The sequence below is a fragment of the Leifsonia sp. LS1 genome (genome assembly GCF_020521355.1).
GTDB lineage: Bacteria > Actinomycetota > Actinomycetes > Actinomycetales > Microbacteriaceae > Leifsonia.
The window spans coordinates 1-57,413 of the sequence record NZ_BPER01000012.1 but is presented as its reverse complement, the minus strand read 5'-3'; the positions used below and the strand labels follow the sequence as shown (position 1 = coordinate 57,413).

General features: G+C 68.6%; 50 protein-coding genes and 3 rRNA genes (1 of these 53 running past the window's edge). 34 read left to right on the top strand and 19 right to left on the bottom strand.

The window, feature by feature from the left end:
• From LLS1_RS17575 to LLS1_RS17555, 5 genes are all read left to right on the top strand, one after another.
• A protein-coding gene (locus LLS1_RS17575; protein WP_226657566.1) for an ABC transporter permease crosses the window boundary here: on the top strand, window positions 1-1,370 show its 3' portion. The gene continues 331 nt to the left of window position 1, outside the view; the window shows 1,370 of its 1,701 coding nt (coding positions 332-1,701); the start codon falls outside the window, past its left edge; its stop codon occupies window positions 1,368-1,370.
• Window positions 1,371-1,378: 8 nt separating this feature from the next.
• The gene (locus LLS1_RS17570) at window positions 1,379-1,852 is read left to right on the top strand and encodes a GbsR/MarR family transcriptional regulator (protein WP_226657564.1); all 474 of its coding nucleotides are present in this window, start codon (window positions 1,379-1,381) and stop codon (window positions 1,850-1,852) included.
• A gap of 145 nt (window positions 1,853-1,997) precedes the next feature.
• Window positions 1,998-2,399 (top strand): hypothetical protein, encoded by a 402-nt coding sequence (locus tag LLS1_RS17565; protein ID WP_226657562.1) that lies wholly within the window; start codon window positions 1,998-2,000, stop codon window positions 2,397-2,399.
• Window positions 2,400-2,416: 17 nt separating this feature from the next.
• Complete coding sequence (locus LLS1_RS17560) at window positions 2,417-4,390, top strand: M13 family metallopeptidase (RefSeq protein WP_226657560.1); 1,974 nt, start codon at window positions 2,417-2,419, stop codon at window positions 4,388-4,390.
• Window positions 4,391-4,512: 122 nt separating this feature from the next.
• Window positions 4,513-5,424, top strand: coding sequence for a serine hydrolase (locus LLS1_RS17555; RefSeq protein ID WP_223358889.1), 912 nt, complete (start codon window positions 4,513-4,515; stop codon window positions 5,422-5,424).
• 25 nt (window positions 5,425-5,449) lie between these two features.
• Here the strand turns inward: LLS1_RS17555 and LLS1_RS17550 are convergent, their stop codons facing one another.
• From LLS1_RS17550 to LLS1_RS17530, 5 genes are all read right to left on the bottom strand, one after another.
• Entirely contained in the window at window positions 5,450-6,508 is a 1,059-nt protein-coding gene (locus LLS1_RS17550; RefSeq protein ID WP_226657558.1) for an NAD-dependent epimerase/dehydratase family protein, read from the bottom strand.
• 84 nt (window positions 6,509-6,592) lie between these two features.
• Entirely contained in the window at window positions 6,593-9,169 is a 2,577-nt protein-coding gene (locus LLS1_RS17545; RefSeq protein ID WP_226657556.1) for a bifunctional lysylphosphatidylglycerol flippase/synthetase MprF, read from the bottom strand.
• A gap of 116 nt (window positions 9,170-9,285) precedes the next feature.
• Window positions 9,286-10,674 (bottom strand): glycine--tRNA ligase, encoded by a 1,389-nt coding sequence (locus tag LLS1_RS17540; protein WP_226657554.1) that lies wholly within the window; start codon window positions 10,672-10,674, stop codon window positions 9,286-9,288.
• A gap of 91 nt (window positions 10,675-10,765) precedes the next feature.
• The gene (locus tag LLS1_RS17535) at window positions 10,766-11,392 is read right to left on the bottom strand and encodes a GNAT family N-acetyltransferase (RefSeq protein WP_226657552.1); all 627 of its coding nucleotides are present in this window, start codon (window positions 11,390-11,392) and stop codon (window positions 10,766-10,768) included.
• A gap of 20 nt (window positions 11,393-11,412) precedes the next feature.
• Window positions 11,413-12,714, bottom strand: coding sequence for a glutamyl-tRNA reductase (locus tag LLS1_RS17530; RefSeq protein WP_226657550.1), 1,302 nt, complete (start codon window positions 12,712-12,714; stop codon window positions 11,413-11,415).
• Window positions 12,715-12,827: 113 nt separating this feature from the next.
• On the opposite strand from LLS1_RS17530, the gene hemE reads away from it, so the two are divergent.
• The 11 genes from hemE to hemL all read left to right on the top strand — a co-directional run bounded on the left by hemE (window position 12,828) and on the right by hemL (window position 22,723).
• Window positions 12,828-13,979: a uroporphyrinogen decarboxylase gene (hemE, locus tag LLS1_RS17525; protein WP_226657548.1), complete on the top strand. Its 1,152-nt coding sequence runs from the start codon at window positions 12,828-12,830 to the stop codon at window positions 13,977-13,979.
• On the top strand, window positions 13,976-15,562 hold the full coding sequence (gene hemG / locus LLS1_RS17520) for a protoporphyrinogen oxidase (RefSeq protein ID WP_226657546.1): 1,587 nt from the start codon (window positions 13,976-13,978) through the stop codon (window positions 15,560-15,562). Before hemE ends, hemG begins: the two co-directional genes overlap by 4 nt.
• A 19-nt stretch (window positions 15,563-15,581) precedes the next feature.
• Window positions 15,582-15,887, top strand: coding sequence for a hypothetical protein (locus tag LLS1_RS17515; protein WP_223358897.1), 306 nt, complete (start codon window positions 15,582-15,584; stop codon window positions 15,885-15,887).
• Window positions 15,888-15,915: 28 nt separating this feature from the next.
• The gene (locus LLS1_RS17510; protein WP_226657544.1) at window positions 15,916-16,326 is read left to right on the top strand and encodes a phage holin family protein; all 411 of its coding nucleotides are present in this window, start codon (window positions 15,916-15,918) and stop codon (window positions 16,324-16,326) included.
• Entirely contained in the window at window positions 16,316-16,531 is a 216-nt protein-coding gene (locus LLS1_RS17505) for a DUF3618 domain-containing protein (RefSeq protein WP_223358899.1), read from the top strand. Before LLS1_RS17510 ends, LLS1_RS17505 begins: the two co-directional genes overlap by 11 nt.
• A 55-nt stretch (window positions 16,532-16,586) precedes the next feature.
• Window positions 16,587-17,318, top strand: a complete 732-nt coding sequence (gene hemQ, locus LLS1_RS17500; RefSeq protein WP_223358900.1) for a hydrogen peroxide-dependent heme synthase — start codon at window positions 16,587-16,589, stop codon at window positions 17,316-17,318.
• Window positions 17,315-18,493 carry a ferrochelatase gene (locus LLS1_RS17495; protein WP_226657542.1) on the top strand — a complete coding sequence of 393 codons (1,179 nt, stop codon included), beginning with the start codon at window positions 17,315-17,317 and terminating at the stop codon, window positions 18,491-18,493. Before hemQ ends, LLS1_RS17495 begins: the two co-directional genes overlap by 4 nt.
• On the top strand, window positions 18,490-19,491 hold the full coding sequence (gene hemC / locus LLS1_RS17490; RefSeq protein WP_226657540.1) for a hydroxymethylbilane synthase: 1,002 nt from the start codon (window positions 18,490-18,492) through the stop codon (window positions 19,489-19,491). Before LLS1_RS17495 ends, hemC begins: the two co-directional genes overlap by 4 nt.
• On the top strand, window positions 19,488-20,279 hold the full coding sequence (locus tag LLS1_RS17485) for a uroporphyrinogen-III synthase (RefSeq protein WP_223358903.1): 792 nt from the start codon (window positions 19,488-19,490) through the stop codon (window positions 20,277-20,279). The genes hemC and LLS1_RS17485 overlap by 4 nt, the downstream gene beginning before the upstream one ends.
• Before the next feature lie 126 nt (window positions 20,280-20,405).
• The gene (gene hemB, locus LLS1_RS17480) at window positions 20,406-21,377 is read left to right on the top strand and encodes a porphobilinogen synthase (protein WP_226657627.1); all 972 of its coding nucleotides are present in this window, start codon (window positions 20,406-20,408) and stop codon (window positions 21,375-21,377) included.
• Window positions 21,374-22,723, top strand: a complete 1,350-nt coding sequence (gene hemL, locus LLS1_RS17475; protein ID WP_223358904.1) for a glutamate-1-semialdehyde 2,1-aminomutase — start codon at window positions 21,374-21,376, stop codon at window positions 22,721-22,723. Before hemB ends, hemL begins: the two co-directional genes overlap by 4 nt.
• A 25-nt stretch (window positions 22,724-22,748) precedes the next feature.
• On the opposite strand, the gene LLS1_RS17470 is transcribed toward hemL, so the two are convergent.
• From LLS1_RS17470 to LLS1_RS17450, 5 genes are all read right to left on the bottom strand, one after another.
• Window positions 22,749-22,979 (bottom strand): hypothetical protein, encoded by a 231-nt coding sequence (locus tag LLS1_RS17470; RefSeq protein ID WP_226657538.1) that lies wholly within the window; start codon window positions 22,977-22,979, stop codon window positions 22,749-22,751.
• Window positions 22,980-23,007: 28 nt separating this feature from the next.
• Window positions 23,008-24,264 (bottom strand): sugar ABC transporter permease, encoded by a 1,257-nt coding sequence (locus tag LLS1_RS17465; protein WP_223358906.1) that lies wholly within the window; start codon window positions 24,262-24,264, stop codon window positions 23,008-23,010.
• A complete protein-coding gene (locus LLS1_RS17460) occupies window positions 24,261-25,103 on the bottom strand; it encodes an ATP-binding cassette domain-containing protein (protein WP_226657625.1) in 843 nt (280 codons plus the stop codon). The genes LLS1_RS17465 and LLS1_RS17460 overlap by 4 nt, the downstream gene beginning before the upstream one ends.
• A gap of 111 nt (window positions 25,104-25,214) precedes the next feature.
• Window positions 25,215-26,327: a sugar ABC transporter substrate-binding protein gene (locus LLS1_RS17455; RefSeq protein ID WP_223358907.1), complete on the bottom strand. Its 1,113-nt coding sequence runs from the start codon at window positions 26,325-26,327 to the stop codon at window positions 25,215-25,217.
• A gap of 147 nt (window positions 26,328-26,474) precedes the next feature.
• Complete coding sequence (locus LLS1_RS17450) at window positions 26,475-27,656, bottom strand: ROK family transcriptional regulator (RefSeq protein ID WP_226657536.1); 1,182 nt, start codon at window positions 27,654-27,656, stop codon at window positions 26,475-26,477.
• 115 nt (window positions 27,657-27,771) lie between these two features.
• Between LLS1_RS17450 and LLS1_RS17445 the strand changes: the two genes are divergently transcribed.
• On the top strand, window positions 27,772-28,158 hold the full coding sequence (locus LLS1_RS17445; protein ID WP_223358909.1) for a hypothetical protein: 387 nt from the start codon (window positions 27,772-27,774) through the stop codon (window positions 28,156-28,158).
• Window positions 28,159-28,200: 42 nt separating this feature from the next.
• Here the strand turns inward: LLS1_RS17445 and LLS1_RS17440 are convergent, their stop codons facing one another.
• Window positions 28,201-28,590 carry a DUF1304 domain-containing protein gene (locus LLS1_RS17440; protein WP_223358910.1) on the bottom strand — a complete coding sequence of 130 codons (390 nt, stop codon included), beginning with the start codon at window positions 28,588-28,590 and terminating at the stop codon, window positions 28,201-28,203.
• Between the two features lie 24 nt (window positions 28,591-28,614).
• On the opposite strand from LLS1_RS17440, the gene LLS1_RS17435 reads away from it, so the two are divergent.
• The gene (locus LLS1_RS17435) at window positions 28,615-29,853 is read left to right on the top strand and encodes an FAD-dependent oxidoreductase (protein WP_226657529.1); all 1,239 of its coding nucleotides are present in this window, start codon (window positions 28,615-28,617) and stop codon (window positions 29,851-29,853) included.
• 48 nt (window positions 29,854-29,901) lie between these two features.
• Here LLS1_RS17435 and LLS1_RS17430 read toward each other — a convergent pair whose 3' ends face one another.
• The 3 genes from LLS1_RS17430 to LLS1_RS17420 all read right to left on the bottom strand — a co-directional run bounded on the left by LLS1_RS17430 (window position 29,902) and on the right by LLS1_RS17420 (window position 32,206).
• A complete protein-coding gene (locus LLS1_RS17430) occupies window positions 29,902-30,282 on the bottom strand; it encodes a DUF1304 domain-containing protein (protein WP_226657527.1) in 381 nt (126 codons plus the stop codon).
• A gap of 35 nt (window positions 30,283-30,317) precedes the next feature.
• Window positions 30,318-31,340, bottom strand: a complete 1,023-nt coding sequence (locus LLS1_RS17425) for an MDR family oxidoreductase (RefSeq protein WP_226657526.1) — start codon at window positions 31,338-31,340, stop codon at window positions 30,318-30,320.
• 89 nt (window positions 31,341-31,429) lie between these two features.
• Complete coding sequence (locus LLS1_RS17420) at window positions 31,430-32,206, bottom strand: isocitrate lyase/phosphoenolpyruvate mutase family protein (RefSeq protein WP_226657524.1); 777 nt, start codon at window positions 32,204-32,206, stop codon at window positions 31,430-31,432.
• Between the two features lie 46 nt (window positions 32,207-32,252).
• Between LLS1_RS17420 and LLS1_RS17415 the strand changes: the two genes are divergently transcribed.
• Window positions 32,253-33,698 carry an LssY C-terminal domain-containing protein gene (locus tag LLS1_RS17415; protein WP_226657522.1) on the top strand — a complete coding sequence of 482 codons (1,446 nt, stop codon included), beginning with the start codon at window positions 32,253-32,255 and terminating at the stop codon, window positions 33,696-33,698.
• Between the two features lie 46 nt (window positions 33,699-33,744).
• Here the strand turns inward: LLS1_RS17415 and LLS1_RS17410 are convergent, their stop codons facing one another.
• Window positions 33,745-35,331, bottom strand: a complete 1,587-nt coding sequence (locus tag LLS1_RS17410; RefSeq protein WP_226657521.1) for a sodium:proton antiporter — start codon at window positions 35,329-35,331, stop codon at window positions 33,745-33,747.
• 89 nt (window positions 35,332-35,420) lie between these two features.
• Window positions 35,421-36,323, bottom strand: coding sequence for a rhodanese-related sulfurtransferase (locus LLS1_RS17405; RefSeq protein ID WP_226657519.1), 903 nt, complete (start codon window positions 36,321-36,323; stop codon window positions 35,421-35,423).
• Between the two features lie 170 nt (window positions 36,324-36,493).
• Here LLS1_RS17405 and LLS1_RS17400 point away from each other — a divergent pair, with 170 nt between their 5' ends.
• Window positions 36,494-37,273 (top strand): polyprenol monophosphomannose synthase, encoded by a 780-nt coding sequence (locus tag LLS1_RS17400; protein ID WP_223358918.1) that lies wholly within the window; start codon window positions 36,494-36,496, stop codon window positions 37,271-37,273.
• A gap of 23 nt (window positions 37,274-37,296) precedes the next feature.
• Window positions 37,297-37,830: a YbhB/YbcL family Raf kinase inhibitor-like protein gene (locus LLS1_RS17395; protein WP_226657517.1), complete on the top strand. Its 534-nt coding sequence runs from the start codon at window positions 37,297-37,299 to the stop codon at window positions 37,828-37,830.
• An 83-nt stretch (window positions 37,831-37,913) separates the two neighbouring features.
• Here the strand turns inward: LLS1_RS17395 and LLS1_RS17390 are convergent, their stop codons facing one another.
• Window positions 37,914-38,549: a LysE family translocator gene (locus LLS1_RS17390; protein WP_226657516.1), complete on the bottom strand. Its 636-nt coding sequence runs from the start codon at window positions 38,547-38,549 to the stop codon at window positions 37,914-37,916.
• A 30-nt stretch (window positions 38,550-38,579) separates the two neighbouring features.
• Here LLS1_RS17390 and LLS1_RS17385 point away from each other — a divergent pair, with 30 nt between their 5' ends.
• The 3 genes from LLS1_RS17385 to LLS1_RS17375 are packed head-to-tail and all read left to right on the top strand — an operon-like array spanning window position 38,580 to window position 42,222.
• The gene (locus LLS1_RS17385) at window positions 38,580-40,151 is read left to right on the top strand and encodes an MmgE/PrpD family protein (RefSeq protein ID WP_226657515.1); all 1,572 of its coding nucleotides are present in this window, start codon (window positions 38,580-38,582) and stop codon (window positions 40,149-40,151) included.
• On the top strand, window positions 40,151-41,050 hold the full coding sequence (gene prpB, locus LLS1_RS17380) for a methylisocitrate lyase (RefSeq protein WP_223358922.1): 900 nt from the start codon (window positions 40,151-40,153) through the stop codon (window positions 41,048-41,050). The genes LLS1_RS17385 and prpB overlap by 1 nt, the downstream gene beginning before the upstream one ends.
• A gap of 44 nt (window positions 41,051-41,094) precedes the next feature.
• On the top strand, window positions 41,095-42,222 hold the full coding sequence (locus LLS1_RS17375; RefSeq protein ID WP_226657513.1) for a bifunctional 2-methylcitrate synthase/citrate synthase: 1,128 nt from the start codon (window positions 41,095-41,097) through the stop codon (window positions 42,220-42,222).
• Window positions 42,223-42,283: 61 nt separating this feature from the next.
• Here LLS1_RS17375 and LLS1_RS17370 read toward each other — a convergent pair whose 3' ends face one another.
• The gene (locus LLS1_RS17370; RefSeq protein WP_226657511.1) at window positions 42,284-43,471 is read right to left on the bottom strand and encodes an acetyl-CoA C-acetyltransferase; all 1,188 of its coding nucleotides are present in this window, start codon (window positions 43,469-43,471) and stop codon (window positions 42,284-42,286) included.
• A 212-nt stretch (window positions 43,472-43,683) separates the two neighbouring features.
• Between LLS1_RS17370 and LLS1_RS17365 the strand changes: the two genes are divergently transcribed.
• Window positions 43,684-44,448: a RadC family protein gene (locus LLS1_RS17365; protein ID WP_223358925.1), complete on the top strand. Its 765-nt coding sequence runs from the start codon at window positions 43,684-43,686 to the stop codon at window positions 44,446-44,448.
• Here the strand turns inward: LLS1_RS17365 and aspS are convergent.
• Entirely contained in the window at window positions 44,378-45,706 is a 1,329-nt protein-coding gene (gene aspS, locus LLS1_RS17360) for an aspartate--tRNA(Asn) ligase (RefSeq protein WP_226657509.1), read from the bottom strand. The genes LLS1_RS17365 and aspS overlap by 71 nt on opposite strands.
• Window positions 45,707-45,812: 106 nt before the next feature.
• Between aspS and LLS1_RS17355 the strand changes: the two genes are divergently transcribed.
• The 9 genes from LLS1_RS17355 to LLS1_RS17315 all read left to right on the top strand — a co-directional run.
• Window positions 45,813-46,541, top strand: a complete 729-nt coding sequence (locus tag LLS1_RS17355; protein WP_226657507.1) for a histidine phosphatase family protein — start codon at window positions 45,813-45,815, stop codon at window positions 46,539-46,541.
• Window positions 46,541-47,164 carry a TlpA disulfide reductase family protein gene (locus LLS1_RS17350; RefSeq protein WP_223358928.1) on the top strand — a complete coding sequence of 208 codons (624 nt, stop codon included), beginning with the start codon at window positions 46,541-46,543 and terminating at the stop codon, window positions 47,162-47,164. Before LLS1_RS17355 ends, LLS1_RS17350 begins: the two co-directional genes overlap by 1 nt.
• Window position 47,165: 1 nt before the next feature.
• Window positions 47,166-47,906: a cytochrome c biogenesis CcdA family protein gene (locus tag LLS1_RS17345; RefSeq protein WP_223358929.1), complete on the top strand. Its 741-nt coding sequence runs from the start codon at window positions 47,166-47,168 to the stop codon at window positions 47,904-47,906.
• A complete protein-coding gene (locus tag LLS1_RS17340) occupies window positions 47,890-49,515 on the top strand; it encodes a cytochrome c biogenesis protein ResB (RefSeq protein WP_226657505.1) in 1,626 nt (541 codons plus the stop codon). The genes LLS1_RS17345 and LLS1_RS17340 overlap by 17 nt, the downstream gene beginning before the upstream one ends.
• A 9-nt stretch (window positions 49,516-49,524) precedes the next feature.
• Window positions 49,525-50,595, top strand: coding sequence for a c-type cytochrome biogenesis protein CcsB (gene ccsB / locus LLS1_RS17335; protein WP_226657503.1), 1,071 nt, complete (start codon window positions 49,525-49,527; stop codon window positions 50,593-50,595).
• Between the two features lie 736 nt (window positions 50,596-51,331).
• Window positions 51,332-52,855 (top strand): 16S ribosomal RNA (locus tag LLS1_RS17330).
• 423 nt (window positions 52,856-53,278) lie between these two features.
• A 23S ribosomal RNA gene (locus tag LLS1_RS17325) occupies window positions 53,279-56,391 on the top strand.
• A 134-nt stretch (window positions 56,392-56,525) separates the two neighbouring features.
• Window positions 56,526-56,642, top strand: a 5S ribosomal RNA gene (gene rrf / locus LLS1_RS17320).
• Together the 16S, 23S and 5S rRNA genes form the textbook arrangement of a ribosomal RNA operon.
• A gap of 254 nt (window positions 56,643-56,896) precedes the next feature.
• On the top strand, window positions 56,897-57,413 hold a 517-nt coding region (locus LLS1_RS17315; RefSeq protein ID WP_374758287.1), incomplete at its 3' end, for a hypothetical protein.

Below are 57,413 nucleotides of genomic sequence, written 5' to 3'. Positions count from 1 at the left end.
TCGCCGGGCTGATGAACACGTTCCTGGCTGTGCGGCACTCGCGGGCGGAGGAGGAGTCTGGTCGCGCGGAACTGATCGGCTCCACCCCGGCCGGACGGCTGCTTCCGACCGTCGCGACCGTCCTGCACGGGGTCCTCGCGAACATCGCGCTCGGCCTGATCGTCGCGCTCGGCTTCATCGCCGCCGGTCTGCCCGCGGGCGGATCGTTCGCCGCGGGCGCCGCGACGGGAGGGGTCGGGATCACGTTCGTGGCCGTCGGCCTCCTGCTCGCGCAGATCATGAGCACCTCCCGCGGCGCGAACGGCTTCGCGGCGGCGCTGGTGGTGCTCGCGTACGTGGTGCGCGGGATCGGCGACGCTCTCGGTACGCCGACGGGCGACGGGACGCACCTGGTCGCCGCGTGGCCCAGCTGGCTCAGCCCGATCGGCTGGGGCGAGCAGTTCTCCCCGTACTCGACGGCCGACTGGTGGCCGCTGCTGCTGCAGCTCGGCTTCGCCGCCGTGCTGATCGCGGTCACCTTCTCCCTGCAAGCCGGGCGCGACTCCGGGGCCGGCGTCATCCCCGAACGGGCGGGAAGGCGTGACGCGCGGCCGTGGCTGCGCGGCCCCCTCGGACTCGCCTGGCGTCTGCAGTGGCCGATCATCGTCGGCTGGGCGGTCGGCGGCGCGTTCACCGGCATCCTGGCGGGGGCGCTGGGGACCCTGGTCAGCAGCTCGATCGCGAACGATCCGGGTCTCTCCGACATCCGCACCGCCATCGCTCGGATCGGGGCGGGCGGGTCCGGTCCGCTCACACAGCTCTTCATCTCGGCGATCTTCTCGATCGTCGGGGTGCTCGCGGCGGCCTGCGCGGTGCAGTCCGTCGTCCGCCTGCGACAGGAGGAGGCGGCGGGGACGGCGGAGGCCGTGCTCACGACCCCGGTCTCGCGCGTCCGCTGGCTGCTCGAGTTCGTGCTCGTCGGGGTCGTCGCGGTGGTGCTCGTCCTCGTCGCGGCCGCCCTTGCCTCCGGCCTCTCGGCCCTGGCGGCGGGGGAGGACGCCGCCCGCATCGGCGACTCGTTCGTCGCCGCATCCGCCGAGCTCCCCGTCGCCCTCGTCTACCTCGGGGTGCTCGCACTGGTGTTCGTGATCGCCCCGGACTGGACCATCCCGGTCGGCTGGGCGACCCTCGGTCTGGGCGCCTTCATCGGCATCTTCGGCGGACTCATCGACCTGCCCGACCCGATCCGCCACCTCTCGCCCTTCGCTGACGCCCCCGTGGTCGTCGGCGACGTGGACTGGACAGGGGGATACTGGATGTTCGGCATCGCGGTCGTGGCCGTGGCCGCGGCCGCCGCGCTCATCCGCCGCCGAGACCTCGCGATCGGATAGGAGCTGGCATGGCGAAGGACCCGATCGCGCTCGCCGACGTGCGGGAGCACTCCGCCGCCATCCTCGCCGCGGCGGGCTTCCCGAAGATGCCCGCGCGTGTGCTCATGGCTCTCACCGTGACCGAGCAGCCCGGCCTCACCGCCGCCGAGCTCGCCGACACCCTCGCCGTCAGCGCGGCGGGAATCTCGGGTGCCGTCCGCTATCTCCAGACCCTCGGCATCATCCGCCGCGTCTCGCAGTCCACGAGCCGCCGCGACCGTTACGAGCTCCCCTCCGACTGGTACGCGCTCATGGTCCGCAACAGCCCCGTCTACGCCGCCCTCGCCGACCAGGCGGACGTCGGCCTCGCCGCCGTCGGCGACCCGGACTCCCCGGCCACCGAGCGCCTCCGCGACATGGCCGGCTTCTACCGCTTCCTCCAGGCGAGGCTGCCCGAGCTGATCGGGGAGTGGGAGGGCGTGCGCGCGGCCTCGCAGCCCTGATCCGCCCCACGCTGATCCGCCTCCCGGCGGTTCGCCCGGGCGTCGGCCAGACTGGATCCAGCACCACCGCCCGCCGCCAGAACGGGCACGCACCACCGGCAGCACCGCGCCGGCATCACCGGCGTCAGCACCACAGGGGGATCCCATGCGTTTCACCACGCCCCAGCAGAAGGCGATCGTCATCGCCGTCCTGATCGCCGTCGACCTCGCGCTGATCTCCCTGTTCGACGCCCTGCACTCCGAGATCGGGTCGATCGCGCTCACCGTGCTGCAGACCGCCGGGTGGTATCTCGTGACGCGTGTGTTCCGGGGGCCGGGGGAGCCGCTGCAGGCCGCCCGGCCGTGGTGGCGGATGACCAACCGCCCGCTGCTCTCGGCGGTCTTCGGCGCCCTCTACGGCGTCTCGGCGGTGGCCAATGCGATCTTCTCGTTCGCCGGGTACGGCAGCCTCTCCGGGTGGGTGTCGATCCTCGGACAGGCCGTGCTCGCCGCGCTCTTCCTCACCTCGGCGAGCCGCCTGCGCGCCCTGGCCCGCGTCCCGGCCTGAGCCGTAGGCTGGTGGGCATGACGCTCGCCTCCGGTATCGCTTCCGACGAACTCGACCCCACGATCCGCCCGCAGGACGACCTGTTCCGGCACGTCAACGGCAAATGGATCGACCGCACCGAGATCCCCGACGACAAGGCGCGTTGGGGCTCGTTCATGGTCCTGGCCGAGCAGTCGGAGGCTGCGGTCCGCGAGATCATCCAGTCCGCTCAGTCGGCTCCCGAGGGCACGGAGGAGCGCAAGTTCGGCGACCTGTTCGCCAGCTTCATGGACGAGGAGCGGGTGGAGGCGCTCGGCATCCGGCCGATCGAGGCCCAGCTGGCGCTCGCGAGCGACGTGAGCTCGATCGGCGAGCTGCTGCAGACGCTGGGCCGGCTGGAGCGGCACGGCGTCGGCGGCTTCTACCAGCTGTTCGTCGACAACGACCCGGGCGACCCGGAGCGCTACCTCGTCTTCGCCGAGCAGGGCGGCATCTCGCTGCCCGACGAGTCCTACTTCCGTGAGGAGCGTTTCGCCCCGGTGCGGGAGGCGTTCGTCGCCCACATCCAGCGCCTGTTCGAGCTGGCCGAGATCGACGACGCCCCGGCGCGAGCGCAGCGCGTGTTCGACCTCGAGACCGAGATCGCGGCCCAGCACTGGGACAACGTGACCTCGCGCGACTCGGAGAAGACCTACAACCTGTTCAGCTGGGCCGACGCCGCGGCGCTGTTCGCGGGAGGCGGAGGCGACCCGGCGGCCTCCCTCGACGAGTGGGCCGTCGCGCTGGGGGCTCCGGAGGGCGCCCTCTCGGAGCTCGTGCTGCGTCAGCCGTCGTTCACGTCCGGCGTTGCCGGCCTGCTCACCGAGTCGCGGCTCGAGTCGTGGAAGGACTGGCTCGCGTGGCAGATCATCCACGGTGCGGCGCCGTACCTGCCGGGCGACTTCGTGGACGCCAACTTCGACTTCTACGGCCGCACGCTCACCGGCACACCGCAGATGCGCGCCCGCTGGAAGCGCGGCGTCTCGCTGGTCGAGGGGGCGATGGGGGAGGCCGTCGGCCGCATCTACGTCGAGAAGCATTTCCCGCCGGCCGCGAAGGATGCGATGGACGACCTCGTCGCGAACCTCATCGAGGCCTACCGCCGGAGCATCCGCACGCTCGAGTGGATGGGCGAGGAGACCCGCGACCGCGCACTCGACAAGCTCGAGAAGTTCACGCCGAAGATCGGCTACCCGGTGAAGTGGCGCGACTACTCCGCGCTGCCGGTCGACGCGACGGACCTGGTCGGCAATGTGCGCGCCGCCGCGCTGTTCGAGTTCGACCGCGAGCTCGGCAAGATCGGCAAGCCGCTGGACCGCGACGAGTGGTTCATGACCCCGCAGACGATCAACGCCTACTACAACCCCGGGTTCAACGAGATCGTGTTCCCGGCGGCCATCCTGCAATACCCGTTCTTCGACGCGGGCCGCGACGCCGCCGCCAACTACGGCGCGATCGGCGCGGTCATCGGCCACGAGATCGGCCACGGCTTCGACGATCAGGGTTCCAAGTTCGACGGAGACGGCAAGCTCGAGGACTGGTGGACCGCCGCCGACCGGGCCGCCTTCGAGAAGCGCACCGGCAGCCTGATCGAGCAGTACAACGCGCTGGCACCGGCGCAGGTGCCCGAGCACCACGTGAACGGCGCGCTCACCATCGGCGAGAACATCGGCGACCTGGGCGGCCTCGGCATCGCGTGGAAGGCCTACCTGCTGTCCCTCGACGGCCAGGAGCCGCCCGTGATCGACGGCCTCTCCGGCGCGGAGCGGTTCTTCCTCTCCTGGGCGCAGGCATGGCAGCAGAAGGGCCGGGACGCCGAGGTGATCCGCCTGCTCGCGATCGACCCGCATTCGCCGAACGAGTTCCGCTGCAACCAGATCGTGCGCAACATCGACGCCTTCTACGACACCTTCGGTGTAGCGGAGGGCGACGCGCTCTGGCTCGACCCGCAGGAGCGCGTCACCATCTGGTGAGGTCGGCGCGTGCGTCGCCGATCGGTGACGCACGTGTCCCCTGATCGGGGTAGCATCGACCCCACGCGGGTTCGGGGGGACCGCGCGAACCGCACCACTCTCGCAGGAGAAACCCGAACCACGTGACGATGCAGATCCAGGAGTCCGAGCGCCGCCGGCGCCACGCCACCGCCCGTCGGGCGCGCCACCGGGGACCGGCCGCACCCGACGACGCCTTCTCGCGCAGTTTCAACAGCCTCGGTCAGCTCGCCCTTCAGGGCGTGCAGGTCTCGGCGCGCGCGACCGACCTGACCACCGGCGCGGTGCTGTTCTCGGTGGACGATCACGTCGTCATGCCGACGGCGAGCATCGGCAAGGTCCTGCTGCTGGTGGAGGTCGCCGCGCGCCTCCAGTCGGGCCAGCTGAGCCCGCTCGCGCAGCTCGACCGCCTGCCACAGGACGCCGCCGGCGATTCCGGGATCTGGCAGCACTTGCAGGTCCCTGCGCTCCCCGTGACCGACCTCGCCGCCCTCGTCGGCGCGACGAGCGACAACCTGGCGACCAACGTCCTCCTCCGCCGGGTCGGTCTGGAGGCGGTGAGCGCCCGAACGGAGGCTCTCGGCCTGACGCGCACCGCCCTCCTCGACCTGGTGCGCGACCATCGCGGTCCGGATGACGCACCGCAGCTCTCGGTCGGCAGCGCGAACGAGCTGACCTGGCTGTTCTCGTCGCTCGCGCGGGGCGAGATCGTGGATGCGGCGACCAGTCAGCGGGTCATCGGCTGGCTGTCGCTCAACAGCGACTTCTCGTTGGTGTCGAGCGCGTTCGGCCTCGACCCGCACGCGCACCGTCACGCCGAGCACGGCATCCTCCTGGTCAACAAGACGGGCATCGATGTCGGCGTCCGCAGCGAGGTCGGCGTCCTGCGCGGTCCGCGCGCGGGCGTCACCTATGCCGTCTCGACCTACTTCGACGATTCCGATCTGCAGGACCGTCTCACCGTGATCGACGGGCTGCGCACGGTCGGCATCGATCTGCTGGAGTACGTGTTCTGATGCCCCTCGGTGGGGCGCGCCGCGGTCAGCGCGCCGCCAGGAAGGCGTCCTCCGCCGCATAGTCGAACCAGCCGTCCTCGGCCGCCCGCGTGGCGAGCCCGGGGAACGCGCTCGTCCAGTCCTCCTGCCTCCGCTCGGCGGCCTTCACCTCGCGCACCGCCCAGTCGACCGCGGCGGCGACCGCCTCCGCGTATCCGACCTGCTGCCGGTAGCCGAGTTCGACCTTCGCCGCCGCCATGCTGAGCAGCAGCGGATGCGCTACGGTCCACGGGGTGCCGCCGACGCCGTCCTGGGGAGGTCCGGGGAACGCGTCCACCTCCACGTCGCGGCCGAGGGCGCGGTAGACGGCCCGGGCGATCTCGGCGACGCTGAAGCCGTCCTCGTCCACCGCGTTGAGCACGCGCCTGCCCGGCTGCTCGGCGCACAGCGTCACGAGTTCGGCGATGTTGACGGTCGAGGAGGTGCTGAAGCGGTTGGCGCCGCTGTCGGAGAGCACCACGCGGTCGCGGTCGTCCAGCGCCCGCTTGATGAAGTACCACTCCCGCAGGGCCGGGCTGAACGGGCCGTACACGGCTCCCGGGCGCAGGATGCTGACGGGAAGGTCGTCGACGGCGAGAAGGGTGCGCTCGAGGGCCGCTTTCAGCGGGGAGTAAGTGCGCTCGGCGTTGTCCACGGTCGGGTCGGTCTCGCGAAGCGGCAGCGGGTAGTCGGGGAAGTCCTCCGGGCCGGTGACGGTGTCGAGGTAGCCTCCGTCGCGCCCCGTGTAGACCGAGCCGGTCGAGATGACGACCAGCGAGCCGACATCCCCCGCGAGCCGGGCCAGCTGCTCCCCGTGCCGGGGCTCGTACGCGACAGTGTCCAGCACCAGGTCGTGTCCGCGCGCCCGTTCGACGAGCGCGTCGGTGTCGTCGCGGTCGAGGCGGATGCTCGTCACGTCGTACTCCGTGAGCTCGGTGTCGCCGTGGTGCTCGCCGCGGTGGGCGACGAGCACCGACCAGCCGTCCGCTGCCAGTCTCCGTGCCGCGGCGGATCCGATCTGTCCCGTGCCGCCGATGATCATGGCCGTGCGCGTGGTGTCCGACATGCGCCCACCGTACGCCGGCCTGCCTGCCCGCGGCCGTGTGGACGGGGCCGATCTGCTCAGCGCAGACGACGCAGCGCAGACGGTTCAGCGCAGGATGGTGCGGGCCAGTGCGACGTACTCGCGCGCGTTGGCGTCGGGCAGGTAGGCCTTGCCGATCGCGTTCCCGATGGCCGGGAGCGCCATCGGGTCCGCGTACGCCATGAAGATCGTCTCGTACGTCGGATTGAACTTGCTCTTGAACCTGAACAGGGAGGCGAACCCGTAGGCGGGCTCGAGCGTCCGGGCGAGGAAGCCGAGCAGGCGGTCCATCGCGTCGGGCTCTCCGGGCTCCTCGTCGGGTGCGAGCGGTTTGCTCGCGAGGGGAGCGCCCGAGAGGCTGAGCGTCTCCACACCGTCCTCGCGCATCCGCAGCGCCGCCGACGCGATGATGAACTCCATGATCCCGGGGATGCTCTCGTCCGCCCGTCGCATGAAGTCGATCGTGTAGGCGACCACCCTCCCGTCGCGCCAGGTCGGCAGCCAGCTCGTCACGGCCTGCAGACCGCCCACGGGGTCGAACGCGAGGAAGAGACGCACGTCCGGGTCCTTGAGCTCGGCCATGCCGCCGAGCGTGAACCCCATCTCCGGCAGCTCCTTCTCGGCCACCCACTGCTCGCTGATGGAGGCGATCTGGGTCTGGTGCAGCGGGGGCAGGTCGTCCCAGGTCGACCAGACGGTGGTGATGCCCTCTTTGAGCCCGCGGTTGTGCGCCTGCCGTACCTTCTGCCACGGCTTGCCCGCCATGTCGAAGGTCTGCGGGTGCATCAGCGTCTCTTCGCCGACGGAGACCGACTGCCAGCCGAGGGAGTCGAACACGGGCAGGTACGCACCGTGGATGCTGTAGAACACGGGCACCCAGCCGTTGGCGTCGCAGAACCCGATGAACTCGATGATCGCGCGCTCGGCGCGGTCGGGGCGGCACACCGGGTCGGAGAGCGTGATCGCGATGCCGTTGATCACCCGGTAGGCGACCGCCGCGTCGTTCTCCTCGCTGAACCAGTAGACGTTGCCCGGCCAGGTGCCCATGAAGCCGAGCGTGCCTCCTCCGCCCGCCCGCAGCAGCTCACGGAAGTGCAGCTCGTCGCCGACGGTGCGGCCGGTGGACGTCGCGCGGTAGAGCCGCATGGTCGCGACCACGAAGATCAGCCAGAACACCGGCCCGACCCACTGATAGAGCACGATCACCGCGGGTGCGGTCGGCACGATCACCTGCCCGAGCACCGACTCGAATCCGGACGGGACGAACCGCCGGAGGGTCGAGGCGAAGACGTCGCCGATGGTCGCGTCGGGCACGAACTCGACCAGGGAGGCGAGCCCGGCGATGAGGTACGCGACGCCCAGGAGCACGAACGACGAGACCACCAGGAGGGTGAACCGCACGACGGACTCCCGCGGCGCCCGGATCTGGAACTGCCGCCGGGTGGCGATCAGCAGCACGATCGACGCCAGCGGCACGACGATCACCGCGAGCACCCACGCCAGCGCCTCGATCGCCGGGGCGAGGGCGTCGATGCCGTCCACGTCGATGCGGAGGTCGCCGTCGGGAAGCGCGGTGAACGGCAGCACGATCATGGCCGCGTTGACCACGATGCCCAGGATGAGCGCGAAGTGGCGCCCGCGGCGCAGACCGATCGCCGTGACGAGCAGGAGCACCAGCGGCAGCAGCGTGAGCAGCAGCGGCCCGATGCCCTGTACCGACACGACCGCGAGCTCCAGGCGGCAGTTGGAGGTGTAGACCTGGTCGCACTGCTGGAGCACGGTCGCCGTGTCGAGCTGCTGGTGCTGGAAGAGCGTCGCGATGAACGAGAAGGGGCCGAGGCCGCCCGGCGGGAGCAGGGCCACCAGTGGTCCGAGGGCAGTGATCGCGACGATCGCCGCGACGAGATTGCGCGTCTCGCCGTGGGAGCTGCGCCGGATGCGCTGGATGCGACCGCCGCGCAGGATCGCCCCCAGTGCCAGTCCGACGAGCGCGGCGATCAGCCGGTACACGTTGTTCTGGTCGCCGTTGTAGAGCACGAATGCGAGTACGGTCGCGAAGGTCAGGAGGCGGATCCGCCGACGCCAGAGTGCGGACGCGAAGGCACTCGCGGTGATGAGCGCACCGACGATCCCGATGGTCGGGTCGAGTGTGAAGTCGAACTCGGTGGCTGTCGCCCACAGCTCGCCGACGCTCGCGGCCGCACACTGGCCGACGACGCCCAGCGTGATGCCGACCACCCCCGTCACCAGGAACGCGAGGGAGGCGCGCAGCGTCCCGAGCAGTCGCTCGGCGACCGCCATCAGCGTGAGCGCCAGCACGAGGGCGACGACGAGCTGAGCGACGTCCTCCGGGACGAACAGGGCCGTCAGCGGCGTCCACCAGAACCCGCCCTGGATGGTCGTGGTCACCCCGGCCGCCCAGACGAGGGCGGTCCCGCTGTCGGCCGCCGGGCTCCACATCGTGCCCGTGACGATGGATGCGGCCAGCACGACGACGGCGAGCACGATGCTCGCGGGCGCGACCCGGGCGAAGCGGCTCAGGGCGACCCAGAAAGCGGCGGGCGGCGTTCGGCCGCGACCGGGCTCCGCGGGCGCCTGCTCGGCGTCCGCTCGTCGCTCGCTCGCGGTGGGGGCGCTGCTCATGCTCGCTTCCGGTCGTCGACGGACGAGCCCGGTCGGGCTCCTGAAGACGAGTATGGCCTGACGAGCGGCGCCCGCCTACCCGCCGACCCGCTCGTCGCGTGTCGACGGGCGGATGATCAGATCTCGCGCAGGCGCTCCGCCAGGTATCGGTCGAGGCCCTCGAGCGGGATGCGCTCCTGCTTCATCGTGTCGCGGTCGCGCACGGTCACGGCGTCGTCCTCCAGCGAGTCGAAGTCGACGGTGACGGCCAGCGGAGTGCCGATCTCGTCCTGACGGCGGTACCGGCGGCCGATGGCGCCCGAGTCGTCGAAGTCCACGTTGCGGCGCTGACGCAGGCGGTCGGCCAGCGAGCGCGCGAGCGGCGAGAGTGCCTCGTTGCGGGAGAGCGGAAGTACGGCGACCTTCACCGGCGCGAGGCGCGGGTCGAGGTGCAGCACGGTGCGCTTGTCGGTGCCGCCCTTGGCGTTCGGCACCTCCTCCTCGTCGTACGCGTCGACCAGGAACGCCATGAGCGCGCGCGTGAGGCCGAACGACGGCTCGATCACGAAGGGCACGTACCTCTCGTTCTTGTTCTGGTCGAAGTAGCTCAGGTCTTTGCCGGAGTTCTCGATGTGCGTCTTGAGGTCGTAGTCGGTGCGGTTGGCGACGCCCATGAGCTCGCCCCACGCGTTGCCCGCGAACTCGAACTTGTACTCGATGTCGATGGTGCGCTTCGAGTAGTGCGCCAGCTTGTCCTTCGGGTGCTCGAAGCGGCGGATGTTCTCCGGGTCGATGCCGAGGTCGACGAACCAGTCCCAGCACAGGTCGATCCAGGTCTGGAACCACTCCTCGTCGGTGCCGGGCTCGACGAAGAACTCGATCTCCATCTGCTCGAACTCGCGGGTGCGGAAGATGAAGTTGCCCGGCGTGATCTCGTTGCGGAAGGCCTTGCCGATCTGGCCGATGCCGAACGGCGGCTTCTTGCGGGCCGTCTGGAGCACGGCGGCGAAGTCGGTGAAGATGCCCTGGGCGGTCTCGGGGCGCATGTAGTGCAGGCCGGACTCGTCGTCGACGACGCCGAGGTAGGTCTTCATCAGTCCGGAGAACTGGCGGATCGGGGTCCACTGGCCGACCTTGTCCGGGTGGTCGGGGTCGGCGATGTCGTCGAGGCCGTTCGCCGGCGGGTGGCCGTGCTGCGCCTCGTACGCCTCGAAGAGGTGGTCGGCGCGGTAGCGCTTGTGGGTGATGAGCGACTCGGTCAGCGGGTCGCTGAACACCTTCACGTGACCCGACGCCTCCCATACCGCGGTCGGGAGGATGATCGCGGAGTCGAGGCCGACCATGTCGCCGCGGCCGCGCACGAAGCGGTTCCACCACTCGCGCTTGATGTTCTCCTTGAGCTCGACGCCGAGGGGGCCGTAGTCCCACGCCGAGCGCGTTCCGCCGTAGATGTCACCGGACGGGAAGACGAATCCGCGGTGCTGAGCCAGCGTGATGACGGAATCCAGCTTCGACGTGGCGGCCATGGTGCTCCCTGTTCGTGGGGTCGGTGCGGAGGGTGGAGAAGTCCGCAACCATCCTAACGAGGATGCGCAGGTGCCCGCGCCGGGCCGTCGGTCAGCGGGAGCGCCACTCCTGCTCGAGCAGGGCGTAGACGGCCGTGTCGGACCACTCGCCCTTGAAGATCTCGGTCTCGCGCAGGAGGGCCTCCTGCCGCATGCCGATGCGCTCGCACAGCCGGGCCGACGCCTCGTTGCGGGCGTCGAGCTGGGCGAACACCCGGTGGGCGCCGAGGGTGTCGAAGCAGAGGCCGAGGATCGCCTCCGCCGCCTCGCTGGCGAAGCCGTTGCCGTGGAAGGCGGGATGGAACACCCAGCCGATCTCGAACTTGCCCCATGCCGCCGACTTCAGGAACACGCTCATGTCGCCGATGACGCGGCCGTGGCCGCTATAGGGGTCGGGCAGCTCCACCGCGTAGACGATGCCCTCGCCGTCCTTCTCGAGGCGGTTCATCGCGATCCGCTTGCGCAGGTGCTTGGCGGACTCCTCGTGGTCGTGCACCTCCCAGTAGAGGTAGCGCACGACGTCCTTCAGCTTCTGGTAGGCGTGCACGTCGTCGAGATCGCCCGTGTTCAGAGGGCGCAGGAGCAGCCGCTCGGTGCGCAGCTCCTGTGCGGCGTAGGGGAGCCCCGTCGCGCCATGCGGCTCGACGGTCTCGGTGGGGGCTGCGGCGTCGTCGCTCACGGGTCCTCCGGTCGGGGTGGTCAGGATGCGGCCGTCTCGTCGTCGACGGCGCTCAGTCGCGGCCGCGCGGCGGCGGCCTCGATCTCGAGACCGAACAGGGCTGCGGCGCCTGCGACGAACGCGTCGGCGTCGCCGCTGCGCGCGAGCTCGCGCGCTCGCACGGACGGGGTGTGGAGGAGCACACCGGCGAGGTGGCGCAGTGCGACCTCCGTCTGCTCGTCGGCACCACGCGAGCGGGCACGCTCGATCTCGGCGTCGAGCACGTCGAACACGTGCTTGCGGAGCGCGACCAGCGCCGGCGTCACGGCCTGCTCGGCGGTCTGGGCGGCGAACTCCGCGGCGGCCTTCCCGACGATGCTGCGGGCGTCGTCTGCGGCCGAGAGCTCCTCGAGGGGAGCGTGGATGCTGATGGTCTCGAGGTCGAGCAGCTCCACGCCGTCGAGCTCGGCGACGGCCGGGTCGACGTTGCGAGGGAGGCCCAGGTCGACGACCAGGCGGCGCTCGGCGGCCCCGGGCTGCGCGAGTGCGTCGGCCAGGAGTTCACGGGTGAGCACGTAGTCGGTGACCGTGGTGCAGGTGACGACGAGGTCGGCCCGGGCGAGGGCCTCGAGCAGTCCGCCCTCGACGACGGGGCGCACGTCATGCGACAGCGCGAACTTCGCGGCGCGTCCCGACGCCGAGTGGACACGCACGTCGTCCGCGCCCTTGTCCCGCAGCGCGGCGAGGCTCGCACCGGCGTACTTGCCGGTGCCGACGAGCAGCACGCGGGTCTGCGACCAATCGCTGATCCGGCTCTCGGCCAGGTCGAGCGCCAGGCGGACCATCGAGCGGCCGGCGGTCATGATGCCGGTGCGGTTCTTGACCCCGCGGGAGGTGCGGGAGGCGACCTGGAACAGGCGCTCCAGGTCGCTGGTGACGGTGCCGGAGGCGCGGGCCGACTCGAGCGAGCGGCGCACCTGACCGGCGATCTCGCCTTCGCCGACGACGACGGACTCGAGGCCGCTGGAGACCGCGAAGAGGTGCTCGGCGACCGAGTGGTCGCAGTACACGGTGCTGGAGGTGCGCAGCTCGTCAGCGGGGATGCCGCTCGCGGCGCTGACGGCGTCGATCACGGTCTCCGACGAGACGGCCCGCGCGGAGGGCAGCGGGTCGTCGATGTCGAGGTAGGCCTCGAAGCGGTTGCAGGTGGCGACGACGACCGATCCGGCGACGAGCTCGCTGTGCTCCGCGAGCGCCGCGGTCACGGCCGGCGCGGAGCGCTCGAGCCGTTCGAGGAGGTCGAAATCCGCCGTGCGGTGGCTCGACGAGAAGCAGAGAAGCACGGGCGAAATCCTACGCTCGACGGCGACGAACCTCGAATCGGCGGGGACTCCCCGGCCGTCGGGCGCGCCTATTCCCGGGGTATTGGCAGATTCGACCCTGGCAGAATCAGGGGGTGACCGCACTCGCCCCCGCCCACCCCCTCGCCGCCGGCCGCACGACCTCCAGCCGTCTCGTCCGCGCCTACCAGGGCGACCGCCCCGAGACGACGCCCGTCTGGTTCATGCGCCAGGCCGGCCGCTCCCTCCCGGAGTACCGGGAGCTGCGCGTCGGCACCCGCATGCTCGACGCCTGCCTCGACCCGGCGATGGCGAGCGAGATCACGCTCCAGCCGGTTCGCCGCCACGGCGTCGACGCCGGCATCTTCTTCAGCGACATCGTGGTGCCGCTGAAGCTCGCCGGCGTGGAGGTGGAGATCCAGCCCGGCAAGGGGCCGGTCTTCGCGCACCCCGTGCGCACGGCGGCCGACGTCGATCGGCTCACTGCCGTCGACCCGGCCGCGCTCGGCGACGACGTGTTCGCACCGATCGCCGAGGCCGTGCGGCTCACGATCGCCGAGCTGGGTGACACCCCCTTGATCGGTTTCGCCGGTGCGCCCTTCACTCTGGCCGCCTACCTGGTCGAGGGCGGACCTTCCAAGGACCACATCCGCGCCCGCACGCTCATGCACGCCGACCCCGACGCGTGGGCGCGCCTCATGGCGTGGGCCGCGGACATCTCCGGCGCGTTCCTGCGCGCGCAGGTGCTCGCCGGGACGAGCGCGGCGCAGCTCTTCGACTCCTGGGCGGGCTCGCTGTCCCTCCACGACTACGTGCAGCACGTCGCCCCCGCCTCCGCCCGGGCGCTCTCGCACGTGCGCGACCTGACCTACGCGGTGCCCGGAGCTCCAGCGGCGTCGGACGACCTCGCGGCGCCCGTCGAGCCGGAGACCCGCAACGTCCCGATCGTCCACTTCGGCGTCGGCACCGGCGAGCTCCTCACGGCCATGCACGATGTCGGCGCCGACACCGTGGGCGTCGACTACCGCATCCCCCTCGACGAGGCGAGCCGCCGGCTCGGGCACGTGGTGCCGTTGCAGGGCAATGTCGACCCGGCCATGCTCGACGCTCCGTGGGAGGTGCTGGAGGCGCACGTCGACGATGTGCTCGAGCGCGGCCGCGACGCCCCCTCCCACGTCCTCAACCTCGGCCACGGCGTCCCTCCCGAGACCGACCCGACCGTGCTGACCCGGTTGGTCGAGCACGTGCACGGCTGGCGGCTCGAATGAGCGACGACGCGCTCGCCGACGAGATCCGGCACGCGGTCGAGGCGCCGCCCACTCGTATCGTCGTGATCGGCGGCGGCGTCGCCGGGCTGGTCGTGGCGCGTGAGTGCGCCCGCCCCGGGTTCGAGGTGACGGTGCTGGAGGCGTCGGAGCGCGTCGGCGGCTCGGTCGCCCCGCTCGACCTCGACGGACTCACCCTCGACGCGGGTGCGGAGAGCTTCGCCACCCGCGGCGGGCACGTCGCCGAGCTGATCGAGGAGCTCGGCCTCTCCGGCGACGTGGTCCAGCCGAACGCCGCCGGCGCGTGGGTGCGGCACGGCCGCCGTTCCGTGCCGCTTCCGAAGGCCGGCCTCCTCGGCATCCCGAGCTCCCCGCTGGCGCGCGACGTCGTCGCCGCGGTCGGATGGGGCGGCGCCCTCCGCGCCTACCTCGACCGCCTCACCCCCGTGCTGAAGATCGGTCGGGAGAAGCGGCTCGGTACGCTCGTCCGCTCCCGGATGGGCGCGAAGGTCCTCGACCTCCTCGTGGCTCCGGTCGTCACCGGGGTCTACGCCGCCGCGCCCGACGACCTCGACGTCGACGTGGTCGCCCCCGGCCTCAATGCCGCGCTCACCCGGCTCGGCTCGCTTTCCGGCGCCGTCGGCGAGCTGCGCTCCGCCGCGAAGGCGGGCAGCGCGGTCGGCGGCATCCGCGGCGGCATGTGGCGCCTCCCAGCAGCGCTGGCCGAGGACATCGCGTCACGCGGCGGGACGATCCGGCTGCACGCTCCGGTCGCCGCGATCGACCCCTGGGCGGCGCCGAGCGGCCAGGAGCAGGCGGCGGAGGCCGTCGAGGCCGCCCTGGCGGGCATCCTCGCCGACGAGCTCGAACTCCCGACGCCGACGGTCGTCGGCGACGCCGACCGCCCGGCGCGCTGGAGCGTCCGACTCGCCGACGGGGAGCGGATCGACGCGGATGCCGTCGTGCTCGCCGCCCCCGCAGATCCCGCGCTCGCCCTGCTCGCGACCGCCGACGATGCACTCGGCGACCTCGCCGGGCTCGAATGGCCGGCTTCCTCGAGTGTGGAGCTGGTCACGCTCGTGCTCGCCGACGACCGCCTGGCCGCGGCTCCGCAGGGCACCGGCGTGCTGGTCGCCGACACCGCCGACGCGGACGTGACCGCCAAGGCGATGACCCACTCCAGCGCCAAGTGGGCGTGGGTCGCGGAGGCCGCCGGCCCCGGCCGCCACGTCGTCCGCCTCTCGTACGGTCGCGCCGGCCGTCCCGCCGAGTCGCGCGAGCTCGACGATGCCGCGCTGCGCGCTCTGGCCGTCGCGGACGCCGGCCGGCTGCTCAATATTCCGCTCAGGGAATCCGACCTGGTGGCATTCGCCCGGACCCCCTGGACGAACGCCCTCCCCTATGCAACAGTGGGGCAGCGGGACCGCATCCAGCGGGTCCGCGACGCAGCCGAAGCCGTCGAGGGCCTCGAGGTTACGGGGTCCTGGCTGACGGGCACCGGACTGGCCTCGGTCGTCCCGGACGCCCGCCGGGCGGCCGAGAACGCACGGGGTCTACGCTGGAAGGCACTGACCGACAACCTGTAGGCAGAGCAGAGGGAGCCACATGCGCGGAAAGATTCTCTTCGTCACGGGTGCGGCCGTGGGCTACGTGCTCGGCACGCGCGCCGGCCGCAAGCGCTACGAGCAGATGAAGTCGGCCGCGACCAAGGTCTGGGAGTCTCCTGGCGTGCAGAAGCAGGTGCACGCCGTGGAGGACTTCGTGGCCGAGAAGGTCGGGGAGTTCCCGGAGACGGTGTTCGTCACCGTGAAGAAGTTCGTCGTCCGCGCCAACGAGCGCCGCCGCGAGGCGCGGGAGACCTACCCTTCGCCCGCCGCGGAGGCCGCGCTGCGGGCCGAACGGGACGCCTGAGAGCGGCGACCGGAAGGGAGTGAGCGGAATGACCGATCGGGAGCGCGCCCGCGCGAAGTCCCTCGTCGAGCTGATCTCCGACCTGCCCCGGCTGGTGATCGAGCTGGGGAAGGCCGAACTCGCCCACCTCAAGGCGGAGTTCGCCGCGAAGGCGAAGTATGCCGGCGTCGGTATAGGCCTGTTCGTGGTCGCCGCCGCGTTCCTGTTCTTCGCGCTCGGAGTGCTCGTCGCCGCAGCGGTGCTGGGTCTCGCCGTGGTGCTTCCGGGATGGGCGGCCGCGCTCATCGTGTTCGGGGCGCTGCTGATCCTGGCGGCGCTCCTCGCGCTCATCGGCGTCGGGTCGTTCAAGAGGATCGACGGCGTCGCGCCGCAGAAGACCATCGACAGCATCAAGGAAGACGCGGACGCTCTGAAAGGGCTGGGCAAGTATGACAACTGACCGCAGCGACGTCGACCGCGCCCGCGCCGAGCTGGCGGCGACCCTCGACGCCATCGAGTACAAGCTGAACGCCCCGAAGCGGGCGACCGAGCGGGTGAAGCGCATGGCCGCCGACAACCCCCTCGCCTTCGCCGGTGTCGCCGCGGGGGTGGCCGCCGCGATCGGCGGCGTCGTCTGGGGCGTCGTGCGCCTCACCCGGCGCTGACGATCCTCCCGGGCCGCGTTTTGGCCTTCACAGGAATGAGAGGGAGACTGTGGGTATGAGTACCCCGGCTGCCGTTCCGGCAGAGTCGACCGCACCCGAAGAAACCAGCGACACTCCGACCGGATTCGCCCTCTGGGCGGTTCTCCGGCGCGACCCCGCCCGCCCCGACGACCTCGACGGCACCGACGTGCCGAAGGCCGTGTCGGAGCTCGAAGGCGTGATCGCCGATCTCACCCTGCAGGGCGTCACCACCCGCGGGCTCTACGACGTCTCCGGCCTCCGCGCCGACGCGGACATCATGATCTGGCTGCACGGCCCCGAGGCCGAGGGCCTGCAGTGGGCGTTGCGCCAGTTGCGCCGCACACAGCTCTTCAAGGCGCTCCTCCCGACGTGGAACGCGATGGGCGTGCACCGCGACGCCGAGTTCAACAAGGCCCACGTCCCCGGCTTCCTCCGCGGCAAGGAGCCCAAGGGGTGGCTCTGCGTCTACCCCTTCGTGCGCAGCTACGAGTGGTACCTGCTCCCCGACGAGGAGCGCGGCCGGATGCTCTCGGAGCACGGCCGCAAGGGCGCCGCGTTCCGCACGGTGCTGGCCAACACGGTCGCCTCCTTCGCCCTCGGCGACTACGAGTGGATCCTCCCGCTCGAGTCCGACGAGCTGGTCGACCTCGTCGATCTGATGCGCGACCTGCGCCAGACCGACGCCCGCCTGCATGTCCGAGAGGAAGTGCCGTTCTTCACCGGCCGCCGCGTCGAGCCGGCCGAGGTCGTGGAGGTGCTCCAGTGACCGCGGAGACCACAGCGCGCGTCATCGGGGCGACGCCGGCGGCCGCCTCCGGCCCCGAGCACGTCACCGAGCCCGTCGCGTACGACGCCATCCTGCTCGCCGGGTTCGGCGGACCGGAGGGGCAGGACGACGTCATCCCGTTCCTCCGCAACGTCACCCGCGGTCGCGGCATCCCGGAGGAGCGCCTGGAGGAGGTCGCGCACCACTACCGCCACTTCGGCGGCGTGAGCCCGATCAACGACCAGAACCGCGAGCTCAAGGCGGCGCTGGAGGCGGAGCTCGCCGCGCGGGGCATCGACCTGCCGGTGCTGTGGGGCAACCGCAACTGGGACCCCTACCTCGAGGACGCCCTGAAAGAGGCGCAGGAGCAGGGCTTCACGAAGCTGATCGCCATCGCCACCAGCGCGTACTCCTCCTATTCCAGCTGCCGGCAGTACCGCGAGGACTTCGCCCGCGTGCTGGAGGAGACCGGGCTCGAGGGCACCATCCAGATCGACAAGGTGCGCCAGTTCTTCGACCACCCCGGCTTCGTCGAGCCGTTCATCGAGGGCGTCAAGAACGCGGTCGCGGAGGTGCAGGAGAAGGTCCCCGGCATCGATCCGGCGACCGAGATCCGCATCCTCTACTCGACCCACTCCATCCCCTCGACCGATGCCGCCAAGTCCGGCCCGGCCGAGCGCGGCTTCGGCGAGGGAGGCGCCTACGCGGCTCAGCACCTCGCCGTCGCGGAGGTCGTGTCGCAGGCCGCCACCGGCGGCGTCATCGGCTGGGACCTGGTCTACCAGTCCCGTTCCGGCCCGCCGTCGATGCCGTGGCTCGAGCCCGACATCAACGACCGCATCGGCGAGCTGCCCGCGACGGGCGTCAAGGCCGTCATCATCGTCCCGCTCGGTTTCGTGAGCGACCACATGGAGGTGCTCTGGGACCTCGACAACGAGGCCATGGAGTCCAGCGAGGAGAACGGCCTCGTCGCCGTCCGGGTGCCGACTCCCGGCACCCATGCGAAGTACGTGAAGGGCCTCGTCGACCTGGTGCTCGAGCGGCGTGACGGCGTCCCGGTCGATCAGCGCCCGGCGATGACCGACCTCGGTCCCTGGTACGACGTGTGCCGACCCGGCTGCTGCGAGAACGTGCGCCTCGGCTTCAAACCCGCCGCCGCGGGGCTCGCACCGTGACCGGCGCCGTGCGCCGTGCCGAGGGGCCGGCCGAGCGTCGCGAGGGCGTGCTGCGCGTGGGGACACGCGGCAGTGCGCTCGCGGTCGCGCAGACGACGGCGGTCGCCGAGGCGATCGCCCGCGCGACCGGTCTGGACGTCGAGCTGGTCACGATCACGACGCACGGCGACACGTCGCGCGAGTCCCTCTCCGAGCTGGGCGGCACCGGCGTCTTCGCCACCGCGCTCCGGGAGGCCCTGCTCGCCGACGAGTGCGACTTGCTGGTCCACTCCCTGAAAGACCTCCCGACCGCGGCGGCCCCGGGGCTCGTGATCGGCGCCGTGCCCAAGCGCGCGGACGCCCGCGACACGCTCTGCGCCCGCGACGGCCTCTCCTTCGACGACCTGCCGGAGGGCGCGCGGATCGGCACGGGTTCCCCGCGCCGCGTCGCTCAGCTGAAGGCCTCCCGGCCCGACCTCGACGTCGTCGACATCCGCGGCAACGTGGACACCCGGCTCGGTCGCGTCGCCGATGGCGACCTCGACGCCGTCGTGCTCGCCGCTGCCGGATTGGGCCGGCTGGGCCGCCTCGACGCCGTCACCGACTACTTCGCGCTCTCGCAGATGCCGACCGCCCCCGGGCAGGGTGCGCTCGCTCTCGAGGTGCGAGCCGGCGACGAGAAGGGGCGCGGACCGATCGCCCGCGCGCTCCACGCCGTCGACCATGTCACGACGCACGCCGTCGTCACCGCCGAGCGCGCCGTGCTCGCCGGACTGCAGGCCGGGTGCGCCGCACCGATCGGGGCGACCGCCCTGGTCGACGACGGCCTGCTCTTCCTCACCGCCTCGGTCTACCGTCCCGACGGCACCGAGCGGATCACCGCGTCCCATGCCGCGACCCCCGACTCCCTGAGCGCCGCTCACCTCGACGAGGCCGCACGCGACGTCGGGGAGCGTGTGGTCTCCGAACTGCTCGGCGCGGGGGCCGCCGACCTGGCTCCGCTGGGGAGTACCCGATGACTCAGCCGTCCGCCGCCCCGAAGCCGCTCTCCGGCTGGCGCGTCCTCGTCCCGCGCGGCGGCCCCTGGGGTGACTCGGTCGCGGCCGATCTGCGCTCCAAGGGCGCCTCCCCGGTCGTCGCCGCCATGATCAACTTCGCCCCCACGGCGGACGCCCCGGCACTGGAGCGCGCGCTGGAGCGGCTCGCCGCCGGCGATTTCGACTGGATGACGGTCACCAGCGCGACGACGGTGGACGTGCTCAGCGCCCAGCGCGCCGTCGTTCCCCCGAGCACACGCGTGGCCGCGGTCGGTGAGACCACCGCGGCGGCGCTCGCGGCGGCCGGCTACAAAGTCGACCTCGTGCCGTCGGAGGACAACTCCGCCCGCGGCCTTCTCGAGGAGTGGGAGGCGGCGACGCAGGGCGCGGTGCCGCTGCGCATCCTGACGCTCCGCTCCGAGATCGCGAAGCCGTTGCTGACCGAGGGTCTGCGGCGCATCGGTCACGATGTGGAGTCGGTCGTCGCCTACCGCACCGTCGGCGTCTCGGTCCCGGAGGCCGTGGTGTCGGATGTGCATGACGGGCTGGTGCAGGCCATCCTCGTGACCAGCGGCTCCGTCGCCGAGCAGGTCCAGCTCCAGCTCGGGCCGATTCCCGAGACGACCCTCGTCGCCGCGATCGGTCCGCAGACCGCCCGGGACGCCCGCGCCTTCGGCCTGCGCGTCGATGTGATCGCCGCCGAGCGCACGGCGTCCTCCCTGATCGACGCCGTCGCCGAGGTCGCCCGCGCCCGCTCCCGCGCCTCCTGACCTCTCCGCGTCTGGACCGAATCGCCGTTCCGGCGCCGCGAAAGCCGACTTCTGGACCGAATCGGCACGTGCCGGAGCCGGGCAGGCGCCCAGCAACGCAGGCGTAGGCTTGGGCGAGTGAGTGAGCTGCATCCCGTCATCCGCCCGCGTCGCCTCCGGCAGAGTCCGGCCCTCCGCCGTCTGACCGCGGAGACGCGGCTCCACCCGGCCGAGCTGATCCTCCCGATGTTCGTGCGCGAGGGCACCGCCGAGCCGCTGCAGATCGCGTCGATGCCGGGGGTGCAGCAGCATAGCATCGACTCGCTCAAGCGCGCGGCCGTGCAGGCGGCCGAGGCCGGCGTCGGCGGCGTGATGCTGTTCGGTGTGCCGGAGACGCGGGATGCGGTGGGCAGCGCCGCGACCGACCCCGACGGCATCCTCAACGTCGCCACCCGTGCGCTGGTCTCCGAGGTCGGCGACGCGCTCGTGGTGCAGACGGACCTGTGCCTCGACGAGTTCACCGACCACGGGCACTGCGGCGTGCTCGACGACGCCGGCCATGTGGACAACGACGCGACGCTGGAGCGGTACCGCGACATGGCCATCGCCCAGGCGGAGGCCGGTTCTCAGCTGCTCGGGCTCTCCGGCATGATGGACGGCCAGGTCGGGGCGGTGCGCGACGCGCTCGACGCGGCCGGCCGCCACGACGTCGTGCTGCTCGCCTACGCGGCGAAGTACGCCTCCGCTTTCTACGGGCCGTTCCGTGAGGCTGTCGACTCGCAGCTCTCCGGCGACCGCCGCGCCTACCAGCAGGACCCGGCCAACCGCCGCGAGGGACTCCGGGAGGCGCGCCTCGATCTCGACGAAGGCGCCGACATCCTCATGGTCAAGCCGGCCCTGAGCTATCTCGACGTGCTCAGCGATGTGGCCGCGATCAGCGACGTGCCGGTCTGGGCCTACCAGGTGTCGGGCGAGTACGCGATGGTGGAGGCCGCGGCCGCGCACGGCTGGATCGACCGTCGCCGCATCGTCGAGGAGACCCTGATCGGCGCCCGCCGGGCCGGAGCCGATGCGATCATGACCTACTGGGCGACCGAGGTGGCGGGGTGGCTGCGATGAGCGACGTGCAGGGCAGCGACGTGCAGGGTCTGGCCGACGGCGCCGCTCTCGGCGACGTCAATCTCGCGCAGTTCGAGCGCGCGCAGCGTGTCATCCCCGGCGGCGTCAACTCGCCGGTACGGGCATTCCGTTCCGTCGGCGGGACGCCGCGCTTCATGGTGTCGGCCCGCGGTCCCTACATCACTGATGCCCAGGGGCGCGAGTACGTCGACCTCGTCGCGTCGTGGGGGCCGGCCATCCTGGGCCACGCGCATCCCGCCGTGGTCGCCGCTGTGCAGCAGGCCGCGGCTCATGGCCTGTCGTTCGGCGCATCCACGCCGGCCGAGACCGAGCTGGCGGAGGCCGTGCTCGGGCGCGTGCCGTTCATCGAGAAGCTGCGGCTGGTCTCCACCGGCACCGAGGCGACCATGACCGCCATCCGGCTCGCCCGGGGCTTCACCGGCCGGCCGCTGCTGATCAAATTCGCCGGGCACTACCACGGCCACTCCGACAGCCTCCTCGCGGAGGCCGGCTCCGGCCTCGCGACGCTGTCGCTCCCTGGTTCGGCGGGCGTCACCGAGGCGACGGCCGCGCAGACTCTGGTGCTCCCGTACAACGACCTGGACGCCGTGCGCGCCGCCTTCGAAGCCAACGGCCCGGACATCGCCGCTGTCATCACGGAGGCCGCGGCCGCCAACATGGGCGTCGTCCCGCCGGACCCGGGCTTCAACGCCGCCCTCGTCGACCTCGCCCACGAGTTCGGCGCCCTGCTCATCCTGGACGAAGTGCTCACCGGGTTCCGCGTGAGCGAGGCCGGATTCTGGGGTCTGGACCGCGGCTACACGCCCGATCTCGTCACCTTCGGCAAGGTCGTCGGCGGCGGGATGCCGTTGGCCGCGCTCGGCGGTCGCGCCGAGCTGATGGACTTCCTCGCCCCCACCGGCCCCGTCTACCAGGCGGGCACGCTCTCCGGCAATCCGGTCGCCGTCGCCGCCGGGCTCGCGACCCTCGCGCACGCGGACGAGGCCGTCTACGATCGGCTCGACGTCGTCGCCGAGACCGTCTCCGCAGCCGTCTCCGCTGCGCTCGCCGCCGAGGGCGTCGCCCACCGCGTGCAGCGCGCGGGCAGCCTGTTCAGCTTCGTCTTCGGTGAATTCGCGACGGCTCCGCGCACGTACGCCGAGGTGCAGACCCAGGAGGCGTTCCGCTATCGCGCCTTCTTCCACGCCATGCTCGACGCGGGTGTCTCGCTCCCGCCGAGCGTCTTCGAGGCCTGGTTCGTCACGGCCGCGCACGACGACGAGGCGATCGGCCGCATCCTGGAAGCACTCCCCGGCGCCGCCCGTGCGGCGGCGGCAGCGGTCTGAACTGACCGGCGGGGCGTGTTCCGGCTCAGTCGTCCGCCGCCGACGGCGCCGGTGACAACGTCTGCACGAAGCTGTAGGTCGCCGTCGCGGGCCAACCGTCCGCGTCGAGCAGGGCGTAGACGTCGTACATGCCGCCTGCGGACGCCCGTCGGCGCAGCGTGCGCGGCGGCGCGTCCGAGGGGGCGCGCTCCGTCACCGTGCGCGGTGCCTCGCCTTCACGCAGAAGGCGGGCGCGGAAGGTGGTGGTGCGGGTCACCCGACCACCTTCTCACACCCGCCCCTGCTCAGGCTTGGCCGTGCGACGCCCTCGACCGGCGCGACAGCGAGTCGATGATGACCGCCAGGAGCAGCACGGCGCCCGTGATCATGAACCGGTAGGACGAGTCGAGGTTCATGAGGGTCAGACCGTTCGAGATCGACTGGATGACCAGGATGCCGAGGAGCGCGGACCAGGCGGAGCCGCGCCCGCCGAAGAGGCTCGTGCCGCCGATGACCGCCGCGGCGATCGCGTTGAGGTTCGTGTCCGTGCCGCCGGAGCCGGCACCCACGGAGGCGAGCCGGGCGGCCGCGAGCAGACCACCGACGGCGGCGAAGGTGGAGCAGAGGATGAACACGCTGATGAACACGCGGTTGACCTTGATGCCGGCTCGGCGCGCCGCCTCGACGGAGCCGCCGACCGCGAAGACCGAGCGGCCCCACTTGGTGCGGGTGAGGAAGAAGTTCATCACGATCACGAGCACCACGAAGAAGAGGAACATCGCTCCCGTGCCGCGGTCGGTCGAGAGGTACCAGACGGCGATACAGAGACCGATGAGGAGCAGGCCGGCCTTGAGTGCGACTGCGGCCGTCGAACCTTCCGAGAGCCCCGCGTTCCGGCGGCGCACGTTGCTGCGCCAGTCGGAGACGAACATCCCGCCTGCCGCGATCACCGCCAGCGCATAGGCGGCCCACGGCGGCAGGAACGTCTGCTGGGCGAACTGCACGATCCACGAGTCGTAGGGGATGTTGATCGAGCTGTTGGCGCCGAGGATCCACAGTTGCACGCCGAGGAAGCCGAGGAGACCGGCGAGCGTAATGACGAAGCTCGGCACGCCGAAGCGGGTGAAGAGCAGGCCGTAGACGTACCCGATCACCGCGCCCGCGAGGATCGCCACGATGACGGTCGCCCACAGCGGCCAGTGGAGCTGGGTGAAGCCGACGCCGAGGATGGCGGCGGAGACACCGCTCACGGAGCCGACCGAGAGGTCGATCTGGCCCAGCAGCAGCACGAGCACGATGCCGATCGAGATGGTCCCGATCGCCGCGCACTGCAGCGTGAGGTTCACCAGGTTGTTGGCGCTGAGGAAGTTGGGGTTGAGCACCTGGAAGACGACCCAGATCACGACGAGGCCGATGACGACCGGCAGCGATCCGAGGTCGCCGCCGCGCACCCGGCGGCCGAAGCCGCGCAGCGCGCCGCCGAGGCCCTCCTCCCGGATGAGGCGCTCGTCCTGCAGGTCGGCCGCGACCTCCGCGGGGGTCTCCGCTGTTGCCTTGCTCATGCGTCGGCCTTCCCTTCGCTGCTGCCGGTGGTCTCGACCGTGCTCTCGCCGGCGCGACCCGCCCGGCGGCTCACGACGTTGTCGGTGGCGCCAGTGATGGCCGAGATGATCTCCTCGTAGCTGACGTCGGCCACGTGGAAGTCGCCGTTGTTGCGGCCGAGGCGGAGGACCGCGACCCGGTCGGCCACGGCCTGCACGTCGGCCATGTTGTGGCTGATGAGGAGCACGCCGAGCCCGCGCTCGCGCAGCCGCTCGATGAGGTTGAGCACCTCGGCGGTCTGCGCGACGCCGAGGGCGGCGGTCGGCTCGTCGAGGATGACGACGCGCGGGTCGCCGATCAGCGAGCGGGCGATCGCGACGGTCTGGCGCTGGCCGCCGGAGAGCGACGCGACCGCGATCCGGACGGAGGGGATGCGCGCCGACAGCTGGCGGAGGAGGCTCCACGACCGCTTCTCCATCTCCTCCTCGTCGAGTGTTCCGTGGGTGATCTCGCGCCCCAGGAAGAGGTTCGAGACGACGTCGAGGTTGTCGCACAGTGCGAGGTCCTGGAAGACGGTGGCGATCCCGAGCTCGCGCGATGCGGCGGGCGACGGGATGGTCACATCCTGCCCGTCGAAGGTGATGGTGCCCGAATCCTGCGGGTGCACGCCCGCGAGGATCTTCACGAGCGTGGACTTGCCGGCGCCGTTGTCGCCGACGAGGGCGACGACCTCGCCCGGGTAGACGTCGAGATGGATGTCGGTGAGCGCCTGAACGGCGCCGAAGCCTTTCGAGACGCCGCTCAGCGAGAGTACGGGCCGGCGCTCGGTCCGCTCCTCCTCGGCGATCGCGGATTCCATGGTCACGGCGTTCTCTCCTTCGAGGTGAGCTGGTGGTTCGGGTCAATCGTAGGGCGGGTGCACGCGGCCCTCCAGGTGCGTGGCGCATCTGGAGGGCCGCGCTGCCAGGTGTTACTTGATGCCGTACTTGTCGCACGCCGCCTTGTAGTCCGCCGTGCAGATCTTCGCAGCGGAGTCCGCTCCGTAGAACTCGTCCTTGACGACGGTGCTCTCGATGTTGTCGGTCGTCACGGCGACCGGCTTGAGCAGGAACGAGGCGATCTTCGCGCCGCCCGCGGTGTCGACACTCGTGTCGCCGGCAGGCTTCTGCCCCTTGGTGAGCGCGATCGCGAGCTCGGCCGCCTTCTCGGCCTCCGGCTGGATGGCCTTGTACACGGTCATGTACTGGTCGCCGGCGAGGATGCGCTGGATGCCGGCGAGCTCGGCGTCTTGACCGGTGACCGGCGGGATCGGGGAGACGTTGGCTGCCTTGAGTGCGGCGATCGCGCCGCCGCCCGTTCCGTCGTTGGCCGCGTAGATCGCCGTGATCTGGCTGCCGAACTGCGTGATCTGGCCCGACACCCAGTTCTGAGCCTGCGCCGGGTCCCATCCGGGTGTGTCGTACTCGGCGAGCACCTTGTAGCCGCTGGTGTCGATCACGCTGTGTGCGCCCTTCTTGAACAGGGTCGCGTTGTTGTCGGTCGGCGAGCCGTTGACCATCAGGATGCCGCTGCCTGCCGCGACGCCGTCCTTCTTGAGCTTGTCCACGAGCGCGGTGGCCTGCAGCTTGCCGACCTCCTCGTTGTCGAACGAGATGTAGTAGTCGACGTCTTTGCTGTTGATCAGGCGGTCGTAGGAGATGACCGGGATGTTCTTGGCCTTCGCCTCGCCGACGATGGAGGCGGCGGCCTCGCCGTCGAACGGGTCGAGGACGAGCACCTTGACGCCCTGGGTCAGCATGGACTCCGCCTGCTGCTGCTGCTTGCTGGCGTCGCCGTCTGCGTTCGCGTAGAGCACCTTGCAGTCGGGGCAGAGGTCTTTGATCTTCGCTTCGAAGAAGGGCTTGTCGGCCGCCTCGTAGCGGGCGGTCACGGAGTCGGGGAGGAGAAGGCCGATCTGGGCCTTCGAGGCGTCGGCGGTGGAGGAGCCCCCGCTGCCGGAGCCGTTCGAACAGGCTGTGAGACTGAGTGCGGTGAGGAGGACCGCGGCCGACGCGATCAGTCCTCTCTTGGTGGCGATCTTCATTGAAAAACCTCCGGTTCGAGCCCGCCGTCCTTGGCGGCTGGGTTGAGTGTGTCAGGTGCACGTCTTGGCGTCAATACTTGAATCCAACGCATTCGATAACGGTTCGTCACGTTCGGGGGGCAACGGGGGACAGCGCGGTCGGAGGGGTCAGTTCGACGCGCTCTGAGGCGTCAGCGAGACCCGGTCGACGGCGTACGCGACCGCGCCGAGGGTCGCCGCCCGCGTGCCGAGCTGCCCCTGCACGATGTCGGGCATCAGCTCCTCGCCCACGATGATGGACCGCTCGACGGCGTGCCGCATCGGACCGAGCAGGAGCTCGCCGGCGCGGGCCAGCTCGCCGCCCACCACGACGCGCTCCGGGTCGAGCAGATTGCAGAGGTTCGCCGTGGCCACGCCGATGTGCTTGCCGGCGTCGGCGATGGCGCGGATGCAGCGCGCATCCCCCGCCATCGCCTGCAGCACGACGTCGCCCAGCTTGAGGCTGCCGAGGTGGTCGCGCAGCTCGTCCAGGATGGCCGGACCCCCGGCGATCGCCTCCAGGCAGCCGCGGTTGCCGCACCGGCAGAGCGGTCCGTTCTCGCGGATCGTCGTGTGGCCGAACTCCCCGGCGGTGCCGTTGTTGCCGCGGAACAGCTGGCCGTTCAGGAGGAGGCCCGCGCCGATCCCGTCGCCCACGTCGAGCGTGATGGAGTTGCGCTTGCCGCGCCCTGCGCCGAACCGGGACTCCGCCAGGGCGGTGAGGTTGGCCGCGTTGTCGACGAACACCGGCCGCTTCACCCGGCGCTCCAGCGCGTCCGCGACGACCACGCCGTCCCAGCCGCGCATGATCCCGCTGCGGGCGATGGTCCCGCTCGCGCGGTCGAGCGGGGCGGGCAGGGCGATGCCGATCGCGAGCACCTCGTCACGGGAGGCCTCGACCGAGTCGAGCATGTCGCTCAGCAGCATCGAGACTTTGTCGAGCTCGTTGTCCGCCCGGTGGTCGCGGGCGAGCGGCATGTGGTTCTCGGCCACGACCGTGTGCGCGACGTCGGCCAGCGCGACGCGCAGGTGCCGGGTGGAGAAATGGACGCCGACGACGAGCCCGAGCGCGTGCGCCAGCGTGACGTGCTGGGCGCGCCGGCCGCTGCGGATGCTCTGCGTCGTGTGCAGCACGCCGGAGGTCGAGAGCTCCTTCACGATGTTCGACACCGTGGCGGGCGAGAGGCCCGTCGCGCCGGCCAGCTCGACCTGGGTCAGGCCGCCGTGCTTCTTGATGGCGTCGACGATTCGAGCTCGGTTGGCTTCACGAAGTGAAGTCTGCGAGCCCGGAGTCCGTCTCTGGGTGGCCACGACGAGAAGGATACATGCCCGGCCGAGGGAGCGACCCGTCGTGCACAACCCAAGGGTTATGGCTTTGTGAGGTTCGGCACTGCCACGGGCTCCGGGGTGTTGGCAGGATAGACGTATGGCCGATCTGCACGTTCACCCCGACCGCTTGGAGATCCATCTCACGCGGGCGGAGAAGGTGCTCGCCCTCAAGCGGGACGACCTGGTCATCCCGCGCGACAGCATCCGGTCGGTCGCCATCACCGAGGATCCGTGGATCTGGATCCGCGGCATCCGCGCTCCGGGTGCCGCCGTCCCGCTGACACTCTCCGTCGGCACGTGGAAGTTCCACGGCGGTCAGGACTTCCTGCTGATCAAGGGCAAGCAGCGCGCGGCCGTGGTGATCGACCTCGACGGCGAGGAGTATTCGCGCGTCATCGTCTCGACGCCGCACGCGGCGAAGCTCGTCGAGACCCTGCGCATCGACGTCGCCGACATCCCCGCCGAGGGCGAGATCATCGAGTAGGTCCGCCTGCTCGGCGGCCCGCCAGCTCCGCCGGACGCCAGCTCAGCCTGCTTGGGCGACGACGAACAGCACCAGCCCGACGAGCGGCGGGATGCCCTGCACCAGCGCGGCCGTGGGCGTTCGACCCCCGACGGTCAGTTGCACCACCGCGGCGAGCACCATGCAGGTGCAGGTGAAGAAGATCAGCCCGAACCCCACATGGTGCAGGGTCGTCCAGTAGAGCACCAGGCCGACGATCGCGCCGCCCGCGAGGAAGAGATTGTAGAAGCCCTGCGTGTAGGCGAGCGGGCGCCCGACATCCGCGTCCCGCTGGCTCGCGACGCCGTAGCGCCGCCAGACGCCCGGCGACGACCACGCGATCGTCTGCGAACCGAACACGGCGAGGTGCACCACCGCCGCGAAGGCGACGAAGACGGACGCGACGATGGCCATGCCGGGAGGATACGCTGCGGAGGCATGGATGTGCTTCAGGCGACCTGCGTGATCTCGGGCGGCGGCCCGGCCGGCATGATGCTCGGTCTGCTGCTGGCCCGCAACGGGGTGGATGTCGTGGTGATCGAGAAGCACGCGGACTTCTTCCGCGACTTCCGCGGCGACACGATCCACCCTTCCACGCTCGGCGTGCTGGGAGAGCTCGGGCTGCGCGAACGGTTCCTGGGCCTCCCGCACACCAACGTCCGCACCCTCGACGCCGTCGTCAGCGGGACCAGGCTGCATCCCGTCGACTTCTCCCGCCTGGCTCCGCCGGACGACTTCCTCGTGCTCGCGCCGCAGTGGGATTTTCTGTCGTTCCTCGCCGACGAGGCGGCGGAGCGTCCCGGGTTCCGTCTGCTGATGGAGACGACCGCCACCGGGCTGACCTGGCGCGACGGCGCGGTGACCGGCATCACGGCGCGGGGTCCGGCCGGCGACCTGGCGATCGCCGCACCCCTGGTGGTCGCCGCCGACGGGCGGGACTCGGTGCTGCGGGAGGACGCCGGGCTGCGGCCGCAGCGGTTCGGTGTGCCGATCGACGTGCTCTGGTTCCGCCTGCCGAAGGCCGCGGCGACGCCACCGAGCACGCTCGCCTACCTGCGTCACGGTTCGATGGTCATCACGATCGACCGCGGCGACTATTTCCAGACCGGTCTCGTCATCGCGAAAGGCGGTATCGACGACCTGAACGCGGCCGGGATCGGCGCGTTCCGGGATGCGGTCGCGGCGGCGGCGCCCTTCCTCCGCGACGCACTGCTGAGCATCGACGGCTGGGAGCAGGTCAAGCTGCTGAGCGTGCAGATCGATCGGCTCGCCCGCTGGTACCGGCGCGGGTTCCTGGCGATCGGGGACGCCGCCCACGCGATGTCGCCCGCATTCGGTGTCGGCGTGAACTATGCCGTGCAGGACGCGGTCGCGGCCGCGAACGCGCTCGTCGATCCTTTGCGCGCGATCCAGGGCGGAGCCTCGGAGGAGGTCGACCTCCGTGTGCTCGACGGCCTCCAGCGCCGCCGCCTCCCACCGGTCGCCGCCATGCAGCGCATCCAGCTCGCCGCCCACCGGGGTATCGCGCGCCCCAATGGTCCGGGTGCTCTGCCCGACCCGCTGCCGCTCCTGGTCCGCGGGGCGCTCGCCGCGGCGACCCCGCTGCTGCAGCGCGCCACCGCCCGGTTCATCGGGCGCGGGCTGCGGCCGGAGTCCGTCAGGCCGGGCTTGCGCTGAGCCGGGTCGTGCGTCGCAGAGGCCCGCGCTGCGGCGTGCGGCCTCCCGTCAGGAGAGCAGCATCAGGATGAAGCCGATGAGCGGCAGTGCGCCCTGCGTGAGGGCGGCGCGCCAGTACCCCTTGCCCGTGGTCAGCAGCACGACCGACGCGGCGAACATGCACGCGGTCGTGAACAGGATGAGCGCCAGGCCTGCCGGGTGCAGCCCGACGCCGTAGAGGATCAGGCCGATGACGGCGCCGATCGCGAGGAACAGGTTGTAGAAGCCCTGGTTGTACGCCATCGGCTTGGTAGTGTCCGCTGCCTCCTGGTTCGCGACGCCGAACCGCTTCCAGACGGAGGGGCGGCCCCAGGCGATGCTCTCCATGAAGAAGATCGCGATGTGCAGGGCGGCCGCGAGCGTGACCACGACGGTGGCGAGGACGATCATGCCGCCAGCATACGGCGGTACCGGAGCGAAGAGGATCAGGCGCGCACGTCGACCACGGTGCGGCCGTGCAGCCGGCCTGCGAGGATCTCCTCCGCGGCCGGGATGGCGTCGGTCAGCGGGATGACCTCCGTCATCGCCGCGAGCGTCTCCTCACCGAGGTCGGTCGCGAGGCGGCGCCACGCGGTCTCCCGCAGGGCGATCGGCGCCTCCACCGAGTTGATGCCCACCAGGCTGATCCCGCGCAGGATGAACGGCAGCACGGTGCCGGGGAGGTCGGGGCCCTGGGCGAGCCCGCACGCCGTCACCGTTCCGCCGTAGCGCGTCTGGGCCAGGGCGTTGACGAGGGTGTGGCTGCCGACGGCGTCGATCACGCCGGCCCAGCGCTGGCTTTGCAGTGGCCGGCCCGGGTCGGAGAGCTCGGCGCGGTCGAGGATGGTGGTGGCGCCGAGGTCGGTCAGGTAGCCCCGCAGCTCGTCCGGGCGTCCGGTGGAGGCGGTGACGGGGTAGCCCCGTCCGGCCAGCACCGCGACCGCCACCGAGCCGACTCCGCCGGCGGCCCCGGTGACGAGGACGCTGCTGCCGCTGTCGCGCACCTCCTCGGGGTCGACGCCGTTGCGCTCCAGCGCGAGCACGGACAGCATCGCCGTGAAGCCGGCGGTGCCGATCGCGGCCGCCTGAGTGGAGGAGATCGCGTCGGGGATGCGCACGAGGGCGTCGCCGCGCACACGGGCCCGTTCGGCGAGGCCGCCGTGGTGCGATTCCCCGAGGCCGTCGCCGTTCAGCACGACGCGATCGCCGGGGATCCACCGCGGGTCGTCGCTCGCCTCGACCGTTCCGACCAGGTCGATTCCCGGGATGAGCGGCGAGGTGCGCGCCACTCCGGGGCGTCCCGCGATGGCGAGGCCGTCCTTGTAGTTGAGGTCGGAGAACTCGACGGCGACGGTCACATCACCCGGCATGAGGAACGCGTCCGTGACGCGCCGCACCTCCGCCGTGTGGGCGGTGATGCGACCCGCCTCGATCTCCTGCTCGATCACGATCGCCCGGAAGTCGCTCATGGGTGCAGCCTACGCGGGGGTGCTCGACGACGGGCCGGGGGCGGCCCCAAAACGGTCCCGGCCACGGCGCCGACCTCGCCGGACTGCGTTCAGTTGAGTGCGCGCGTGCCGCTCGGCAGGGTGCCTCCCGCGTAGAGGGCCTGCGCCGCATCCTGCAGCGCGGTGAGGGCGACGCGCTGGCTCCACGGGCCGTAGGAGACGCGCGTGACCCCGAGCTCGTGGAGGCGTGCGGGCGGGAGGGAGCCCGGCACCGCGATCACGCTGAGCTTCCGGTCGCCCAGCCCGCCGACCAGGGCGGTCACAGTCGGCTCGTCCAGCAGACCGGGTACGAACACACTCGTCGCGCCCACGTCGAGGAAGGCACGGCCGCGGCGCACGGCCTCCTCGATCTTCTCCTCGGTGCTGGGGAACGCGTCGCGCAGGAAGACGTCGGTGCGGGCGTTCAGGGCGAACGGCACGCCCTCCGCCTCGGCCGCGCGAACCGCGTCGCGGTTGACGGCGACGGCCTCGTCGAACGGGCGCATCCGGTCCTCCAGGTTCGCGCCGACGACGCCCACCCCGATCGCGCGGCGGACCGTCTCGCCCGCGTCGGCGTAGCCGCCCTCGAGGTCCGCGCTGACCGGCAGGTCGGTCGCCCGCACGATGCGGCCGACCATGTCGAGCATCAGGTCGAGCGGGATGTTCTCGCCGTCCTCGTAGCCGAGTGTCGCCGCGATGGAGTGGCTGGCGGTCGCGAGGGCGCGGGTTTCGGGCAGCGCGGCGATGGTCGTGGCGCTGATCGCGTCCCAGACGTTGACGACCTGCAGCAGTTCGGGAGCGTCGTGGAGTCGGCGCAGTTCGGCGCCGCGTTCGGTGATGGTGGCCATGACCGTCACCCTACGGCGGTCCGCGCGCGGCCTCTAGGATGTCCCCATGACGCTGCCGGAGGCCCCTCGCGAGGCGAGCGCTCCTGCACCGGGCGCCGGCCGCAAGACCCTGTCGGCGACGGCCCGGCGGATCTCCATCAACGCCGTCGTCGACTACGCCTTCTTCATCTTCGGCGGGGTCGCCGCGATCTGGCTCGCCTGGCTGGTGCTCACGGAGAGCTTCAGCTGGGGCTGGTTCCTCGTCCTGTTCTTCGTTCTGTTCTGGCTCGTGCTGGCGTATCTGGTCCTGCCGCGCCTGCACCGCATCCTCACCCAGATCTACGTGCCTGACTACTTCATCGGCCGCGCCCGCACCAGCGACGGTCTGCTCGGCGACCCGGTTAACCTCGCCCTGCTCGGTTCGGAGGCGCAGCTCGACGACGCCATGCGCGCCGCCGGGTGGACCCGCGCCGACGACGTCACCCTGGCCTCCAGCCGCCGCATCGTCACCTCGACCCTGCTGCGGCGCAGCTACGACGAGGCTCCGGTGAGCCCCCTGTTCCTGTTCGGTCACCAGCAGGACGTCGCGTACCAGCAGGAGGTGCTCGGCAACCCGGCCAAGCGGCACCACGTGCGGTTCTGGAAGTGCCCGGACGGCTGGCTCCTGCCCGGTGGCCACAAGGTCGACTGGCTGGCCGCCGGCACCTTCGACAAGTCGGTCGGCTTCTCGCTGTTCACCTTGCAGATCACCCACAAGATCGACGCGAACACGGACATCGAGCGCGACCACATCGTCTCCACCTTGCTCGCAGCGGATGTCGGCGTGGAGGTCGAGGTCATCCGCGACTTCTCCACCGGCTACCATTCCCGCAACGGAGGCGGCGACAGCATCGAGACCGATGGCGATCTGCCCGTGGTGAACCTCGATCGCGTCCCCGTCGACGCGGAGGCCCAGCGTGTCGTCCAGCAGGCCGAGGCCCGCCGCATCGCACTCGCCGAGCGCCGCCCGGTCCCGACCGCGCTCGGCTTCCTGCTCATGCTGCTGCGCGTCGTCGCGGGCGCGATCTTCGTCGCCCTCACCCTCCTCAGCTGGCGTGTCTGGACCGCCTCGCTCTTCACCTCCGGCGACCTCGAGGGGGTGACCCGTCACGAGGCCGACATCGTCTTCGGCGTTCTCCTCGGCATCTTCGCCGCCGGCCTGGTCTTCTATTTCCTCCTCGCCCTCCTCGTCTTCTTCGGCAGCAACTGGGCCCGCATCGCCTCCATGTCGTACAGCTCCCTGCTCATCGTCATCTCGGCGATCGACTTCTTCGACGGCGGTCCACAGGTCACCCTCCACAACAACCTTCTCGGGCTCCCCCTCGACATCCTGGTCGTGCTCGCCCTGTCATCGCAGCGCTCCCGCCAGTGGGCCCGCCGCCCCCGCGGCGCCCGCCGCCCCGGCACCGAGGCCGCCGCCGCCGTGGCGCTCGCCGCAGCCCGGGTGCCGGCGGACGACACGCGGGCGGGGTAGGGCCGGACCTCGGGCGCGCTGGCGGGCAGGCGGGCGCACCGGAGCGCTACATCAACGTCCTCTTCCCTCCCGGTCCCGACGATTTGAGCGCCGCCTCCTCGGCGTCGAGGAACGCCAGAACCGAGCGGACGGCGGGCTCCTGATAGCGACCCTCGGCACGCGCGGTCAGCACCGCCTGCCGCTCCGCGACGATCATGGTGCGCCGCAGGTGTCGGTACTCCATCGGTGTGTCCTCGGTCTCGTCGGGGGAGGGGTTCTCCAGCGCGTCCGACAGGAACACGGCGTTGATCCGGAGCCGCTCGATCACGCGCTCGTCCTCGTTGCCGGTCACCTGCGACTCCAGATGCTCCAGGCCCGCCGTCTGAGCCTCCGCGAGAAGCCGTTGCATCTCGCTCGCCTCCTGCGCGAAATCGGGCGACGGGAGGTGCAGCCGTCGGATGATCCAGGGCAGCGCCAGCCCCTCCAGCAGCGTCGCCACCACCACGACGAAGGCGAGGAACTGCAGGAACTCCCGATGCGGGGTCTCCTCCGGCAGCAGGAACACTGCGGCCAGCGTCACCACCCCGCGGATGCCCGCGAACGACACGGCGATGCCAGTCGGCCACGACCACCCCCGCTCGCGCAGCCGCTGCGGCCCGTAGCGGTACAGAGCCGTCGTCCCCACCATCCACAGGATCCGGGCCACGGCGAGGGCGACGAGCACCACCACGCAGATGAGCACGGTCTGCCACACCGTGATGCCCGAACGGAAGGCGCCGCTCAGGATGCTCGACAGTTCCAGCCCGATGAACAAGAAGACCGCGTTCTCCAGCAGGAACTGGATCGTGCGCCAGTTGATGGTCTCCGCGATCCGCGCCTCCGCGGTCTGGATGGTCGGCGACCGGTACCCGAGGTAGAGGCCCGCCACCACGACCGACAGGATGCCCGACCCGTGCAGGAGCTGCGACGGGATGAACGCCAGGTAGGGCGTGATCAGCCCGAGCGACGTGTCGAGCACGGGGGAGCGCAGTTGCTTGCGGATGAGGGACAGCACCCAGCCGATCACGAGGCCGACCCCGACGCCCACGACCACCGCCAGGCCGAACTCGCCGGCGATTGCCCACGGATTGATCACACTGACGATGGCGGCGATGCTCGCGTTCAGAGCGACGAGGGCGGTCGCGTCGTTCAGCAGGCTCTCGCCCTCGAGCACGGTCACGAGCCGCCGCGGGAGGTGAACGCGCCCGGCGATCGCCGTCACAGCGACCGTGTCCGTCGGGGCGACCACCGCCCCGAACGCGAAGGCCGCCGCGAGCGTGATCGCAGGCACCACCAGCCAGGTCGCGAACCCGACCACCACCACGGTGAACGCCACCAGCCCCACGGACAGCAGCAGGATGCCGTCGCGCCTCGCCCGCACATCCACGATCGAGGTCTGGATGGCCGCAGCGAACAGCAGCGGCGGCAGCAGACCGTACAGCACGACCTCCGGCTCCAGCACGATCTGGGGGACGCCCGGAATGAACGAGGCGACCGCACCGACGACCACCAGCACCACCGGTGCCGACCAGCCGACGCGGCGGGACAGTCCGGTGACGGTGACCGTGACGAGGACGAACGACACGATCCAGACGATCGTTGCTACCGGATCCATGCTGTTCATGATGGCCGCAACGCGAACGGGCCAGCAATGGTTCCCGCAGGTCGGTGGAGAACCCGTTCGCCGTCAGCGTTGGGGAGGAATCAGTGCCGGGGCGAGTCCGCCGCGTGCTCCGTGCACCGCAGCACGTCGCACGCCTCGCACGTCACCAGCTGTTCCCGGCACGAGACGTCGGCGCAGTTCCGCATCCGGCTCGTGGCCGCGCCGCATCCCGCGCACCGACCCACCACGGCGGGATGCTCGCCGAAGGTCACGGCTCCGCGCCCATCGAACACATAGAGCGACCCCTCCCAGAGCCCGCGGTCGCCGAACGTCTCGCCGTACCGCACGACACCCCCGTCGAGCTGATACACCTCCTGGAACCCGCGCGACTTCATCAGACCGGACAGCACCTCGCAGCGGATGCCGCCGGTGCAGTACGTGACGACCGGCTTGTCCTTGAGGTGGTCGTACGCGCCGCTCTCCAACTCGGCGACGAATTCGCGGGTGGTCGAGACGTCCGGGACGACCGCGCCGCGGAACCGCCCGATCTCGGCCTCGAAGCGGTTGCGTCCGTCGAAGAACACCACGTCGTCGCGCTCCTCGACCAGACGGTGCAGTTCGGCGGGCTGCAGGCGCTCGCCGCCTCCGACGACCCCCGACCCATCGACGCGCAGCTCGCCCGGCGCTCCGAAGGAGACGATCTCGTCGCGCACCTTGACCGACAGCCGCGGGAAATCGGTGCTGAAGCCGTCGTCGTCGAGCGGCGACCCCGCACTCCACTTGGCGTCGAGATCACGGAACCCGGCGAACTCGCGCGTCTTACGGAGATACCGCTTCATCGCGGCCAGCTCGCCGCCGACCGTCCCGTTGATGCCGTCCTTCGAGATCAGGATGCGTCCGCGCAGCCCGAGCAGCTCGCAGAGGTCGCGCTGCCACAACCGCACGGCCTCAGGGTCGGCCAGCGGAGTGAACGCGTAGTACAGCAGGATCTTCGGGACGGCCACCAGACGATGGTAGGCGACGGAAATGGGGCCGGGCCGTGCGCCCGCAGCGGCGCCAAGCTGCGAGGGCCGGAAGTTTCGTTCGCCATCTGTTCAGGCAGTTCGGGCAAGGTGGGAGTAGCCTCCCAGGCACCGTCCCGGGTGGGCACGCACGTCGGCAGAAAGGCGGTTCCTTGCGAACCCTCGTCATCATCCCCACCTACAACGAGCGGGAGAACGTCGGCCCCATCGTCGGACGCGTGCGCGCGTCCGCTCCGGATGTCGAGGTGCTCGTGGTGGATGACAACTCGCCGGACGGTACGGGCGAGATCGCCGATGCGCTGGCCGCGACGGACGCTCACGTGCACGTGCTGCACCGCACCGCGAAGGACGGTCTCGGCGCCGCCTATCGCGAGGGGATGGGATGGGCGCTCGCCGCCGGTTACGACCGCGTCGTCGAGATGGACGCCGACGGCTCGCACCGTCCGGAGGAACTGCCGCGGCTGCTGGAGGCCCTCCGCACCGAGGAGCCGGGAACAGGCGCCGATCTCGTACTGGGGTCCCGCTGGGTGCCCGGCGGAGGAGTTGTGAACTGGCCCGCACGCCGCCGGCTCCTCTCGCGCGGGGGCAGCGCTTACTCGCGGATCGCGCTCGGCGTCCCGGCACGCGACGTGACCGGAGGCTACCGTGCCTTCACCGCCGACGCACTGCGCCGCATCCACTTCGACGACGTCGCGAGCCAGGGCTACTGCTTCCAGATCGACATGCTGCGCCGCGCTTACCGCGCGGGCCTGTCGGTCGCGGAGGTTCCGATCACGTTCGTCGAGCGCGAGCACGGCGCCTCGAAGATGACGGGCGGGATCGTCGCGGAGGCCATGCTCCGTGTCACCGGCTGGGGCATCACCGGGCTGCCGGGCCGGCTCCGTCGGCGGCCCTCGCCGGTGCCCGTCTCCGAATCCGCCCAGCGCGTCTGACCGGGCGAGCGTAGGTTACGGGTATGACTTCGATCGATCCGTTCGAGCGCTTCGGCGCCGTGCCCCAGTTCACCCTCGAGAGCGACGACGTCGCCGACGGCCGCCCCCTCTCGCGTGCCCAGTGGGGGTCGGGAGGCGGCGGTGACAACGTGTCGCCCCAGCTCTCCTGGAGTGGATTCCCGGCCGAGACGAAGAGCTTCGCCGTAACCATCCACGACCCGGATGCCCCGACCGGTTCGGGCTTCTGGCACTGGGCCGTGTTCAACATCCCGGCGGAGGTGACCACGCTGGCGGCAGGCGCCGGGACGGAGGGCGGCGGGAGCCTGCCGCAGGGGGCGGCCATGCTCTCGAACGAACTCCGCTCGAAGAGCTTCACCGGAGCGGGACCCCCTCCCGGAACCGGAACCCACCACTACGACATCGTCGTGCACGCCTTGGATGTCGAGCGACTCGACCTCGACCCGGAGTCGACTCCCGCTGTGCTGGGCTTCAACGCGCACTTCCACACGCTGGCGCGAGCCGTGCTGACGCCGGTGGCGACTGCGGGCGACATCTGAGGCCGGCTCCCTGATCGGCGCTGCCGGCTTCCGGAGGGCCGCGTGCCGTCGGAGGGCCGGCAGCCCGGTCGACGCCCTCGGGCTCAGTGCTTGGTGCCGGTGAGGGCCAGGACCCCGCCGAGCCCGATCATCAGCACCCCGCCGGTGGCCCCGAGTCGCTCCACGCGCTTCGGCGAGCGCCCGAACCACTGACGCGCGGTCCCGGCGGCGAGCGCCCAGACGCTGTCGAACGTCAGCGCGAGCAGCAGGAAGACGACGCCGAGTTCGAACAGTTGCAGCGAGATGCCGCCTGCGCGGTAGTCGACGAACTGCGGGAGCACCGCCACGAAGAAGACGAGCGACTTCGGGTTGGTGAGCCCGACGAGGAATCCTTCGCCGACGATCCGCCACGCCGATCGGGACGGGTTCGCCTCGTGCGTCACGGCCGTGTGCCGCCGGTGCCGGATCGCCTGGATGCCGAGGTAGACGAGATAGCAGGCTCCCGCGACCTTGATCATCGTGAAGAGCACCAGCGACTGCGCGACGATCGCGCCGACCCCCAGCGCCACCGCGATCACGAGGGGCAGCATCCCGAGCGCGTTGCCGAGCACACTCAGGAGGCCGCCCGCTCGTCCGAGGGAGAGGGAGCGGCCGATGACGAAGAGCACGCTCGGCCCGGGAATCACGATGAGCGCCACCGAGGCCAGCGCGAACGCGAGCAGAGACGGCACGGAAACCATGAGCAGAGCGTAGCGAGGTAGGTTCGATACGTGAAGAACCACAACGTCCGTGTGCACCGCAGCGACGAGAACCTCGCCCGTCAGGACCAGCTCGCCTGGAAGATCGCGCAGGTCGCCGCCGACCCGGTCGAGGTCGACTCCGAGGTCGTCGACATGGTCATCAACCGCGTCATCGACAATGCGGCCGTCGCTGCGGCCTCTCTGACCCGCCGTCCGGTCGTGTCGGCCCGCTCGCAGGCGCTCGCGCATCCGTTGCCATCGCGTCAGCTCGACGAGATCGTCGCGGCCGTCGACCGCCCGCAGGACGGATCGACCGTCTTCGGCGAAGCCCCCGAGGTGCGGGTGTCGCCGGAGTGGGCCGCCTGGGCGAACGGCGTCGCCGTCCGCGAGCTCGATTATCACGACACCTTCCTCGCGGCCGAGTACTCGCACCCGGGCGACAACATCCCGCCGATCGTGGCCGTCGCTCAGCACGCCGCGCGCGCGTTCGGGCTCACCGGGCGCGATGTGGTGCGCGGAATCGCGACCGGTTATGAGATCCAGATCGATCTGGCGCGGGCGATCAGCCTCCACGCGCACAAGATCGATCACGTCGCGCACCTCGGTCCGTCGGCCGCAGCCGGCATCGGCACCCTGCTCACGCTGCCGCCGGAGGTCGTGTTCCAGGCGGTCGGGCAGGCGCTGCACACCACCACCGCCACCCGGCAGTCCCGCAAGGGCGAGATCTCCAGCTGGAAGGCCCACGCCCCGGCGTTCGCCGGCAAGATGGCCGTCGAGGCGATCGACCGGGCGATGCGCGGCGAGACGAGTCCGACCCCGATCTACGAGGGGGAGGACGGCGTGATCGCGTGGCTGCTCGATGGCCCGTCGGCCTCGTACGACGTGTCGCTGCCGGAGGCTGGTGAGGCCAAACGCGCCATCCTCGATTCGTACACCAAGGAGCACTCCGCCGAGTACCAGGCTCAGGCCTGGATCGACCTCGCGCGCAAGCTCCACCGCGAGCACCCGGAGGTGGCGGATCCCGAACGCGTCGAGAGCATCGTCATCCACACCTCGCACCACACGCATTTCGTGATCGGCTCGGGAGCGAACGACCCGCAGAAGTACGATCCGACGGCGTCGCGGGAGACTCTCGACCACAGCATCCCGTACATCTTCACCGTGGCCCTGCAGGACGGAGGCTGGCACCACGTGGAGTCGTACCTGCCGTCTCGCGCCGCCCGGCCCGATACGGTCGCGCTCTGGGGCAAGGTCACCACGACCGAGGATCCGGAATGGACCCGTCGCTATCACTCGACCGATCCCGCCGAGAAGGCATTCGGCGGACGGGTGGAGATCCGCCTCGTGGACGGTCGCGTCATCACGGACGAGATCGCCGTCGCCGACGCGCACCCGCTGGGTGCGCGTCCGTTCGCGCGAGCCGACTACGTGGCGAAGTTCCGCACTCTCGCCGATGGCATCCTGGAGGCCGCCGAGATCGAGCGCTTCCTGTCCGTCGCTGAGCGACTGCCTCACCTCACGGCCGCCGAGCTGGCCGGCCTGACCATCACGGCCGCTCCGGGGGTGCTCGACTCCGTTCCGGCTCCGAAGGGACTCTTCTGATGCTGTACTCCTCTCTTCCTGCTCACGAGAAGCGTGCGGCTTTCCGTGCCCGTCTCTCGTCGGGTGAGCTCGTCCGCATGCCCGGTGCCTTCAACCCCCTCAGCGCCCGCCTCATCGAGCGCAAAGGCTTCGAGGGTGTGTACATCTCGGGCGCCGTGCTCTCCGCCGATCTGGGGCTCCCCGACATCGGGCTGACCACTCTGACGGAGGTGGCCGGCCGTTCCGCCCAGATCGCCCGGATGACGGACCTTCCGGCGCTGGTCGATGCCGACACCGGCTTCGGTGAGCCCATGAACGTCGCCCGCACCGTCCAATCGTTGGAGGACGCCGGTGTCGCCGGTCTGCACATCGAGGACCAGGTGAACCCCAAGCGCTGCGGCCACCTCGACGGCAAGCAGGTGGTCGACGAGAACACCGCTCTCAAGCGCATCCGTGCCGCCGCCGATGCCCGCCGCGACCCCAACCTCCTCATCATGGCGCGCACGGACATCCGAGCCGTGGACGGCTTGGCTGCCGCGATCGACCGGGCGAAGGCCCTCGTCGACGCGGGTGCGGACGCCGTCTTCCCCGAGGCCATGGCGGATCTCTCCGAGTTCGAGGCCGTCCGCCGCGCCATCGATGTGCCGATGCTCGCCAACATGACCGAGTTCGGCAAGAGCGACCTCTTCACTGTCGACCAGCTCCGCGACGTCGGCGTGAACATCGTCATCTGGCCGGTGTCCCTCCTGCGTCTCGCGATGGGCGCCGCCGAGCGCGGTCTCGATCAGCTCCTCGATGGCGGGACGCTCGAGCCGATGCTGGGGGAGATGCAACATCGCGCCGACCTGTACGACCTGATTGACTACGAGGGATACAACGCGTTCGACACTTCGGTGTTCAATTTCGACGTGCGCCGCTGACCCACGAGGTCACGGCGCGTGGCAGCTGTAGCGAAGGAGCTCGCATGACCGATCCGCAGATCCACAAGGGTCTCGCCGGCGTGGTGGTGGACACCACGGCCGTCTCGTCCGTCAACCCGGAGACGAACTCCCTGCTGTACCGCGGGTATCCCGTGCAGGAGCTCGCCGCGCGCTGCTCCTTCGAGGAGGTCGCCTATCTCCTCTGGAACGGTGAGCTGCCCACTCCGGAGGAGCGCGAGGCGTTCAGCGCTCGGGAGCGCTCCCTCCGGCGTCTCGACGATCGCACCCGTCGTGCCCTCGACGACATCCCCGCGTCCGCGCATCCCATGGACGCTCTGCGCACTGCGGTCAGCCAGCTCGGCGGGCTGGACGACACCCTCCAGCAGACGGACGGCATCCTCGACCCGGATCTCAACTACGGCCGTGCCATCTACCTCCTCGCGCAGCTCCCCACCGTCGTCGCCTACATCCAGCGTCGCCGTCGTGGCCTCGAGGCCGTGGAGCCTCGCGAGGATCTCGACTACTCCCGCAACTTCTTGTGGCTGACCTTCGGCGAGGTCCCCGACGACGCGGTCGTCGATGCGTTCCGTGTCTCTCTGGTGCTCTACGCGGAGCACTCGTTCAATGCCTCCACCTTCACCGCCCGTGTGATCGCCTCCACTCTCTCCGACATCTATTCGGCCGTCACGGGTGCCATCGGCGCCCTCAAAGGCCCCCTGCACGGGGGCGCCAACGAGGCCGTCATGCACGCTTTCGACGAGATCGGCTCCGCTGAGCGCGCGGAGGCCTGGCTGGACTCCGCCCTCGCCGAGAAGCGCAAGATCATGGGCTTCGGCCACCGCGTCTACAAGAACGGCGATTCCCGGGTTCCCACCATGAAGGCTGCTCTCGAGTCCTTGGTCGAGCACTATGACCGCCCCGAGATGCTGGACCTCTATAACGCTCTCGAGTCCGCGATGGCGGACCGCAAGAACATCAAGCCCAACCTGGACTACCCCTCCGGCCCCGCATACAACCTCATGGGCTTCGACACCGACACGTTCACCCCCCTCTTCGCCGCCGCTCGCATCACCGGCTGGACCGCCCACATCTTCGAGCAGTACGCCGCCAACTCCCTGATCCGCCCCCTCTCCCTCTACAACGGCCCGGACGAGCGCCACCTGGACAGCTGACCCGGTGCGCGCCGGCCGGCCGGCACCTCTTGGCACCCGAGAAGCTCAGTGTCAGAGAAGCTCAGCGCCAGAGAAGCAGTGCGTCCCCCTGGCCGCCACCACCGCAGAGAGCGACGGCAGCCCGTCCCGTTCCACGCCGGGCGAGCTCGTGAGCAGCGTGGCCGGCCAATCTGGCGCCGGACGCACCGATGGGGTGGCCGAGGGCGATCGCGCCGCCGTGGATGTTCACCCGTTCGGCGTCTACGCCCAGGTCGGCCATCGACTGCAGGGCGACCGCGGCGAAGGCCTCGTTGATCTCGATGAGATCGAGGTCGTCGGTCGACCAGCCGGCTCGCGCGAGGGCGGCCTCGATCGCGTGCGACGGCTGCGAGTGGAGCGAGTTGTCCGGTCCGGCGACCTGGCCGCTCGCGCCGACGACGGCAAGCCAGTCGAGGCCGAGCCGTTCGGCGTTCCCGCGGGTCGTCAGTACGAGCGCCGCTGCTCCGTCACTGAGCGGTGAGGAGTTCCCCGCGGTCAGCGTGCCTCCCTCGGCGAAGCTGGGCTTCAGCCGCGCCAGCGCCTCGGGTGTCGACTCCGGCCGTACGCCCTCGTCGACGGTGACGACCAGCGGCTCCCCCTTGCGCTGCGGGATCGTGACCGGCGCGATCTCGTCCACGAAGACGTCGTTCGCGTGTGCTGCTCCCGCGCGCTGGTGCGAGGCAGCGGAGAAGGCGTCCTGCGCTTCTCTCGTCAGACCGAGCCGCTCCGTGTGGCGCTCGGTCGAGGCTCCCATCGAGATACCGTCGAAGGCGTCGGTCAGGCCGTCGTACGCGGCTGAATCCAGGGCTTCGATCGAGCCGTACGTCCATCCCGTCCGCGACCCGGGCAGGATGTGCGGCGCATTCGTCATCGATTCCTGGCCGCCCGCCACGACCACCGTCGCCTCCCCGGCGCGGATGATGCGTGCCGCGTCGATGACCGCTGCGAGGCCCGACAGGCACACTTTGTTGATCGTCGTGGCGGGGACGTCCCAGCCGATCCCCGCACTGATGGCCGTCTGTCGCGCCGGGTTCTGACCCGCGCCGGCTTGCAGCACTTGCCCGAAGATCACAGCGTCGATCGATCCAGCATCCACACCGCTCTGGGCGAGCGCTCGGGAGAGCGCGGTTGCGCCGAGCTGGACGGCGGTCTGCGACGCGAGTGCCCCCTTGATCTTGCCGAACGGGGTGCGCGCGGCCGACAGGATGACGACATCGTCAGGACTGGTCATGTTGGGTGCTCCTTCATCGCTGGGATGAGTCCATTGTGGCTCTGCAGCATCCACCGTTCGCGGGTCGCGAAGAATCCGTGGACAGATCGTCGTTCCACGGACCTGTGGAGAAAAAGCGTCAACGCTCTCCACAGGCTCGGCCTGATTTCGACTTCTCCACAGATTTCGCAGCGCTGCGCTGCTGTCGGCCGTCTGCTTCCTACCGTGGATGCATGTCGTCCGAAGCAGCTGAAGAGGAGGAGTCCCTTGCGAACGTCCCCACGCATGATCGACCGCGCGAGAGGATGCGTCGCCTCGGTGTCGGCGCCCTCACGGACGACGAGGTGCTCGCTCTCGTCCTCGGTTCCGGCCAGACCGGCAGAAGCGTCCGCGCGCTCGCACGGTCGATACTCCGACGCTCGGGAGGCTTCCCCGGACTCGCGACGATGGACTTCGCGCGACTCGAGACGTTGCCAGGGGTCGGCCCCGCCACAGCCGGCCGGCTCGTCGCGATCATCGAGATCTGGCGCCGTGCAGGCAGCTCGTCGGCATGGACGCGGCTGGTCGACGATCGGGCGATCGCCGAGATCGTGCGACCCGAGCTCCTGCATCGCGACAGTGAGCGATTCGTCGTGGTCATCGCGGATCGGGCTGCGCGCCCGCTCGAACTCGTCCTGCTCCGGGACGGCGGCGTTGACGACGCCAGCATTCAGCCTGCCGACGTGCTGCAATCGGTCCTCACCCGCGGTGGACGGTCCTTCGCGGTCGCGCACAACCATCCGTCGGGCTCGATCGATGCCTCGGTCGCCGACCTCGTCCTCACCCGAAGGCTGGATCAGGCCGCGGCGACCATCGGGCTCCGGTTTCTCGGGCACATCCTCGTCGCCGGCGACAGCTGGTCGGCTGTGGCCTCCAACGGCGCGTCGGCTACGGGGTCAGGCGGCTCGGTCCGCGGAACAGGTAGGTCGTCTCGCGCAGGTTCGAGAGGTGCAGCATGAGCATCAGGACGCGGGCCAGCCCCATTCCGAACCCACCGTGCGGCGGCACGCCGTAGCGGAAGAACGCCAGAACGTCCTCGAGCTCTTCGACGGAGAGCCCCTTCTCGCGGGCCTGCTGCTCGATCAGGTCGACGCGGTGCTCACGCTGCGCTCCGGTCGAGATCTCGACGCCGTTGAAGATGAGGTCGTAGCTCTTGGTGATCGTCTCGTCGTCCGGGTGACGCATGTGGTAGTACGGGCGGATGGTCGCCGCGTAGTCCGTCAGGAAGACGAACTCGTGACCGTAGGTCTCCTTGACGTACGCAGAGATCTGACGCTCGCCCTCGGGGTCCATGTCGTCGTCGTCGCGCGGGACCTCATAGCCCCGCGAGGCGACGATCCGCTTGGCCTCGGCGAGCGGGATGCGCGGGAACGGTGTCGCCGGGACGGTGACTTCGACGCCGAAGAGCGCCTCGATCTCCTCACCGTGCTTCTCCTTGACCGCGGTGAACCCGGCGACGAGGAGGTCCTCGTGCACCTTCATGACGTCCTCGTGGCTGTCGATCCAGCTGAGCTCGGTGTCGATGCTGGTGAACTCGGTCGCGTGACGGCTCGTGAAGCTCGGGTCTGCGCGGAAGGCCGGGCCGATCTCGAACACGCGGCCGAAGCCCGCGGCCTGGGCCATCTGCTTGAAGATCTGCGGGCTCTGCGCGAGATACGCCGTCGTCTCGAAATAGTCGAGTTCGAAGAGCTCGGCGCGCGACTCCGACGCGGAGGCCATCAGCTTCGGCGTGTGGATCTCGACGAAACCGTTCTCCACCCAGTACTGCCGCAGAGCATGCTCGAAGGTCGTCTGTACGCGGAAGATGAGGTTGTTCTTGGGCTCTCGCAGGTCGAGGAAGCGCCAATCCATGCGCTTGTCGATCCCGCTGTCCGTGGCGATCGGCGTCTCGGGGATTGCGGCCGTCTCGACGGTGAGGGAGCTGAGCTTGATCTCGATGCCGCCGAGCTTCACACGCTCGTCGTGCTTGAGCTCGCCGGTGGCGCGCACGAAGCTTCCCTGAGAAAGACCGGAGATAGTGGTCGCGGGCTCGTCGGCAACGACGGTCCCGTCCTCCGCCACGGTGCGAGGATTGACGAGCTGAACCGCTCCCGACTCGTCGCGCAGCACGACGAACTGCACCTTCTTCTGGTCGCGGACGGTCTCGACCCATCCGGCGACGCTGACGGGGCCGTCGGGGTGGGCGGCGAGGTCCTTGATCAAAACGCGTGCGGTCACGATCAGCAAGCCTACCGCCCGCGCATACCGCCCCGAGGCGGTCAGAGCGAGGGCTACGTGCCCGCGCTCAGTGAATTCAAGGGAAACGCCTCCGTAGACTGGCCTAGTGGTAGCAAGCCAAGTTCATCTCGTCCGTCACGGCGAGGTGTTCAATCCCGACGGCATCCTGTATGGCAGGCTGCCGGGCTTCGGCCTCTCCAAACTCGGTCATCGAATGGCGCAGGCCGCCGCCGACGAGATCGTCTCGCGAGGCCGTGCGGTCCTGTCCGTTCGCGTCTCGCCGCTGCAGCGCACGCGCGAGTCCGCAGCGCCGATCCTGTCTGCGGTGGGTCTCGATCCGACCATCGACGATCGGATCATCGAGCCCACGAACCACTTCGAGGGGACGGTCATGCGTCGTGCTCTCAAGAAGCCGCAGAACTGGCCATTCCTCGTCAACCCGCTGCGACCGAGCTGGGGCGAGGCCTACTCCAGCATCGAGAAGCGCATGCGCGCGGCCATCGACGAGGCGTTCGAATCCGTCGACGAGGGCGATGTCGTCCTCGTCAGCCATCAGCTGCCGATCTGGGTCGCGCACCTGTCCGTCGCTGGGGAGCGGTTCTGGCACGACCCGCGCACACGTCGATGCGCACTTTCCAGCATCACGACGTTCGAGCGCACGACGGCCCCGGCCGAGGCCGCGCCAAGAGAGTCGACCCTGTCCCGCGAAGGCGGCTTCGACGGCGCTCCCGAAGAGAAGGCTCAGGCCGCCCCCGCTGCCCGCCTCATCGAGGTCGGGTACGTCGAGCCGGCCGCCGATCTCCTCGCTTCGGCGACCGATGTGGGAGCCGTCTGATGCGCACCCCGAGTACCCGACCCTTCCGTCGCCGCCTCGCACTGGCGCTGCCGGCGGCCTTCGCTGCGACGGCCCTGCTGCTCAGCGGATGCACGGCCAACGACAGCCTCGCGCAGCAGTACCGATCCGGCAACGGGCAGAACTACATCGCCGGAGACGGCACCGTCAGCGAGTTCGCCGCGGACAATCGAGGTGCCGCCGTCGACTTCACAGGGACGCTCACCGACGGCACCCCGGTCTCCTCGAAGGATTACGCCGGCGACGTCCTCGTCGTGAACTTCTGGTACGCGGGCTGCCCGCCCTGTCGTGTCGAGGCTCCGGACCTCGAGGCGCTCTACCAGAAGTACAAGGCGGAGGGCGTCGGATTCCTCGGCGTCAACCTCTACGACTCGGCGAGTACGGCGGAGAGCTTCGAGAAGGACAAGGGCGTCACGTACCCGTCGGTCCTGGACCGGGACACCGGCTCCGTACTGCTGGCCTTCAGTAAGACCGTCCCACCGAAGGCCACGCCGACCACCCTCGTCATCGACAAGAAGGGACGCGTCTCCGCGCGCATCCTCGGCGCCCTGCCCGACCGGAGCATCCTCGATTCGCTGATCTCCGACGCCGTGGCCGAGAACTGACGTGGGCGGCATCGGACAGATCGTCTTCAGCGGCCAGCTGGTGCTGGCACTGCCGATCGCGCTGCTCGCGGGCCTCGTTTCGTTCGCATCGCCCTGTGTGCTGCCGCTCGTGCCCGGCTATCTCGCTTATGTCGGCGGGATGAGCGATCCGGGTGCGAAGCGTGATCGCTCGAGAGTGGTCACCGGGGTCGCGCTCTTCATCCTCGGGTTCGCGGTGGTGTTCATCGCCTATGGTGCCGCGTTCGGTGCGCTGGGACTGTGGCTCGTGCGCTGGCAGGAGATGGTGATCCGCGTCCTCGGCGTGCTCGTCATCATCATGGGCCTCGTCTTCATCGGCCAGTTCTCCTTCCTCCAGCGGACCATCAAGCCGGGATGGCGACCGGCGACCGGGCTCATCGGAGCACCCCTGCTCGGCATCGTCTTCGGCCTCGGCTGGACGCCGTGCATCGGCCCGACGCTCGCGGCCATCAGCGCTCTCAGCGTCGGCACGGGCTCGCCGTGGCGCGGAGCGCTCCTCGGGCTCTTCTATTGCATCGGCCTGGGCATCCCCTTCCTGCTCGTCGCACTCGGCTTCGACTGGGTCGCGGGATCCGTGGCCTTCATCAAGCGGCACATCCGCACCATCAACATCATCGGCGGCGTGCTGCTGGTGATCATCGGCATCCTGATGGCCTCGGGTCTGTGGAGCGCCATCATGTCCCAGTTCTTGGCGGTGATCCAGGGCTTTGAGCCGGCCATCTGACCACATCGACTCCGCGCCTCCGCATGTCGACCCGGACGTGGTCCAGCCGAAGCTGGGCCCTCTCGGCTGGCTGCGCTGGTTCTGGCGGCAGCTCACGAGCATGCGCACGGCGCTGTTCCTCTTGCTGCTGCTCGCCATCGCCGCCGTACCCGGATCCCTCGTGCCGCAGCGGAGCTCCGACCCCAATGGCGTCACCCAGTACTTCACCGACAACCCGCAGCTCGCGCCGGTGCTGGACAAGCTGCAGTTCTTCGACGTCTACACGTCCGCGTGGTTCTCCGCGATCTACCTGCTGCTGTTCGCGTCGCTCATCGGCTGCATCATCCCGCGCACCAAGCACCACTTCCAGGCGATGCGGGCCAAGCCGCCGAGGACCCCGGTTCGCCTCACCCGCATGGCGGGCTTCCAAGCGCGAATCCTGCCGGCCGAACTGCGCTCCACCGCTTCCGACCCGATCGCGGAGGCGCAGGAGGTCCTGAAGAAGGCCCGCTACCGCACCGCGATCTACGAGAATGCCCGGTCGATCTCCGTCTCGGCGGAACGCGGCTATCTGCGCGAGTCCGGCAATCTCGTCTTCCACATCGCCCTGCTCGGCGTCCTCGTCGCGATCGGCGTGGGCGGCGGGTTCGGCTACACCGGGCAGAAGGTCGTCGTCGAGGGGCAGAGCTTCGTCAACAGCCTGCCCTCGTACAACTCGTTCAATCCCGGCCGCTTCTTCAGCGATTCGGCGCTCGCCCCGTTCTCGATCCGCGTCGACAAGCTCGACGTCTCGTACGAGACGAAGAACCAGAATGCGGTCGGCACTCCGCTCGACTACACCGCCCACGTGACGACGACCGGGCCGGGAGACACGAGCCAGAGCACGACCATCAAGGTGAACGAGCCGCTGGCGATCGGCGGGACGAACGTCTACCTGCTCGGCAACGGCTACGCCCCGACGATCACCGTGCGCGACACCAAGGGGAACGTCGTCTTCTCCGATTCGGTGCCCTTCCTGCCGCAGGATGCGCGTCTCACCTCGCTCGGCTTCATCAAGGTCCCGGACGGGCTCAAGCAGCAGCTCGGGATGATCGGGTTCTTCTATCCGACGGTCGGCGCCAGCCAGACCGCGAGTGGCGCTCTGACCTCGACGTTCCCCGGTCTGAACGACCCGGTGTTGAGCCTGAACGTCTACGTCGGAGACCTCGGGGTGGACAGCGGGGTCCCGCAGTCCGTCTACAGCCTCAACACCGACAAGCTCACGCAGCTCGCTGGACCGCCGACCAAGACCGAGGCGCTCAAGCTCAAGCCGGGAGAGACGGTGGACCTCCCGAACGGACTCGGCACCATCTCCCTCGACAATGTGAAGCGCTACGCCTCGCTCGACGTGCACCACGACCCCGCGCAGGGATGGGTGCTCGCCTTTGCCGTGCTCATCTTCGCCGGACTCCTCACGGCCCTGTTCGTGCCGCGACGGCGTATCTGGGTGAAAGCGGTCGAGAACGAGGACGGTTCGCTGACGCTGGAGTACGCTGGCCTCGCACGTGGCGAGGACCCCAACCTGATCGCCGCCGTCTCGGCTGTCGCCGAGGAGCACGCGGCTGCCCTCACCCGACCACAGAAGAATTAGGCTTTCACCGTGACCGAGACCCTGTCCCAGCTCTCCACCGTGTTCATCTACGCGGCGATGGGGGTCTATGCCGCCGCGTTCATAGCGTTCGCACTCGATTTGGCCCGGCGGGGGGCACGCGTGACGGCCGTGGAGGCCGCATCGGTACCGAGCGCAGTGGCTCGGAGGACGGCGGTCCCCGCACAGGTCGGCGCCCCGTCCACGATCCTCGCGGCCGGTGGCGGGTCCTCCGAGGGCGACGCCCCACCGAGTTCGGCGCTCGGTCGGCTGTCGACGAGGATCAGCTCGCGCATCGAGGACGACGTGATGAACGGCTCTGTGTCGTCCGCGTCGATCCGCTGGGCGTTCGTCCTCACGATCATCGGCTTCGGGTTCCACCTCGTGGCGACCGTGCTCCGCGGTATCGCGGCCGGACGGGTTCCGTGGGCGAACATGTGGGAGTTCTCGATGACGGGGACACTCGTCATCATCGGCGTATTCCTCGTCGCCAACCTCAAGTGGGACATCAAGTACCTGGGGACGTTCATCCTCGGACTGGTGCTGGTGCTCCAGGGCATCGCGCTCCTGCGTTACTACGTCCCGGTGGTCCCTTTGCAGCCGGCGCTCCAGTCGTACTGGCTGGTCATCCACATCATCGTGGCCGTGCTCGGTACGGCTTTCTTCGCTCTCGGCTTCGCCCTCTCCGGACTCCAGCTGCTGCAGTACCGCCGTGAACGTCAGATCGTGGAGTCCCGGCCGCAGCAGTTCCGGTTCCTCGGCACCCTTCCGAGCTCGGTCGCCCTTGAGAACCTCGCGTACCGGATCAACATCGTCGGCTTCATCGCCTGGACCTTCACGCTCATCGCGGGAGCGATCTGGGCCGAGAAGGCGTGGGGGCGTTACTGGGGTTGGGACACGAAGGAAGTCTGGACGTTCATCATCTGGGTGATCTACGCCGGGTACATCCACGCCCGCGCCACCCGCGGATGGCGTGGATCGCGCTCGGCCTGGCTGGCGATCATCGGCTTCGCCGCTGTGCTCTTCAACTTCGGAGTCGTCAACGTCTTCTTCAAGGGGCTGCACGCGTACTCGGGTCTGTGACCCGAGTGTCCACCTCTCGAGCAGAGCGCCGGTCGGAATCCTCCCCAGGAATCCGGCCGGCGCTCTCGTTCTAGGGCGTAGAGGACCGCCTCCGCCAGACGGGTATCCCGATCCGTCACGGCCGGCGACGAGGTGGTGAAACCGCGGAATCACGCGGAAGTCAAGCACGACACGCCCGGGATGTCGGCGAGATTTGCACGCTCCCAGGACCCTGCGTAAAGTACTTACTTGTCACCCCAAAGGTGCGGGAGAGCGGAAGAGCTCCCCGGCCTCAAGCGGGACCAAATCCTAAGCCTAGCGGCAAATCTGAGCTTGAAAGAGTTCCTTTGTTGCGCTTAGGATTAACACCCCACTCACTGAGCAGGTCTAACCGGTTCGGTTCGTGTGAATCGGATGTATCCCACGATGGATGAACGAAAGAGCGCGAAACGGCCGACTTGACAAACTGACTGAGAGTGGTAAGGTAGAGAAGTTGCCTCACAGAGCAGCCCGAGAGGGTGAAAGGTGAGAGCGTCCGATCCTTGAGAACTCAACAGCGTGCACAATGTCAAATGCCAAACAACCTCGGCATTGACTCGAAGACTCCGGTCTGACGGTTGATGCGAGATTCCTTTGGATTAGAAACAGAATGTCAGTAGATATTCGAAACTAGTCAAGACAAACTCGCAGCGCGAAGACACATTTCCTGTCCAGCCTGCACTATGTTTCCAGTCGCTTGCGACTTGGAGCTAAACATTTTACGGAGAGTTTGATCCTGGCTCAGGACGAACGCTGGCGGCGTGCTTAACACATGCAAGTCGAACGATGAACCAGGAGCTTGCTCTTGGGGATTAGTGGCGAACGGGTGAGTAACACGTGAGTAACCTGCCCTTGACTCTGGGATAACCTCCGGAAACGGAAGCTAATACCGGATACGAACTGCGGAGGCATCTCCAGCAGTTGGAAAGAACTTCGGTCAAGGATGGACTCGCGGCCTATCAGGTAGTTGGTGAGGTAACGGCCCACCAAGCCTACGACGGGTAGCCGGCCTGAGAGGGTGACCGGCCACACTGGGACTGAGACACGGCCCAGACTCCTACGGGAGGCAGCAGTGGGGAATATTGCACAATGGGCGCAAGCCTGATGCAGCAACGCCGCGTGAGGGATGACGGCCTTCGGGTTGTAAACCTCTTTTAGTAGGGAAGAAGCGAAAGTGACGGTACCTGCAGAAAAAGCACCGGCTAACTACGTGCCAGCAGCCGCGGTAATACGTAGGGTGCGAGCGTTGTCCGGAATTATTGGGCGTAAAGAGCTCGTAGGCGGTCTGTCGCGTCTGCTGTGAAAACCCGAGGCTCAACCTCGGGCCTGCAGTGGGTACGGGCAGACTAGAGTGCGGTAGGGGAGAATGGAATTCCTGGTGTAGCGGTGGAATGCGCAGATATCAGGAGGAACACCGATGGCGAAGGCAGTTCTCTGGGCCGTAACTGACGCTGAGGAGCGAAAGCGTGGGGAGCGAACAGGATTAGATACCCTGGTAGTCCACGCCGTAAACGTTGGGCGCTAGATGTGGGGACCATTCCACGGTTTCCGTGTCGCAGCTAACGCATTAAGCGCCCCGCCTGGGGAGTACGGCCGCAAGGCTAAAACTCAAAGGAATTGACGGGGGCCCGCACAAGCGGCGGAGCATGCGGATTAATTCGATGCAACGCGAAGAACCTTACCAAGGCTTGACATACACGAGAACGGGCCAGAAATGGTCAACTCTTTGGACACTCGTGAACAGGTGGTGCATGGTTGTCGTCAGCTCGTGTCGTGAGATGTTGGGTTAAGTCCCGCAACGAGCGCAACCCTCGTTCTATGTTGCCAGCACGTAATGGTGGGAACTCATAGGAGACTGCCGGGGTCAACTCGGAGGAAGGTGGGGATGACGTCAAATCATCATGCCCCTTATGTCTTGGGCTTCACGCATGCTACAATGGCCGGTACAAAGGGCTGCAATACCGCAAGGTGGAGCGAATCCCAAAAAGCCGGTCTCAGTTCGGATTGAGGTCTGCAACTCGACCTCATGAAGTCGGAGTCGCTAGTAATCGCAGATCAGCAACGCTGCGGTGAATACGTTCCCGGGCCTTGTACACACCGCCCGTCAAGTCATGAAAGTCGGTAACACCCGAAGCCGGTGGCCCAACCCTTGTGGAGGGAGCCGTCGAAGGTGGGATCGGTGATTAGGACTAAGTCGTAACAAGGTAGCCGTACCGGAAGGTGCGGCTGGATCACCTCCTTTCTAAGGAGCATCTGGCACCCTCGGGTGTCCAGGCGCCGGATCTGAGCGAACGTCTCAGCCGGTTAGCTCATGGGTGGAACATTGACATTGGTGCGGAGCCGAACGGCTCGAACTCAGTACGCCTCCTCGGAGGAAGGAACGGTTCGGATCACTAGGCGCCGCACATGCACGCTGTTGGGTCCTGAGGGACCGGGCCTCATCGGATGATGAGAACTGGACCTCTGGACCTTTTCTTGTCGGCATCACTTGCCGAGCGGAGAAGGTACCGCCCGTACTTTGAGAACTACACAGTGGACGCGAGCATCTTAGATTCGAGCCTTCGGGTTCGGATCACAAAAGATGATCTGATTTATTAGATCATTGGTCAATCTGTGTCGAACCTGCTTCGGTAGGTACGACGCCGATCGATTCAAACTCATGTGATTTCAAATTTCTAAGAGCAAACGGTGGATGCCTTGGCATCTGGAGCCGAAGAAGGACGTAGTAATCTGCGATAAGCCTCGGGGAGCTGATAAACGAGCTTTGATCCGAGGATCTCCGAATGGGGAAACCCCGCTGGGCCCTTTGGGTGACCCAGTGACTCCCGCCTGAATATATAGGGCGGGTAGAGGGAACGTGGGGAAGTGAAACATCTCAGTACCCACAGGAAGAGAAAGCAAAAGCGATTCCGTTAGTAGTGGCGAGCGAAACCGGAAGAGGCTAAACCGATCATGTGTGATAGCCGGCAGGCGTTGCATGGTCGGGGTTGCGGGACTTTTCTGCTGCTTCTGCCGAACAGCAAGCGTTACAGAGGATCATAGGTGAATGGCATTGAAAGGCCAGTCATAGAGGGTGCCAACCCCGTAACCGAAATGGTCCAATGGCGCGAAGAGTATCCCAAGTAGCACGGGGCCCGAGAAATCCCGTGTGAATCTGTCAGGACCACCTGATAAGCCTAAATACTCCCAGATGACCGATAGCGGACAAGTACCGTGAGGGAAAGGTGAAAAGTACCCCGGGAGGGGAGTGAAATAGTACCTGAAACCGTTTGCTTACAAACCGTTGGAGCCTCCTTGTAGGGGTGACAGCGTGCCTTTTGAAGAATGAGCCTGCGAGTTAGCGATATGTGGCGAGGTTAACCCGTGAGGGGTAGCCGTAGCGAAAGCGAGTCTGAATAGGGCGATTCAGTCGCATGTCCTAGACCCGAAGCGAAGTGATCTATCCATGGCCAGGTTGAAGCGACGGTAAGACGTCGTGGAGGACCGAACCCACTTAGGTTGAAAACTGAGGGGATGAGCTGTGGATAGGGGTGAAAGGCCAATCAAACTTCGTGATAGCTGGTTCTCTCCGAAATGCATTTAGGTGCAGCGTTGCGTGTTTCTTGCCGGAGGTAGAGCTACTGGATGGCCGATGGGCCCCAAAAGGTTACTGACGTCAGCCAAACTCCGAATGCCGGTAAGTGAGAGCGCAGCAGTGAGACGGTGGGGGATAAGCTTCATCGTCGAGAGGGAAACAACCCAGACCACCAACTAAGGTCCCTAAGCGCGTGCTAAGTGGGAAAGGATGTGGAGTTGCACAGACAACCAGGAGGTTGGCTTAGAAGCAGCCACCCTTGAAAGAGTGCGTAATAGCTCACTGGTCAAGTGATTCCGCGCCGACAATGTAACGGGGCTCAAGCACGCCACCGAAGTTGTGGCATTGACATTATTGGTAGGCCTTCGTGGTCCAGCCGTGTTGATGGGTAGGAGAGCGTCGTGTGGCGAGTGAAGCGGCGGTGTAAACCAGCCGTGGACGCCACACGAGTGAGAATGCAGGCATGAGTAGCGAAAGACGGGTGAGAAACCCGTCCTCCGAAAGACCAAGGGTTCCAGGGCCAGGCTAATCCGCCCTGGGTAAGTCGGGACCTAAGGCGAGGCCGACAGGCGTAGTCGATGGACAACGGGTTGATATTCCCGTACCGGCGAAGAACCGCCCAAGCTAATCCAGTGGTGCTAAGAGTCCTAATCCAGGTGACTGATCCCTTCGGGGTGACGCTCCTGGCCTAACGCTCGACCCCATGCTGGTGCGGCTAGCGTATTAACAGGTGTGACGCAGGAAGGTAGCTGTACCGGGCGATGGTTGTCCCGGGGCAAGGATGTAGGGCAAGAGATAGGCAAATCCGTCTCTTATATAGCCTGAGATCTTACGCATAGCCGTCAAGGCGAATTCAGTGATCCTATGCTGCCGAGAAAAGCATCGACGCGAGGTTCCAGCCGCCCGTACCCCAAACCGACTCAGGTGGTCAGGTAGAGAATACCAAGGAGATCGAGAGAATCGTGGTTAAGGAACTCGGCAAAATGCCCCCGTAACTTCGGGAGAAGGGGGGCCTGAGGCGTGAAGGGACTTGCTCCTGGAGCGTTTGAAGGCCGCAGAGACCAGTGGGAAGCGACTGTTTACTAAAAACACAGGTCCGTGCCAAGTCGCAAGACGATGTATACGGACTGACGCCTGCCCGGTGCTGGAAGGTTAAGAGGAAGGGTTAGCTTCGGCGAAGCTCAGAATTTAAGCCCCAGTAAACGGCGGTGGTAACTATAACCATCCTAAGGTAGCGAAATTCCTTGTCGGGTAAGTTCCGACCTGCACGAATGGCGTAACGACTTCCCAGCTGTCTCAACCGCGAACTCGGCGAAATTGCACTACGAGTAAAGATGCTCGTTACGCGCAGCAGGACGGAAAGACCCCGTGACCTTTACTATAGTTTGGTATTGGTGTTCGGTGTGGCTTGTGTAGGATAGGTGGGAGACTTTGAAGCGGGCACGCCAGTGTTCGTGGAGTCATTGTTGAAATACCACTCTGGTCACTCTGGATATCTAACTTAGAACCGTAATCCGGTTCAGGGACAGTGCCTGATGGGTAGTTTAACTGGGGCGGTTGCCTCCCAAAAAGTAACGGAGGCGCCCAAAGGTTCCCTCAACCTGGTTGGCAATCAGGTGTCGAGTGTAAGTGCACAAGGGAGCTTGACTGTGAGACTGACAAGTCGAGCAGGGACGAAAGTCGGGACTAGTGATCCGGCAGTGGCTTGTGGAAGCGCTGTCGCTCAACGGATAAAAGGTACCTCGGGGATAACAGGCTGATCTTGCCCAAGAGTCCATATCGACGGCATGGTTTGGCACCTCGATGTCGGCTCGTCGCATCCTGGGGCTGGAGTAGGTCCCAAGGGTTGGGCTGTTCGCCCATTAAAGCGGTACGCGAGCTGGGTTTAGAACGTCGTGAGACAGTTCGGTCCCTATCCGCTGCGCGCGCAGGAAATTTGAGAGGATCTGACCCTAGTACGAGAGGACCGGGTTGGACGAACCTCTGGTGTGTCAGTTGTTCCGCCAGGAGCACCGCTGATTAGCTACGTTCGGGATGGATAACCGCTGAAAGCATCTAAGCGGGAAGCCGGCCTCAAGATGAGATTTCCATGCCTTCGGGCGAGAGGCTCCCAGCTAGACTACTGGGTTGATAGGCCGGATGTGGAAGTGGGGACTAAAGACCCATGGAGCTGACCGGTACTAATAAGCCGATAATTTGATAATCACTATTCTCATGCTGTTGTAAGGCTGGCATGAGGAGCCAAGATTGCTTGCGTCCACTATGTGGTTCTCGATGTACGGTCGAGAACTGAAACAATCGTGATGATTGTTCGTTCACTTTGATACATCAATAGTGTTTCGGCGGCCATAGCGAGAGGGAAACGCCCGGTTACATTCCGAACCCGGAAGCTAAGACTCTCTGCGCCGATGGTACTGCAGGGGGGACCCTGTGGGAGAGTAGGACACCGCCGGACTTCTTTGTGAGATGGCCACCCAGTGATGGGTGGCCATTTCGCGTTAACAGGTCCATTTTCCGCGCTCGCAGATCCGCGCGTGAACACCCAACGTAGGCTGGGTCCGAGAGCCCGCCATCCGACAGGAGACGTCGTGAGCGACACACCAGACGACAAGGAGCCCCGCTCGAAGAGCCGCGACGGCGAACGAGGCGACGGCTCTCGAGGCGGCAAACGTCGCGGATCGGGCCAGGGCGGGCGAGGCGCTCCCGGCAATGGTCAGGGCGGCCGAGCTGCCGGCGACCGTGGCGGGTATTCGCGCGACGGACAGCGTTCTGGTGGCGGTCGTTCCGGGGGTGGCTATTCGCGTGATGGTCAGCGTTCCGGTGGTAACCGTTCCGGGGGTGGCTTCTCGCGTGATGGTCAGCGTTCCGGTGGTGACCGTGGCGGCTTCTCGCGTGATGGTCAGCGTTCCGGCGGTGACCGTGGCGGCTTCTCGCGTGATGGTCAGCGTTCCGGTGGTAACCGTTCCGGGGGTGGCTATTCGCGTGATGGTCAGCGTTCCGGTGGTAACCGTTCCGGGGGTGGCTATTCGCGTGATGGTCAACGTTCCGGCGGCGGGTACTCGCGTGATGGTCAGCGTTCCGGTGGTGACCGTTCCGGCGGCGGGTACTCGCGTGATGGTCAGCGTTCCGGTGGTGACCGTTCCGGCGGTGGCTATTCGCGTGATGGTCAGCGTTCCGGTGGTGACCGTTCCGGCGGTGGCTATTCGCGTGATGGTCAGCGTTCCGG

Bases quoted from the DNA above. Each gene is read 5' to 3' on its own strand.
- LLS1_RS17410 (WP_226657521.1), bottom strand. From the start codon at position 35,331: ATGGATCCGGTAGCAACGATCGTCTGGATCGTGTCGTTCGTCCTCGTC.
- LLS1_RS17560 (WP_226657560.1), top strand. From the start codon at position 2,417: ATGACGCTCGCCTCCGGTATCGCTTCCGACGAACTCGACCCCACGATC.
- LLS1_RS17390 (WP_226657516.1), bottom strand. From the start codon at position 38,549: ATGGTTTCCGTGCCGTCTCTGCTCGCGTTCGCGCTGGCCTCGGTGGCG.
- LLS1_RS17350 (WP_223358928.1), top strand. From the start codon at position 46,541: ATGCGCACCCCGAGTACCCGACCCTTCCGTCGCCGCCTCGCACTGGCG.
- LLS1_RS17455 (WP_223358907.1), bottom strand. From the start codon at position 26,327: ATGAAGATCGCCACCAAGAGAGGACTGATCGCGTCGGCCGCGGTCCTC.
- LLS1_RS17365 (WP_223358925.1), top strand. From the start codon at position 43,684: ATGTCGTCCGAAGCAGCTGAAGAGGAGGAGTCCCTTGCGAACGTCCCC.
- LLS1_RS17565 (WP_226657562.1), top strand. From the start codon at position 1,998: ATGCGTTTCACCACGCCCCAGCAGAAGGCGATCGTCATCGCCGTCCTG.
- LLS1_RS17485 (WP_223358903.1), top strand. From the start codon at position 19,488: ATGACTCAGCCGTCCGCCGCCCCGAAGCCGCTCTCCGGCTGGCGCGTC.
- hemG (WP_226657546.1), top strand. From the start codon at position 13,976: ATGAGCGACGACGCGCTCGCCGACGAGATCCGGCACGCGGTCGAGGCG.
- prpB (WP_223358922.1), top strand. From the start codon at position 40,151: ATGCTGTACTCCTCTCTTCCTGCTCACGAGAAGCGTGCGGCTTTCCGT.
- LLS1_RS17425 (WP_226657526.1), bottom strand. From the start codon at position 31,340: ATGAGCGACTTCCGGGCGATCGTGATCGAGCAGGAGATCGAGGCGGGT.
- LLS1_RS17440 (WP_223358910.1), bottom strand. From the start codon at position 28,590: ATGGCCATCGTCGCGTCCGTCTTCGTCGCCTTCGCGGCGGTGGTGCAC.
- LLS1_RS17515 (WP_223358897.1), top strand. From the start codon at position 15,582: ATGCGCGGAAAGATTCTCTTCGTCACGGGTGCGGCCGTGGGCTACGTG.
- LLS1_RS17375 (WP_226657513.1), top strand. From the start codon at position 41,095: ATGACCGATCCGCAGATCCACAAGGGTCTCGCCGGCGTGGTGGTGGAC.
- hemQ (WP_223358900.1), top strand. From the start codon at position 16,587: ATGAGTACCCCGGCTGCCGTTCCGGCAGAGTCGACCGCACCCGAAGAA.
- hemL (WP_223358904.1), top strand. From the start codon at position 21,374: ATGAGCGACGTGCAGGGCAGCGACGTGCAGGGTCTGGCCGACGGCGCC.
- LLS1_RS17430 (WP_226657527.1), bottom strand. From the start codon at position 30,282: ATGATCGTCCTCGCCACCGTCGTGGTCACGCTCGCGGCCGCCCTGCAC.
- LLS1_RS17540 (WP_226657554.1), bottom strand. From the start codon at position 10,674: ATGGCCGCCACGTCGAAGCTGGATTCCGTCATCACGCTGGCTCAGCAC.
- LLS1_RS17370 (WP_226657511.1), bottom strand. From the start codon at position 43,471: ATGACCAGTCCTGACGATGTCGTCATCCTGTCGGCCGCGCGCACCCCG.
- LLS1_RS17435 (WP_226657529.1), top strand. From the start codon at position 28,615: ATGGATGTGCTTCAGGCGACCTGCGTGATCTCGGGCGGCGGCCCGGCC.
- LLS1_RS17460 (WP_226657625.1), bottom strand. From the start codon at position 25,103: ATGGAATCCGCGATCGCCGAGGAGGAGCGGACCGAGCGCCGGCCCGTA.
- LLS1_RS17510 (WP_226657544.1), top strand. From the start codon at position 15,916: ATGACCGATCGGGAGCGCGCCCGCGCGAAGTCCCTCGTCGAGCTGATC.
- LLS1_RS17465 (WP_223358906.1), bottom strand. From the start codon at position 24,264: ATGAGCAAGGCAACAGCGGAGACCCCCGCGGAGGTCGCGGCCGACCTG.
- LLS1_RS17505 (WP_223358899.1), top strand. From the start codon at position 16,316: ATGACAACTGACCGCAGCGACGTCGACCGCGCCCGCGCCGAGCTGGCG.
- LLS1_RS17550 (WP_226657558.1), bottom strand. From the start codon at position 6,508: ATGTCGGACACCACGCGCACGGCCATGATCATCGGCGGCACGGGACAG.
- LLS1_RS17395 (WP_226657517.1), top strand. From the start codon at position 37,297: ATGACTTCGATCGATCCGTTCGAGCGCTTCGGCGCCGTGCCCCAGTTC.
- LLS1_RS17545 (WP_226657556.1), bottom strand. From the start codon at position 9,169: ATGAGCAGCGCCCCCACCGCGAGCGAGCGACGAGCGGACGCCGAGCAG.
- LLS1_RS17415 (WP_226657522.1), top strand. From the start codon at position 32,253: ATGACGCTGCCGGAGGCCCCTCGCGAGGCGAGCGCTCCTGCACCGGGC.
- LLS1_RS17420 (WP_226657524.1), bottom strand. From the start codon at position 32,206: ATGGCCACCATCACCGAACGCGGCGCCGAACTGCGCCGACTCCACGAC.
- LLS1_RS17445 (WP_223358909.1), top strand. From the start codon at position 27,772: ATGGCCGATCTGCACGTTCACCCCGACCGCTTGGAGATCCATCTCACG.
- LLS1_RS17570 (WP_226657564.1), top strand. From the start codon at position 1,379: ATGGCGAAGGACCCGATCGCGCTCGCCGACGTGCGGGAGCACTCCGCC.